General features: G+C 73.6%; 57 protein-coding genes. 31 read left to right on the top strand and 26 right to left on the bottom strand.

The features are described 5' to 3' along the window. Nucleotides 1-148: 148 nt before the first annotated feature. Both AC5RWQ_RS19800 and AC5RWQ_RS19795 read right to left on the bottom strand, forming a co-directional pair. Nucleotides 149-817, bottom strand: coding sequence for a response regulator (locus tag AC5RWQ_RS19800; protein WP_494284189.1), 669 nt, complete (start codon nt 815-817; stop codon nt 149-151). Further along, nucleotides 814-1,905, bottom strand: a complete 1,092-nt coding sequence (locus AC5RWQ_RS19795; protein WP_494284188.1) for a sensor histidine kinase — start codon at nt 1,903-1,905, stop codon at nt 814-816. Before AC5RWQ_RS19795 ends, AC5RWQ_RS19800 begins: the two co-directional genes overlap by 4 nt. A gap of 186 nt (nt 1,906-2,091) precedes the next feature. Between AC5RWQ_RS19795 and AC5RWQ_RS19790 the strand changes: the two genes are divergently transcribed. Next, on the top strand, nt 2,092-2,511 hold the full coding sequence (locus AC5RWQ_RS19790) for a DUF6069 family protein (RefSeq protein WP_494284187.1): 420 nt from the start codon (nt 2,092-2,094) through the stop codon (nt 2,509-2,511). Between the two features lie 172 nt (nt 2,512-2,683). Next, nucleotides 2,684-3,211 carry a GNAT family N-acetyltransferase gene (locus AC5RWQ_RS19785; protein ID WP_494284186.1) on the top strand — a complete coding sequence of 176 codons (528 nt, stop codon included), beginning with the start codon at nt 2,684-2,686 and terminating at the stop codon, nt 3,209-3,211. 9 nt (nt 3,212-3,220) lie between these two features. On the opposite strand, the gene AC5RWQ_RS19780 is transcribed toward AC5RWQ_RS19785, so the two are convergent. After that, the gene (locus AC5RWQ_RS19780) at nt 3,221-3,736 is read right to left on the bottom strand and encodes a pyridoxamine 5'-phosphate oxidase family protein (RefSeq protein ID WP_494284185.1); all 516 of its coding nucleotides are present in this window, start codon (nt 3,734-3,736) and stop codon (nt 3,221-3,223) included. An 8-nt stretch (nt 3,737-3,744) separates the two neighbouring features. Further along, on the bottom strand, nt 3,745-4,569 hold the full coding sequence (locus tag AC5RWQ_RS19775; RefSeq protein WP_494284184.1) for a class I SAM-dependent methyltransferase: 825 nt from the start codon (nt 4,567-4,569) through the stop codon (nt 3,745-3,747). Nucleotides 4,570-4,644: 75 nt separating this feature from the next. On the opposite strand from AC5RWQ_RS19775, the gene AC5RWQ_RS19770 reads away from it, so the two are divergent. Continuing rightward, nucleotides 4,645-5,901, top strand: a complete 1,257-nt coding sequence (locus tag AC5RWQ_RS19770) for an MFS transporter (RefSeq protein ID WP_494284183.1) — start codon at nt 4,645-4,647, stop codon at nt 5,899-5,901. A 2-nt stretch (nt 5,902-5,903) separates the two neighbouring features. On the opposite strand, the gene AC5RWQ_RS19765 is transcribed toward AC5RWQ_RS19770, so the two are convergent. After that, complete coding sequence (locus AC5RWQ_RS19765; RefSeq protein ID WP_494284182.1) at nt 5,904-6,977, bottom strand: Gfo/Idh/MocA family protein; 1,074 nt, start codon at nt 6,975-6,977, stop codon at nt 5,904-5,906. A 216-nt stretch (nt 6,978-7,193) separates the two neighbouring features. Here AC5RWQ_RS19765 and AC5RWQ_RS19760 point away from each other — a divergent pair, with 216 nt between their 5' ends. Together AC5RWQ_RS19760 and rnhA are read left to right on the top strand one after the other, a co-directional pair. Continuing rightward, a complete protein-coding gene (locus tag AC5RWQ_RS19760) occupies nt 7,194-8,387 on the top strand; it encodes a lycopene cyclase family protein (RefSeq protein WP_494284181.1) in 1,194 nt (397 codons plus the stop codon). Nucleotides 8,388-8,600: 213 nt separating this feature from the next. Further along, nucleotides 8,601-9,077 (top strand): ribonuclease HI, encoded by a 477-nt coding sequence (gene rnhA, locus AC5RWQ_RS19755; protein ID WP_494284180.1) that lies wholly within the window; start codon nt 8,601-8,603, stop codon nt 9,075-9,077. A 72-nt stretch (nt 9,078-9,149) separates the two neighbouring features. Here rnhA and AC5RWQ_RS19750 read toward each other — a convergent pair whose 3' ends face one another. Both AC5RWQ_RS19750 and AC5RWQ_RS19745 read right to left on the bottom strand, forming a co-directional pair. Beyond that, a complete protein-coding gene (locus tag AC5RWQ_RS19750) occupies nt 9,150-9,401 on the bottom strand; it encodes a hypothetical protein (protein ID WP_334492269.1) in 252 nt (83 codons plus the stop codon). A 50-nt stretch (nt 9,402-9,451) separates the two neighbouring features. Beyond that, nucleotides 9,452-10,357, bottom strand: coding sequence for a pentapeptide repeat-containing protein (locus AC5RWQ_RS19745; protein ID WP_494284179.1), 906 nt, complete (start codon nt 10,355-10,357; stop codon nt 9,452-9,454). Nucleotides 10,358-10,521: 164 nt separating this feature from the next. Between AC5RWQ_RS19745 and AC5RWQ_RS19740 the strand changes: the two genes are divergently transcribed. Further along, on the top strand, nt 10,522-11,127 hold the full coding sequence (locus AC5RWQ_RS19740) for a hypothetical protein (RefSeq protein ID WP_494284178.1): 606 nt from the start codon (nt 10,522-10,524) through the stop codon (nt 11,125-11,127). Nucleotides 11,128-11,181: 54 nt separating this feature from the next. On the opposite strand, the gene AC5RWQ_RS19735 is transcribed toward AC5RWQ_RS19740, so the two are convergent. Continuing rightward, nucleotides 11,182-11,601: an SSI family serine proteinase inhibitor gene (locus tag AC5RWQ_RS19735; protein ID WP_494284177.1), complete on the bottom strand. Its 420-nt coding sequence runs from the start codon at nt 11,599-11,601 to the stop codon at nt 11,182-11,184. 437 nt (nt 11,602-12,038) lie between these two features. Between AC5RWQ_RS19735 and AC5RWQ_RS19730 the strand changes: the two genes are divergently transcribed. The 5 genes from AC5RWQ_RS19730 to AC5RWQ_RS19710 all read left to right on the top strand — a co-directional run bounded on the left by AC5RWQ_RS19730 (nt 12,039) and on the right by AC5RWQ_RS19710 (nt 18,111). Next, entirely contained in the window at nt 12,039-13,082 is a 1,044-nt protein-coding gene (locus tag AC5RWQ_RS19730) for an ABC transporter permease (RefSeq protein WP_494284176.1), read from the top strand. Nucleotides 13,083-13,146: 64 nt separating this feature from the next. Then, nucleotides 13,147-14,895 (top strand): ABC transporter substrate-binding protein, encoded by a 1,749-nt coding sequence (locus AC5RWQ_RS19725; protein ID WP_494284175.1) that lies wholly within the window; start codon nt 13,147-13,149, stop codon nt 14,893-14,895. Between the two features lie 57 nt (nt 14,896-14,952). After that, complete coding sequence (locus AC5RWQ_RS19720; RefSeq protein WP_494284174.1) at nt 14,953-15,942, top strand: ABC transporter permease; 990 nt, start codon at nt 14,953-14,955, stop codon at nt 15,940-15,942. 13 nt (nt 15,943-15,955) lie between these two features. Next, nucleotides 15,956-17,026 carry an ABC transporter ATP-binding protein gene (locus AC5RWQ_RS19715; protein ID WP_494284173.1) on the top strand — a complete coding sequence of 357 codons (1,071 nt, stop codon included), beginning with the start codon at nt 15,956-15,958 and terminating at the stop codon, nt 17,024-17,026. After that, nucleotides 17,023-18,111 (top strand): ABC transporter ATP-binding protein, encoded by a 1,089-nt coding sequence (locus tag AC5RWQ_RS19710; RefSeq protein ID WP_494284172.1) that lies wholly within the window; start codon nt 17,023-17,025, stop codon nt 18,109-18,111. The genes AC5RWQ_RS19715 and AC5RWQ_RS19710 overlap by 4 nt, the downstream gene beginning before the upstream one ends. Nucleotides 18,112-18,132: 21 nt before the next feature. Here the strand turns inward: AC5RWQ_RS19710 and AC5RWQ_RS19705 are convergent, their stop codons facing one another. Continuing rightward, entirely contained in the window at nt 18,133-18,753 is a 621-nt protein-coding gene (locus AC5RWQ_RS19705; protein WP_494284171.1) for a TetR/AcrR family transcriptional regulator, read from the bottom strand. A 91-nt stretch (nt 18,754-18,844) separates the two neighbouring features. Between AC5RWQ_RS19705 and AC5RWQ_RS19700 the strand changes: the two genes are divergently transcribed. Beyond that, on the top strand, nt 18,845-19,501 hold the full coding sequence (locus AC5RWQ_RS19700) for a PH domain-containing protein (protein ID WP_494284170.1): 657 nt from the start codon (nt 18,845-18,847) through the stop codon (nt 19,499-19,501). 52 nt (nt 19,502-19,553) lie between these two features. On the opposite strand, the gene AC5RWQ_RS19695 is transcribed toward AC5RWQ_RS19700, so the two are convergent. Continuing rightward, nucleotides 19,554-20,360, bottom strand: a complete 807-nt coding sequence (locus AC5RWQ_RS19695) for an SDR family oxidoreductase (protein WP_494284169.1) — start codon at nt 20,358-20,360, stop codon at nt 19,554-19,556. Between the two features lie 75 nt (nt 20,361-20,435). Between AC5RWQ_RS19695 and AC5RWQ_RS19690 the strand changes: the two genes are divergently transcribed. Then, nucleotides 20,436-21,854 (top strand): RtcB family protein, encoded by a 1,419-nt coding sequence (locus AC5RWQ_RS19690; RefSeq protein WP_494284168.1) that lies wholly within the window; start codon nt 20,436-20,438, stop codon nt 21,852-21,854. 10 nt (nt 21,855-21,864) lie between these two features. On the opposite strand, the gene AC5RWQ_RS19685 is transcribed toward AC5RWQ_RS19690, so the two are convergent. Further along, complete coding sequence (locus tag AC5RWQ_RS19685; protein WP_494284310.1) at nt 21,865-22,302, bottom strand: archease; 438 nt, start codon at nt 22,300-22,302, stop codon at nt 21,865-21,867. A 117-nt stretch (nt 22,303-22,419) separates the two neighbouring features. Next, nucleotides 22,420-23,103 (bottom strand): esterase/lipase family protein, encoded by a 684-nt coding sequence (locus AC5RWQ_RS19680; RefSeq protein ID WP_494284167.1) that lies wholly within the window; start codon nt 23,101-23,103, stop codon nt 22,420-22,422. Between the two features lie 206 nt (nt 23,104-23,309). On the opposite strand from AC5RWQ_RS19680, the gene AC5RWQ_RS19675 reads away from it, so the two are divergent. Beyond that, entirely contained in the window at nt 23,310-23,915 is a 606-nt protein-coding gene (locus tag AC5RWQ_RS19675) for an MBL fold metallo-hydrolase (protein WP_494284166.1), read from the top strand. Here AC5RWQ_RS19675 and AC5RWQ_RS19670 read toward each other — a convergent pair. Both AC5RWQ_RS19670 and AC5RWQ_RS19665 read right to left on the bottom strand, forming a co-directional pair. After that, nucleotides 23,882-24,637 (bottom strand): B3/B4 domain-containing protein, encoded by a 756-nt coding sequence (locus AC5RWQ_RS19670; RefSeq protein ID WP_494284165.1) that lies wholly within the window; start codon nt 24,635-24,637, stop codon nt 23,882-23,884. The genes AC5RWQ_RS19675 and AC5RWQ_RS19670 overlap by 34 nt on opposite strands. Nucleotides 24,638-24,648: 11 nt before the next feature. Further along, nucleotides 24,649-25,263 (bottom strand): LysE family translocator, encoded by a 615-nt coding sequence (locus tag AC5RWQ_RS19665; RefSeq protein WP_494284164.1) that lies wholly within the window; start codon nt 25,261-25,263, stop codon nt 24,649-24,651. Nucleotides 25,264-25,292: 29 nt separating this feature from the next. Here AC5RWQ_RS19665 and pdxR point away from each other — a divergent pair, with 29 nt between their 5' ends. Further along, the gene (pdxR, locus tag AC5RWQ_RS19660; protein ID WP_494284163.1) at nt 25,293-26,771 is read left to right on the top strand and encodes a MocR-like pyridoxine biosynthesis transcription factor PdxR; all 1,479 of its coding nucleotides are present in this window, start codon (nt 25,293-25,295) and stop codon (nt 26,769-26,771) included. A 16-nt stretch (nt 26,772-26,787) separates the two neighbouring features. On the opposite strand, the gene AC5RWQ_RS19655 is transcribed toward pdxR, so the two are convergent. Continuing rightward, complete coding sequence (locus tag AC5RWQ_RS19655) at nt 26,788-27,759, bottom strand: helix-turn-helix transcriptional regulator (RefSeq protein ID WP_494284162.1); 972 nt, start codon at nt 27,757-27,759, stop codon at nt 26,788-26,790. Between the two features lie 44 nt (nt 27,760-27,803). Between AC5RWQ_RS19655 and AC5RWQ_RS19650 the strand changes: the two genes are divergently transcribed. Beyond that, nucleotides 27,804-28,280, top strand: a complete 477-nt coding sequence (locus AC5RWQ_RS19650; protein ID WP_494284161.1) for a hypothetical protein — start codon at nt 27,804-27,806, stop codon at nt 28,278-28,280. Continuing rightward, the gene (locus AC5RWQ_RS19645) at nt 28,277-28,735 is read left to right on the top strand and encodes a hypothetical protein (protein ID WP_494284160.1); all 459 of its coding nucleotides are present in this window, start codon (nt 28,277-28,279) and stop codon (nt 28,733-28,735) included. The genes AC5RWQ_RS19650 and AC5RWQ_RS19645 overlap by 4 nt, the downstream gene beginning before the upstream one ends. Nucleotides 28,736-28,747: 12 nt before the next feature. On the opposite strand, the gene AC5RWQ_RS19640 is transcribed toward AC5RWQ_RS19645, so the two are convergent. Further along, complete coding sequence (locus AC5RWQ_RS19640; protein ID WP_494284159.1) at nt 28,748-29,404, bottom strand: TetR/AcrR family transcriptional regulator; 657 nt, start codon at nt 29,402-29,404, stop codon at nt 28,748-28,750. A gap of 114 nt (nt 29,405-29,518) precedes the next feature. On the opposite strand from AC5RWQ_RS19640, the gene AC5RWQ_RS19635 reads away from it, so the two are divergent. The 3 genes from AC5RWQ_RS19635 (at nt 29,519) to AC5RWQ_RS19625 (ending at nt 32,875) form a co-directional block, all read left to right on the top strand. Beyond that, nucleotides 29,519-31,024, top strand: coding sequence for a flavin-containing monooxygenase (locus AC5RWQ_RS19635; protein ID WP_494284158.1), 1,506 nt, complete (start codon nt 29,519-29,521; stop codon nt 31,022-31,024). Between the two features lie 64 nt (nt 31,025-31,088). Then, nucleotides 31,089-31,997: an SDR family NAD(P)-dependent oxidoreductase gene (locus AC5RWQ_RS19630; RefSeq protein WP_494284157.1), complete on the top strand. Its 909-nt coding sequence runs from the start codon at nt 31,089-31,091 to the stop codon at nt 31,995-31,997. Continuing rightward, nucleotides 31,994-32,875 (top strand): alpha/beta fold hydrolase, encoded by an 882-nt coding sequence (locus AC5RWQ_RS19625; protein ID WP_494284156.1) that lies wholly within the window; start codon nt 31,994-31,996, stop codon nt 32,873-32,875. The genes AC5RWQ_RS19630 and AC5RWQ_RS19625 overlap by 4 nt, the downstream gene beginning before the upstream one ends. Nucleotides 32,876-32,899: 24 nt before the next feature. Here the strand turns inward: AC5RWQ_RS19625 and AC5RWQ_RS19620 are convergent, their stop codons facing one another. Together AC5RWQ_RS19620 and AC5RWQ_RS19615 are read right to left on the bottom strand one after the other, a co-directional pair. Further along, nucleotides 32,900-34,342, bottom strand: coding sequence for a cryptochrome/photolyase family protein (locus AC5RWQ_RS19620; protein WP_494284155.1), 1,443 nt, complete (start codon nt 34,340-34,342; stop codon nt 32,900-32,902). A gap of 65 nt (nt 34,343-34,407) precedes the next feature. Continuing rightward, on the bottom strand, nt 34,408-35,301 hold the full coding sequence (locus tag AC5RWQ_RS19615) for a glycosyltransferase family 2 protein (protein ID WP_494284154.1): 894 nt from the start codon (nt 35,299-35,301) through the stop codon (nt 34,408-34,410). Between the two features lie 98 nt (nt 35,302-35,399). Between AC5RWQ_RS19615 and AC5RWQ_RS19610 the strand changes: the two genes are divergently transcribed. The 3 genes from AC5RWQ_RS19610 (at nt 35,400) to AC5RWQ_RS19600 (ending at nt 38,555) form a co-directional block, all read left to right on the top strand. Further along, entirely contained in the window at nt 35,400-36,515 is a 1,116-nt protein-coding gene (locus AC5RWQ_RS19610; RefSeq protein WP_494284153.1) for a CapA family protein, read from the top strand. A 73-nt stretch (nt 36,516-36,588) separates the two neighbouring features. Next, a complete protein-coding gene (locus AC5RWQ_RS19605; protein WP_494284152.1) occupies nt 36,589-37,251 on the top strand; it encodes a GntR family transcriptional regulator in 663 nt (220 codons plus the stop codon). After that, complete coding sequence (locus AC5RWQ_RS19600; protein ID WP_494284151.1) at nt 37,248-38,555, top strand: MFS transporter; 1,308 nt, start codon at nt 37,248-37,250, stop codon at nt 38,553-38,555. Before AC5RWQ_RS19605 ends, AC5RWQ_RS19600 begins: the two co-directional genes overlap by 4 nt. Nucleotides 38,556-38,590: 35 nt before the next feature. Here the strand turns inward: AC5RWQ_RS19600 and AC5RWQ_RS19595 are convergent, their stop codons facing one another. Continuing rightward, nucleotides 38,591-39,004 carry a hypothetical protein gene (locus AC5RWQ_RS19595; protein WP_494284150.1) on the bottom strand — a complete coding sequence of 138 codons (414 nt, stop codon included), beginning with the start codon at nt 39,002-39,004 and terminating at the stop codon, nt 38,591-38,593. A 143-nt stretch (nt 39,005-39,147) separates the two neighbouring features. On the opposite strand from AC5RWQ_RS19595, the gene AC5RWQ_RS19590 reads away from it, so the two are divergent. Both AC5RWQ_RS19590 and AC5RWQ_RS19585 read left to right on the top strand, forming a co-directional pair. Next, the gene (locus tag AC5RWQ_RS19590) at nt 39,148-40,236 is read left to right on the top strand and encodes an S-(hydroxymethyl)mycothiol dehydrogenase (protein WP_494284149.1); all 1,089 of its coding nucleotides are present in this window, start codon (nt 39,148-39,150) and stop codon (nt 40,234-40,236) included. Continuing rightward, nucleotides 40,233-40,862 (top strand): MBL fold metallo-hydrolase, encoded by a 630-nt coding sequence (locus AC5RWQ_RS19585; RefSeq protein WP_494284148.1) that lies wholly within the window; start codon nt 40,233-40,235, stop codon nt 40,860-40,862. The genes AC5RWQ_RS19590 and AC5RWQ_RS19585 overlap by 4 nt, the downstream gene beginning before the upstream one ends. Nucleotides 40,863-40,871: 9 nt before the next feature. Here AC5RWQ_RS19585 and tsaA read toward each other — a convergent pair whose 3' ends face one another. Further along, nucleotides 40,872-41,279, bottom strand: a complete 408-nt coding sequence (gene tsaA / locus AC5RWQ_RS19580; protein WP_494284147.1) for a tRNA (N6-threonylcarbamoyladenosine(37)-N6)-methyltransferase TrmO — start codon at nt 41,277-41,279, stop codon at nt 40,872-40,874. A 114-nt stretch (nt 41,280-41,393) separates the two neighbouring features. Here tsaA and AC5RWQ_RS19575 point away from each other — a divergent pair, with 114 nt between their 5' ends. The 3 genes from AC5RWQ_RS19575 (at nt 41,394) to AC5RWQ_RS19565 (ending at nt 44,732) form a co-directional block, all read left to right on the top strand. Further along, a complete protein-coding gene (locus AC5RWQ_RS19575) occupies nt 41,394-42,518 on the top strand; it encodes a DUF3626 domain-containing protein (protein WP_494284146.1) in 1,125 nt (374 codons plus the stop codon). Between the two features lie 212 nt (nt 42,519-42,730). Continuing rightward, nucleotides 42,731-43,423 carry a hypothetical protein gene (locus AC5RWQ_RS19570; protein WP_494284145.1) on the top strand — a complete coding sequence of 231 codons (693 nt, stop codon included), beginning with the start codon at nt 42,731-42,733 and terminating at the stop codon, nt 43,421-43,423. A 709-nt stretch (nt 43,424-44,132) separates the two neighbouring features. Continuing rightward, nucleotides 44,133-44,732 (top strand): hypothetical protein, encoded by a 600-nt coding sequence (locus AC5RWQ_RS19565; RefSeq protein ID WP_494284144.1) that lies wholly within the window; start codon nt 44,133-44,135, stop codon nt 44,730-44,732. Nucleotides 44,733-44,966: 234 nt separating this feature from the next. Here AC5RWQ_RS19565 and AC5RWQ_RS19560 read toward each other — a convergent pair whose 3' ends face one another. Together AC5RWQ_RS19560 and AC5RWQ_RS19555 are read right to left on the bottom strand one after the other, a co-directional pair. Further along, complete coding sequence (locus AC5RWQ_RS19560; RefSeq protein ID WP_494284143.1) at nt 44,967-46,472, bottom strand: MFS transporter; 1,506 nt, start codon at nt 46,470-46,472, stop codon at nt 44,967-44,969. Between the two features lie 46 nt (nt 46,473-46,518). After that, nucleotides 46,519-46,755 carry a hypothetical protein gene (locus AC5RWQ_RS19555; RefSeq protein ID WP_494284142.1) on the bottom strand — a complete coding sequence of 79 codons (237 nt, stop codon included), beginning with the start codon at nt 46,753-46,755 and terminating at the stop codon, nt 46,519-46,521. A gap of 138 nt (nt 46,756-46,893) precedes the next feature. On the opposite strand from AC5RWQ_RS19555, the gene AC5RWQ_RS19550 reads away from it, so the two are divergent. Next, nucleotides 46,894-48,027, top strand: a complete 1,134-nt coding sequence (locus AC5RWQ_RS19550; RefSeq protein ID WP_494284141.1) for a geranylgeranyl reductase family protein — start codon at nt 46,894-46,896, stop codon at nt 48,025-48,027. Between the two features lie 19 nt (nt 48,028-48,046). Here AC5RWQ_RS19550 and AC5RWQ_RS19545 read toward each other — a convergent pair whose 3' ends face one another. Beyond that, nucleotides 48,047-49,081, bottom strand: coding sequence for an NAD(P)-dependent alcohol dehydrogenase (locus AC5RWQ_RS19545; protein ID WP_494284140.1), 1,035 nt, complete (start codon nt 49,079-49,081; stop codon nt 48,047-48,049). A 98-nt stretch (nt 49,082-49,179) separates the two neighbouring features. On the opposite strand from AC5RWQ_RS19545, the gene AC5RWQ_RS19540 reads away from it, so the two are divergent. Next, nucleotides 49,180-49,368: a hypothetical protein gene (locus AC5RWQ_RS19540; RefSeq protein ID WP_334493663.1), complete on the top strand. Its 189-nt coding sequence runs from the start codon at nt 49,180-49,182 to the stop codon at nt 49,366-49,368. 53 nt (nt 49,369-49,421) lie between these two features. On the opposite strand, the gene AC5RWQ_RS19535 is transcribed toward AC5RWQ_RS19540, so the two are convergent. Further along, nucleotides 49,422-51,215, bottom strand: coding sequence for a bifunctional metallophosphatase/5'-nucleotidase (locus tag AC5RWQ_RS19535; protein WP_494284309.1), 1,794 nt, complete (start codon nt 51,213-51,215; stop codon nt 49,422-49,424). Between the two features lie 236 nt (nt 51,216-51,451). Here AC5RWQ_RS19535 and AC5RWQ_RS19530 point away from each other — a divergent pair, with 236 nt between their 5' ends. Next, nucleotides 51,452-52,354 carry an SDR family oxidoreductase gene (locus AC5RWQ_RS19530; protein WP_494284139.1) on the top strand — a complete coding sequence of 301 codons (903 nt, stop codon included), beginning with the start codon at nt 51,452-51,454 and terminating at the stop codon, nt 52,352-52,354. A gap of 43 nt (nt 52,355-52,397) precedes the next feature. On the opposite strand, the gene AC5RWQ_RS19525 is transcribed toward AC5RWQ_RS19530, so the two are convergent. Together AC5RWQ_RS19525 and AC5RWQ_RS19520 are read right to left on the bottom strand one after the other, a co-directional pair. After that, complete coding sequence (locus AC5RWQ_RS19525) at nt 52,398-53,051, bottom strand: nucleotidyl transferase AbiEii/AbiGii toxin family protein (RefSeq protein WP_494284138.1); 654 nt, start codon at nt 53,049-53,051, stop codon at nt 52,398-52,400. Beyond that, nucleotides 53,048-53,377: a hypothetical protein gene (locus AC5RWQ_RS19520; RefSeq protein ID WP_334493651.1), complete on the bottom strand. Its 330-nt coding sequence runs from the start codon at nt 53,375-53,377 to the stop codon at nt 53,048-53,050. The genes AC5RWQ_RS19525 and AC5RWQ_RS19520 overlap by 4 nt, the downstream gene beginning before the upstream one ends. Between the last annotated feature and the right edge of the window lie 824 nt (nt 53,378-54,201).

The raw sequence follows: 54,201 nt of genomic DNA, 5'->3' as shown, positions 1-54,201 counted from the left end.
GAAATGCCCACCCAGGACCGCCCACACCGCCCGTGCCGTCGTCCCGTACGGCGCGCACCGTCCCGTTCTGTCACCCGCTGCGCCCCCGGTACCACTCGTCCGGCTGCGGGAAGGCTGGGCGGCTACGTCCCACCGCCGACCGGTCCGGTCACCGGGGCGGCGGCGCCGCGCGGACCAGGCCGGTCTCGTACGCGAAGACCACAGCCTGCACCCGGTCACGCAGGCCGAGCTTGGCGAGAATCGCCGACAGGTGGGTCTTCACGGTCGCGGTGCTCAGATGCAGCTGCTGCGCGATCTCGGCATTGGACAATGCCCGGGCGGTCAGCGCGAGCACCTCGACCTCCCGCGCGGTCAGCGCGGCCAGTTCGCCGGTGGCCGTCGACGGTGCGGGGAGACGGTCGGCGAACCGGTCCAGCAACCGGCGGGTCACGGTCGGCGCGAGCAGTGCCTCGCCCCGGGCCACCACCCGGACCGCCTCCGCGAGGTCCGCCGGGCGGGTGTCCTTGAGCAGAAAGGCGCTGGCCCCGGCGCGCAACGCCGCGTACACCGGTTCGTCCAGGTCGAAGGTGGTGAGCATGACGATCCGGGCGGGGTTGCCGGCGGCCACCAGATCGCGGGTGGCGGCGATGCCGTCGCGGCGGGGCATCCGGACGTCCATCAGCACCACGTCCGGCCTGGTCCGCTGGGCGACCGTGACGGCCTCGGCCCCGTCGGCGGCCTCGCCGACGACCGCCAGGTCGGCTCGAGCGTTGATGATCATTGTCAGTCCGGTGCGGACGAGGTCCTGGTCGTCGGCGACCACCACCCGGATCGTCACGACGAGACCACCGGGATCCGGGCCCGCACCCGAAAGCCGCCGGTGGGCAGGGGACCGGCGTCGAGGTTGCCGCCCAGCAGCCGGACCCGCTCCCGCATCCCGGGGATGCCGTGGCCGTCGGCGTTCTCCGCCCGCCGGGGTGGGGCGGTGCCGTCGTCGACGATCTCCACCCGCAGCACCCCGTCGGCGTACCCGACGGTGACGTCGGCCCGGCGGGCCCGGCCGTGCTTCAACGTGTTCGTCAGCGACTCCTGCACGATCCGGTACGCCGAGAGCTCCACCCCGTCGGGCAGCGCCTCGCCGAGGTCGTCGCGGTGCAGGTCGACCCGCAGTCCGACAGCGCCGACCGCCTCGGCCAGCGCGTCGAGCTGTGCCAGGCCGGGTTGCGGCCCCGCCGGGTCCACGGCGTCGTCCACGGCCAGGGTGTGCAGCATCGCGCGCAGCTCGGTCAGCGCCGACCGGGCGGCGGTGCCGATCGACCCGAGCGCGGCCCGGGCCTGCTCGGGGTGCAGGTCGAAGCCGTCCTCCGCCGCGGCGGCCTGCACGGCGATGACCGAGACGTGGTGGGCGACCACGTCATGCAGCTCACGGGAGATGCGTTCCCGCTCCCGCACGACGACCTGCCGGCGCCGGACCCGCCGGCGCTGGGCCGCGCCGCGCTGCAACTCCCCGAGCGCCCAGCCGACGGTCACCCCGAGCACCGCGAGCAGCAGGTCCCGCCGGTCACCGGTGACCAGCTTCCACGGGGTGGGTGCCAGCAGCAACGCCGTCACCGGCAGGGACGCCCGGGGCGGCCGCAGCCGGGCGTAGTAGCTCAACGGCACCGCGACCAGGCCCAGCCAGCCCAGCTCCGGGCAGATCGCCTCCAGCCCGATCCCGGCGACCGCGGCCACCGCGAGGGCGTACCCGGGTCGGTGGCGCATCCACAGCAGACAGCTCGCCTGGACCACGGCCAGGCCGACCCCGGCGGACCTCGTGGCCGGGTTCGCGGGGGACACCGCGAGGGCGCTCAGGGCCAGACCGAGGAGCACGACGGCGATCCCGCTGTCGATCAGCAGGTGGACAGTGGATCTGGACCAGCGGCACACACCAGGATGCTAGGCCGACCGCGCCCCGGCCCTCATCGGTCCCGGGACGGAGATCGGGGCGCGGGGTGGTCCGCTGGTCGTACCCCGGAACCCGTCCGCGGCCCGATCCGCGGGACGGCCGCGCGGACCTAGCGTGCTGTCAGTGCCCGCCGCACCGGCGGCGGCCCGCCCGCGGAGGTAGCGCCGATGAATACCGTGTCCGCCGCAACGCCCCCCGTCGTACCGTCGACGCGCCGTCGCGACCGCGCCCTGGCGGTGCTGGCCGCCACCGTCGCCGCCCTCGTCGTCTGGGTGGTGGCCGTGCCGCTGGCCGGCGTCGACCTGGTCGCCCGCAGCGGTGCCGGGGACCGGCGGGTCGGTCCCGGCGCGGTCGTGGTCACCACCGTGGTGGCGGGCCTCGCCGGGTGGGCGCTGCTCGCCCTGCTGGAACGGCTCACCGGACGGGCCCGGGTGGTGTGGACGGGTATCGCGGTAGCGGTGCTGCTGGTGTCGCTGCTCGGGCCGCTGACCGGGGGAGTGGGGGCGCCGGCGACGGTGACGCTGCTGGTCCTGCACCTGGCGGCGGGCCTGCTGATCCCGGAGCTGCGCCGCACCGCCGACCGCTGAACTCCGGGCGGTCCACCCGGAGCAGGACGGGGGCCGGCGTGGACCGCCCGGGCCGGTCGCGTCGGCCGGCGCTTGCGAGTCGAGGCTAGCCTCCTAGGACGCCCTACAGGTGATGACGTGGCAGGGGCGATATCGAGATGCCGCGCCGTCGCGCCGTCGCTACCCTCCCGGGATGGAGATCCACACCGAACGGCTGGTCCTGCGCGACTGGCGGGAGTCCGACGTGCCGGTCTGGGCGGCGATGAACGCCGACCCGCAGGTCCGCGAGTTCCTCGGTCCGCTGCTCACCCCCGAGCAGTCCGCCGACTCGGTGCGGTCCTTTCAGGAGGACCTGGACCGCAAGGGGTACGGCTTCTGGGCGGTGGAGGTCCGGGGCACCGGCGAGTTCGTCGGCTTCACCGGCCTCGACGACGTCGACGAGGAGGTGCCGGTCGACGGGGTGGAGGTCGGCTGGCGGCTGGCCCGCTCCGCCTGGGGCCACGGCTACGCCACGGAGGCGGCCCGGGCCGCCCTGGCGTACGGCTTCGACACCCTCGGCCTAGCCGAGATCCTGGCCATCACGACGGCCACGAACGTACGGTCGCAGGCGGTGATGCGCCGCCTCGGCATGACCACCTCACCGGCCGACCACTTCGACCACCCGGACGAGCCGGCGGCGTTGCGGCGGCAGGTGGTCTACCGCCTGCGCCCTGCCGCCTGACCGGAGGCGCTACGGCGCCCGCCGCCAGACCTGGCGTGGCGCGTACCCGTCGCGGCGCAGCCAGTGTTCGGTGTAGACGATCCGGTCCGCCTCGAGCACCACCAGCGGCCCGGGCGGCGGCTCGTCCAGCGACCGGGACCGCTCCACATGGTCGGACTGCCAGCGCACCGCCGGCCACCAGTGGCCGAAGTCGGCGTCGTCGTGGCCGAGCACGCGGGCCCGCCCGAAGAGTTGCGCGCCGCGGCTGCTGGCCTGTCCGACCAGCGGCGCGAACACGCCCACGGAGACCCGGGGGTCGGCGGCGATGTTGCGCATCTTCGGTGATGCCGCCGCAGCGGTGAACATGACGGCGAGATCGAGGTGGAAGTAGCGCACCGGGGTGGCGAGCGGACCGTCCGGACCGGCGGTGGCCAGCACGCACATGTTCTGCGACGACAGCAGGTTCAGGATCCGCTCGGCGAGCCGTTCGCGGTCCAGCCGGGCGGTGGGGGCGGGGCCGGCGAGCCAGGGGTTCGTGACGGGCATGGCGGATGTTATCGCCGTCGGGCCTGGAGGGTGTACGTCTGGGCCAGCCGCCACGGCCGCTCGGCGAGCCGCCACTCGCCGTGGGCGTCCTTGACCTGCCGGCCGGGGAGCGCGTCCCAGGGGGCGCTGTCGTGTTCCACCAGGATGGTCAGGTCGAGGCCGGCGTCGAGCAGCGCGGTGACCACCTCGCCGAGGCCGTGGTTCCACTCGTGGGTGGTGTGGTGCTGGAACGGCACGTCGGTGCTGACGTACGTGCCGGGTTCGTTCCACACCAGCGGCTCGGGCCGTTCGAAGTACGGGTGCTCGACCACCAGCAGCCCCTCCGGGTGGGTCTCGTCGAGCGCCCAGAGCATCGGGTGCCCCTCACGCAGGAAGAGCCGGCCGCCGGGGCGTAGCAGCGCGGCCACCACGGCGGCCCAGCGGCGGATGTCCGGCAGCCAGCAGAGCGCCCCGACGCCGGTGTAGACCAGGTCGAAGCCGCCCGGCTCCAGCACCTCGGGGGCGTCGTACACGTCGGCCTCGACGAAGTCGACGGCCGCGCCGGCGCGTTCGGCCAGCGAGCGGGCCTGGGCGAGGGAGGCGCCGGAGAAGTCCAGCCCGGTCATCCGGGCGCCGAGCCGGTGCAGCGACACGGTGTCGGTGCCGATGTGGCACTGGAGGTGCACCCCGCGCAGCCCGGCCACGTCGCCGAGGCGGGGCAGGTCGAAGCGGACCACCTCGCTGAGGTGCTCGGGGTCGGCGACGAGGCGGTCCACCGCGTAGTCCGGTGACGCGGCGTGGGCGGGGGCCCGCTCGTCCCAGTTGGCGCGGTTGAGGGTGCGGTAGTCGGTCACCGGCGAACCGTCGCACATCCCGCCTCCCCTGCTCAACACCGTTTCGCGTCCGGCGCCGCTGGTAGGTTGCCGACCGTGACGGGGGAACGGTTGGACGCACGGTTCGGGAAGCTCTGGGCGGCGAGCACGCTGTCGGCGTTGGGCAGCGGCATGGCCACGGTCGCCGCGCCGCTCTACGTGGCGGCGCGCACCGACGACCCGCTGGTGGTGGCCGCGGCGTCCGGGGTGGCCTGGCTGCCCTGGCTGCTCTTCGCGCTGCCCGGCGGGGTGCTGGCGGACCGGCTGGACCGGCGTCGGCTGATGGTGGCCATCGACTGGGTACGCGTCGCCGCGCTGGCCGTGCTCGGGGCCGCGATGCTGACCGGCCGGGCCGGCGTGCCGCTGCTGTACGGGGTGCTGTTCCTGGTGAACACCGGGGAGATCGTGTTCCGCTCGGCCAGCCAGGCGATGCTGCCCGCGGTGGTGCCCCGGTCCCGGCTGGAACGCGCCAACGGTTGGCTGGGTGGCGGCACCACGCTGGCCAACGGAATGCTGGCCGGCCCGCTCGGCGGGTTCCTCTTCGTCGTCGCGGAGAGCATCCCGTTCCTGGTCAACGCCGGCACGTACGCGCTCAGCGCGATCCTCGTCGCGCTGGTCGCCGGGTCGTACCGGGATGGCGACGGCGCCGACCGGCCGGCGCGCCGGTCGATGCGCGCGGAGATCACGGAGGGGTTCCGGTTCCTGGTCGGCCAGCGGCTGCTACGCACCATGGCGGTGCTGATCGGCCTGCTCAACCTCACCCTCACCGCCGCGCTGGCGGTGCTGGTGCTGCTGGCCCGCGACCGTCTGCACCTGGACCAGGTCGGCTACGGCCTGCTGTTCACCTGCATGTCGGTGGGCGGGCTGCTCGGCGCGGCCGTCGGCGACCGCCTCGTCGCCCGGGTCACCGCCACCTGGACGGTCCGGATCGGCCTGCTGGTCGAGGCGGGGCTGCACCTGGCCCTGGCGGCCTCGACCAGCGCCCGGCTGATCGGGTTCGCGCTCTTCGCGTTCGGCGTGCACGGGTCGCTGTGGGGCATCGTGTTCAACTCCCTGCGCCAGCGGCTGACACCGTCGGCGCTGCGCGGCCGGGTCGGCGCCACCACCCTGTTCGTCGCCGCCGGCGGCAACTGCGCCGGGGCGCTGCTCGGGGGGGTGGTGGCCGCCACGTTCGGGCTGGCCGCGCCGTACTGGGTCGGCTTCGTGGTGGCGGTGGCGGTGTCGGCCGCCACCTGGCGGGTCTTCGACCGGGCCACCGTCGCCGCCGCGTACGCCGAGCCGGACCAGCCGCGTCAGCCGGTCGCCGCCGGCTGAGGTCAGCTCGCGGCGACGGCCAGCACCTCGCCCCGCTCGGCGGACCGGTGCGCCAGCTCGATCAGCGCGACCGTCTCCACGGCGTCGTGCGGGTCCACCGGCATCGGCGCGCCGTCGTGCAGCGCCGCCGCCACCTGGGCGTAGAAGTCGAGGTAGCGGCCGGGCTCGGTGGGCACCGGGCGCAGTTCACCGTCCACGCCGAGCTGTCCGTACCGGTCGGGGGTGACCTCGCCGAAGCCCGGTGCGTCCGGTCGGGCGCCGTCGCGCAGCGCGTCCTCCTGCACGTCCAGGCCGTAGCTGGTGTACGCGGCGCGGTCGCCGAGGATCCGCAGCCGCGGTCCGAGCTGCGCGGCCAGCGCGCTCATCCAGAGGTGGGAGCGGACCTCGCCGGCGTGGGTGAGCGCCACGAACGCGTCGTCGTCGACCTGCGCGCCCGGCCGTCGCCGGTCGACCTCGGCGTACACGTGGCTGACCGGCCCGAAGAGCTGCACCGCCTGGTCGACGAGGTGGGCGCCGAGGTCGTACAGGGCGCCGCCGGCCTCGTCGGGGGCGCCCTTCTCCCGCCAGCCCGGCTTGATGGCCGGCCGCCACCGCTCGAACCGGGACTCGAAGCGGGTCACCCGCCCCAGCTCGCCCTGCGCGACGAGACGGCGGGCGGTCAGGAAGTCGCCGTCCCAGCGGCGGTTCTGGAACACCGTCAGCGGCACGTTCCGCCGCTGCGCCTCGTCGACCAGCGCGCGGCCCTCGGCGGCGGAGGCGGCCAGCGGCTTGTCCACGACGACCGGCAGTCCGGCCGCGATCGCGGCCCGGGCCATCGGCACGTGCTGCTTGTTCGGCGTCGCCACCACGACCAGGTCGAGGGCGTCCGGGGTGCGCCACAGCAGGTCCGGGTCGTCGACGAGCCGGGCGTCGGGGTGCTCGTGGCGAACCTGCTCCCGGCGTTCCGGGTTGGCGGTGACCACGGCGTGCAGCGTCAGTCCGGGGGTGGCGGCGATCAGCGGGGCGTGGAAGACCCGCCCGGCCACCCCGTACCCGAGCAGCCCGACCCGCAGTGCTGTCCGTTCCGTGCCCGCCATGATGCCCCCTGTACCGGTGATCCGCCGGTACCGAACCTACGCGCCGCCGCCGGCCGGCGCTTCGGGCGGCCGGCGCCGGGTCGGCTCCGTCACCCCTGGCCCCGACCAGCACCGGACCGGGGCGACGATGCGCGGCGAGGAGATCCGGACGGCCGGTGGACGGCGCAGCCGTGGGGGTCCGCGCGGGCGGGACCGCCGGTGTGACAGCGTGGTCGGGTGGACGAAGTCGACGTGGCCCTGGTCGGAGGCGGTGGCGCCGGCTCCCTGCTGCTCGCCGCCCTGGACCGGCACGATCTGCGGCACCTGCGGATCGCCGTGGTGGACCCGGTGCGCAAGCGGGGTCAGGACCGCACCTGGGCGTTCTGGGGCAGCCCCGGCTCCGACCTGGACCCGATGCTCAGCGCCAGTTGGCGGCAGGTTGAGGTGGCCACCCCGGCCGGGCGGCGGCGGCTGGACCTGGCGCCGCTGCGCTACGCCATGCTGCGCTCCGCGCCGGTGTACGAACGCGCCGCCGAGGCGGAGCGGCGCCTCGGCGTCACCCGGCTCGACGCGGCGGTCGGGGCGCTCGATGACGACGGTGCCGGGGTGGTCGTCCGGGACGCCGACGGACGGGCGCTGCTGCGGGCCGGCTGGGTTCTCGACTCCCGGCCCCGGCCACCGCGCCGGCCGGGGCGGACCAGCTGGTTGCAGCACTTCCGTGGCTGGTGGCTGGAGTCCGCCACCGGAGTCTTCGACCCGGCGCGGGCGGTGCTGATGGACTTCCGCACCCCGCAGCCGGCCCGGGGCGTCTCGTTCGGGTACGTGCTGCCGGTCAGCGACCGGTACGCCCTGGTCGAGTACACCGAGTTCTCCCCGGCGCCACTCACCGACGCCGGTTACGACGCCGGGCTGCGCGGCTACGCCGACCTGCTCGGCCTGGACCTGTCCGCGCTGACCGTCCGGGAGGTGGAGGACGGGGTGATCCCGATGACCGACGCCCCGTTCGACGCCCGACCGTCGGCGCGGGTGGTCCGGCTCGGCACCGCCGGCGGGGCGACCCGGCCGTCGACCGGGTTCACCTTCTCCGCGATGCACCGGCAGGCCGAGGACGTGGCCCGTGCGCTGTCGTCCGGCCGGGCCCCCGTGCCCCGGCCGGCCTACCCGGGACGGCACCGGTGGATGGACGCCGTCGCGTTGCGCGCGCTGGACCGGGGCGCGGTGGGCGGGCCGGAGTTCTTCGACCGGCTCTTCGACCGCAACCCGGCCGAGCGGGTGCTGCGGTTCCTCGACGGCGCCACCACGCCGGCCGAGGATCTGGCGGTGATGCGGTCCAGCCCCCTGCTGCCGATGACCTCGGCGGTGCTCGGGGACGCCGCCGGCCGGCTGCGCGCCCGGTTGCGGCCCGTGCCGACGGGTCAGGCCGGCCGGTAGCCCTCGAGCACCGCGTCGCGGATCAGTCGCCGCAGCGCCTCCATCGGATCGCCGTCGCCGACGGCGAGCCGGTTGCGGGTCGCCGCCACCGCCAATCCGATTCCCGGGCCCGTCCGCGGGCTGCCACCCCCCGGCCACGCCGGCCGCCGACACGTCCGCCCCGCCGGGCCGGTCGCTCCGGGTCGCGCCGGGCGGTGGCGGTAGGTTCTGGGCATGGTGGAGGCGCAGACCGGCGGAGCCGTGGAGATCTGGACCGACGGGGCGTGCAGCGGCAACCCCGGGCCGGGCGGCTGGGGCGTGCTGCTGCGCTACGGCGGGCACGAGCGGGAACTGTGCGGCGGGGAGGCCACCCCGACGACGAACAACCGGATGGAGCTGACCGCGGCCATCGAGGCCCTGGAGGCGCTGACCCGGCCGGTCACCGTGCGGCTGCACACCGACAGCACCTACGTGCGCAACGGCATCACCAGCTGGCTGGCGTCGTGGAAGCGCAACGGCTGGCTCACCGCCGCGAAGCAGCCGGTGAAGAACGCGGACCTGTGGCAGCGGCTGGAGGCGGCCTGCGGCCGGCACGAGGTGTCCTGGCACTGGGTGAAGGGGCACAACGGTCATCCGGAGAACGAGCGGGCCGACGCGCTGGCCAACCGGGGGATGATCGAGGCGCGGGCGGCGGTCGGCGCGGGCCGCTGAGGCTCGCCCACCGGACAGACCGCGGCCCGGTCGGATGTCGCCGACCGGGCCGTTGCGCAGCTGGTGCCGTCGTCACTCCGTGGGCGGGTTGACCGCCTCCTCCTCGGAGGGGTCGGCGGTCCCGGAGACCGCGTCCACGTCGTAGCCGGCGCGGCTGGTCTCCCGCGCCGACAGGTGCTCCTCGGCCGGCAGGTCGGCGAAGTCGTCGCCGGTGTCGTCGGTGCTGCGCAGCGAGTCGCCCGGCGGTCGCAACGACGCCTCGTACGCCGATACGCCGTCCGGCTCGTCGGTGCTGGCCCGGTCGGTGCGTCGTTCATCCGTCATGCCGACGTACCTGCCCGCCACACGGGCCGGCAAACCCGCCGGCCGGGACCTCAGCGCCGCGGGCCGCGCCCCCGCCGGGCTGCCGCGCCGGCCCGCCGGCCACCGGTCGCGCCGTCACCCGGGCGCGGTACCGGGGTGAGGGTCAGCCCGGACCAGTGCCCGGGGCGGCGCAGCGCCGCCGGGAGCACCGTGTGCCGGTCGCCCCGGGCCGCGTCGAGCTGTGACTGGTGCAGGAAGAGCGTCCCGGACAGGTCGGCTCCGCGCAGGTCCGCGCCGCGCAGGTCCGCGCCGGTGACGTCGGCCAGCCGCAGGTCCGCCCCGCGCAGGTCGGCGCCGACCAGGACGGCGCCGCGCAGGTTCGCCCCCATCAGGCGTACCCGGCGCAGGTCGGCGCCGAACAGCGCCGCGCCCCGTCGGTCGACGCCGTCGGTCCCGGCCCGGGCCCGTTCGCTGGCCCGGGACAGCAGTGGGTTGACCCGCGCCCGCTGCGCGTCGACGTCGACGGCGCGCAACAGGTCCGGGCCGGCGGCGGTGAGGCGTCCGGTTTCCTCGCTTGCGGCGACCAGTTCGTCGCGCAGCGGGCCGGCTGCGGTGAGCGCCACCGCCTCGGTGAGGTACCAGAGCAGCTCGTGCAGCGGCCGGGCCACGGTGAAGGCGGCGAACATCGCCGCGGCGGTGGCGGGGTCGTCGCGCCAGTCCCGGTCGCCGAAGACCTGGGTGACCTGCTGGCCGGCGCCGAAGCAGTCGAAGACGGTGCAGCCGGGGAAACCCCGCTCGCGCAGCCGGTCGTGGATGCCGCAGCGGGAGTCGGCTCGCAGGTTCGGGCAGGGTCGGCCGGCCGGCTTGTCGAGGGCGAAGTCCGCCGACGCGGCGAAGGCCGGGGCGACGCAGCACAGCCCGACGCACCGGCCGCAGTCGGCGCGCAGCTCCGCGGCGGCGCGGGGGGTTTCGGACACGGTGGGCGGTCTCCTGCGGCTCGGGCGTCGTCCCGCGGCGCGGGCACCCCCATTGTCCGCCAGGGGGCCGGCGGCCCGGCCGAGGGGCGCGACCGCGTTCCAAACCTCCCCCGAGCGGCTGCTGCATAGGGTGGGCCTAGCCGAGGCAGCGGGGGTCGCGGGGAATGGACGACAACCAGCGGGAGCAGGCGCTGCTCACCGCCCTGACCACCGAGCACTTCGTGCTGCAGACCTCCCGCGGCGCGACCATCGCCGAGTCGGTCGGCCGGGCCACGGTCTTCCTGACGCTGCTGTCGGCGTCCCTGGTCGGGCTCGGTTTCGTCTCCACCAGCGGGGAGCTGCTCCGGCCGTACCTGGCGGCGGTGCTGCCGACGCTGGTGGTCACCGGGCTGCTGACCTTCTTCCGGCTGGTGCAGAACATGGTGGAGAACTCCCTGTCGCTGCAGCGGATCCAGCGCATCCGTGGCTTCTACCACCGGCAGTTCGGCGCCGGGCACGACTTCTTCGCCGACGCGGCGACCGACGAGGACGTGGCCCGTGCCGCCTGGCGGGCGGTCGGCGGCACTCCGGGACGCTTCCAGTTGATGCTCACCACGGCGGCGATGATCGGCGCGGTCAACGCGCTGTTGCTCGGCGCCAGCGTCACGCTGCTGTTCGCCCTGGTCATGGGCTCGGCGATGGCGATCACGGCGGGCGTGCTGGTGGTGCTGCTCGCCTTCGCCGCCCAGTTCTGGTGGATCACCCGGTCGTCCATCTCGCACGCGACGTGACCGCCGAAGGCGCGGCGCCCGCTCCCCAGGCGCGGGCGCCGCGCCGGGGGGCGGTCAGAAGGCGAACAACGCGCCGGTGCCGCGCAGCATCCGGCACCGGTTGTCGTACGTCTTCGACCAGGCCACCGGCCGGTCCTGCCAGAACCCCCAGGCGTGGACCGTGACCGGGGCGTACTCCAGGAGGCAGGGCCCCTGGTCGGTGCCGAGAGCATCGAGGTCGCCGTCGACACGGGCCACGGTGCGACAGGCGGTCGCGGCGTCGGGGTGGGTGCCGCCGGTGGGCCCGCAGATCAGCAGGGCGGAGCGGTGCTCCCCGGTGGCCGGCCGGTCCATCCGGAGCACGAGCACCGACGGGGTCTCCGGGCCGGGTCGGGGCGCGGCCTCGGCGGCCCCGGGCAGCAGGGCCGTGCCGGCGGCGAGACTGGTGAGGGTGGCGGCCACGGCGAGGGTGGCGGCGCGTCGGGCGAAGGGCATGGTGGTGTCCTTCCGTCGTGGCCCCGGCGGGGGCCGGTGGCGCCCGGCCGTCGTGTGGCCGGACCGTGGCAAACCCTAGGTGGACGGTGTGAACGCGAAGAGTCACGACTTGTTACACCGGAGGTTGGCCCGGCGTCGTCGGGTGTGACACCCTGCCGGGTTGGCCGCAGTGGCGGGCGCTCACTCGATCCATGAATGGCCATCCGGCTGACAACCGAATGCCGCTGCGACGGCAATGGATGTCTTCGGCTTTACCGGATCGTTGCCCGGTCGGGACAACCGAATTGCACCGTTACGGCAAGGAGCCATCGCCGAAACCGGATCGTTGTCGATTCACGACAACCGGAACAGCCGTTACCGGAACGATTCTTATCGCCCCCTCGCGGCGGTTTACCGTCGCCTCATCACCCGTTCCGCCGTCGATGAGGGGGCCCGCGATGAGCGACATGTCCCACCCGCCGTCACTGTCCGCGCCGCGCGAGGCGGAAGCGGTCGACGCGGCCGTCGCCGTCAATTCGCCGGCCGATTCGCCGCCGCCCGGGCCGCACCGGGACATCGTCTCCCGATCGCCCAACCAGCTCGCCTGGCTGCGCCTCAAGCGGGACCGGACCGCCCTGGCCAGCGCGCTGGTGCTGCTGGTCGCGACCCTGGCGGCGCTCGCCGCGCCACTGCTCGGACGGCTCACCGGAATCGACCCGACCGACAAGTTCGTCGACCGACTCAACGACTTCGGCATGCCGGTGGGATACGCCGGCGGTATCGGCGCCGATCATCTGCTCGGGCTCGAACCGGGAAGCGGCCGGGACATTCTGCTGCAACTGGTCCACGGACTGCGGACCTCATTGTTCATCGCGTTCGCCTCGGCCCTGCTGGCGTCGACCATCGGGGTGGCCGTCGGAATCGTCGCCGGCTATGCGCGCGGTTGGTTGGACGGGCTGATCAACTGGTTCATCGACGTGACGCTGGCGTTCCCGTTCCTCATCTTCGCGCTCGCCGTGATCCCGATCCTGGAGGACCGCTTCTACACCGAGCGGGAGGCGCCGCCGCCGAGCTTCCGGATCGCGCTGATCGTCGCCACCTTCGGCCTGTTCAGCTGGACGTACACGGCGCGCCTGGTCCGCGGTCAGGTGATCTCGCTGCGGGAGCGCGAGTTCGTGGAGGCCGCCCGCGCCGCCGGCGCCGGCACCGGGCACATCCTGTTCCGCCAGCTGCTGCCGAACATCTGGGCGCCGATCCTGGTCACCGTCTCGCTGAACGTGCCGCAGTTCATCGCCGTGGAGGCGGCCCTGGCCTTCGTCAACATCGGCGTCACCGAACCCACGCCCGACCTCGGCCGCATGATCTACAACAGCATCGGCTACGTCGCGAGCGACCCCTGGTACACCCTGTTCCCCGGTTTGACGATCTTCCTGCTGGTCCTGGCGTTCAACCTCTTCGGTGACGCCCTGCGCGACTCGCTGGATCCCCGGTCAACCCGGTAACCCCCGGCCATCGGTGCACGTACGCCCGGCCGGCGCGGCCGACCGGGCGGGAAGGGAGAACACCGTGCGAGGAAGAACCCGGACACTGACCTGTGGTGTCCTGGCCGTGGCGCTCGCCGCCGGCGGCTGCACGAAGACCACCGACTCGGGTGGGGGCGGTGAGGAGGAGAAGGCCAAGACCCAGACCGGGTCGATCTCCTACGAGGCCGCCGACAACTCCGGCCCCGCCAAGGCCGTCGACGGCGCCAGCAGAGGCGGCACGCTCACCGTCATGCAGGTGTCGGACTTCGAGCACCTCGACCCGGCCCGCAACTACGTCAACGTCCAGCAGGTGACCGGCGGCCTGATCTACCGGGCGCTCAACGGCTACAAGGAGGACGGCACCGGGAAACTGCTGCTCGTCGGCGACCTGGCCACCGATCCGGGCAAGGACGTCAACGGCGACTGCAAGGTCTGGCAGTTCACCCTCCGCGAGGGGGTGAAGTACGAGGACGGCACGCCGGTGACCAGCAAGGACGTGGCGTACGGGATCGGCCGCTCGTTCGCGCCGAGCCTCAACGAGGGCCCGCACTACATCCAGCAGTGGCTGTACCCGGGCGGGGCGTACAACGCCACCTACAAGGGACCGTACGACGGCGGCAAGGCCGTCCCCGACGGGATCACCACCCCCGACGACCGGACCATCCGCTTCACCTTCCCCGAGGCGCACTGCGACCTGCCGTACGCCGCCGCGCTGCCCACCAGCGCGCCGGTGCCCGCCGCGAAGGACACCCGGGACCAGTACGACCTGCGGCCCTTCTCGTCCGGGCCGTACAAGGTGAAGTCGTACCAGCGGGACGTGGCGCTGGAACTGGAGCGCAACCCGAACTGGGACCCGAAGACCGACCCGCTGCGCACCGCGTACCCGGACGGGTTCCGGTTCACCTTCGGGTTGGAGTCGGCGCAGATCGCCGAGCGGCTGGTCGCCGACGCCCCGGCCGACCAGGCCGCGCTGAGCTGGGTCGACGTGCCCCCGGCGGTGCTGCCCCGCACCACCTCCGGTGGGGTCGTCGACCGGGTCGTCAAGGGCCCCACCCAGTACACCTGGGTGCTGAACATCAACACCCAGCGGGTCACCGACCTGAACATCCGCAGGGCGCTGAACTACGCGGTCGACAAGGACGCCGTGCTCAAGGCCATCGGCGGGCAGGCGGCCGGCTCACCGGCCACCACCCTGATGTCCCCGACCACCGCCGGCTTCCAGAAGTACGACGTGTTCAACGCCCCGGTCAACGGCGACAAGGCCAAGGTGACCGAGCTGCTCGCCGGCAAGCGGCCGAAGCTGGTGCTGGCCCACTCCAACACCGAGATCCGCACCCAGCAGGCCGAGGCGCTGCGCAAGAACCTCACCGACATGGGCTTCGACATCGTGATGAAGTCCATCGACAACAGCAGCTACTACGACGAGGTCGGCCGGAAGAACAACCCGTACGACATCTACATCGGCGGCTGGGGCTCGGACTGGCCGACCGGATCCACCATCATCCCGCCGGTCTACGACGGCCGGGAGATCGTCGCCGAGGGCAACAACAACCTGTCCTACCTCAACGAGGCCGCCGTCGGCGCAGAGATCGACCGGGTCCGCAAGCTGCCGGCCGCCGATCAGGACGCCGGTTGGATGGCCCTGGACAAGAAGATCATGTCCGAGTACGTGCCCGTCGTGCCCTGCTACTACGACGCGACGTACGAGCTGCACGGCTCGAAGGTCGGCAACGCGTTCCTCAGCGACGCCTTCGGCATCATCCAGGCCAACACCATCTACGTGAAGCAGTGACCGCCGGTGGGGGCGGCGCCCGGCGCGTCGCCCCCACCGGGTCACAGGAGGTGTCCCGTGGTCCGGTTCATCGTCCGGCGGCTGCTCGTCGCGGTCGCCACCCTCGTCGTCATCAGCCTGGTCACCTTCGGGCTCTTCTTCGCGGTGCCGAGCAGCCCGGCGCGGGTGATGTGCGGCAAGAACTGCACGGCCGAGGACATCGCGCAGGTCGAGCAGCGCCTCGGCATCGACCAGCCGTTGCCCCGGCAGTACCTGGACTTCGTCCGCGGCGTCGCCGTGGGCCGCACCTACGGCTCGGGTGACTTCAGCCGGGCCTGCCCGGCGCCGTGCCTGGGCTACTCGTTCCGCAACAACCAGCCGGTCACCGAGATCATCACCCAGCGGCTGCCGGTGACCGTCAGCATCGTCGCCGGCGGGGCCGTCGTCTGGCTGCTGCTCGGCATCAGCCTCGGCATGATCTCGGCGTTGCGCAGGGGCACGGTCTTCGACCGGCTCGCGATCGGCATCAGCCTGGCCGGCGCGTCCATGCAGGTCTACTTCTTCGGCCTGATCCTGCTCTACGTCCTGGTCTACGCCACTGGCCTGCTGCCCTTCCCCAGTTACACGCCACTGACCGAGAACCCGCTGCGCTGGGCGGTCGGGCTGCTGCTGCCCTGGATGACGCTGGGCTTCCTCAACTCCGCCATCTACGCCCGGCTGTCCCGGGCGCAGATGCTGGAGACGCTCTCCGAGGACTTCGTCCGCACCGCCCGGGCCAAGGGGCTGTCGCGGCGGCGGGTGCACCTGCGGCACGCGCTGCGCGCGGCGATCACCCCGATCGTCACCATCGCCGGCCTCGACATCGGCACCTCGCTGGGCGGCACCTTCATCACCGAGAGCATCTTCGGGTTGCAGGGGCTCGGCAAGGCCACCGTGGAGGCGGTGCAGTTCCTGAACCTGCCGGTGGTGATGGCCACCGTGCTGCTGGCCGCGGTGTTCATCGTGGTCGCCAACATCGTGGTCGACCTGCTGTACGCGGCCATCGACCCCCGGGTGCGACTGAACTGAAGGGAGGGTGGCGATGACGGATACGGCTGTCCCGGCGCCGCGCCGGGAAACGGGCCCCTACCTGCGGGTGGAGGAGCTGCAGGTCAGCTTCGACACCGCCGACGGAGTGGTGCGGGCGGTGGACGGGGTGTCGTTCACCGTCGCCCAGGGGCGAACACTGGGCATCGTCGGCGAGTCGGGCTCCGGCAAGAGCGTGACCTCGCTGGCGATCATGGGTCTGCACGACCCCCGGCGTACCCGGGTCTCGGGGCGGATCCTCCTCGGCGGGCGGGACCTGGTCGGCCTGCCGGAGGAGGGAATGCGCCGGTTGCGGGGCCGGGACCTGTCGATGATCTTCCAGGATCCGTTGTCGGCGTTGCACCCGTACTACCCGGTGGGTCGGCAGATCGCCGAGGCGTACCGGGTGCATCACCCGGGGGCGGGGCGGCGGGAGGCGCGGGCCCGGTCGGTGGACATGCTGGGCCGGGTGGGGATTCCGCAGCCGGGGCGGCGGTTCGAGCAGTATCCGCATGAGTTCTCGGGTGGGATGCGGCAGCGGGCGATGATCGCGATGGCGTTGGTCAACGATCCGGATCTGGTGATCGCCGACGAGCCGACGACGGCGTTGGACGTGACGGTGCAGGCGCAGATCCTGGATCTGTTGGCCGATCTTCAGTCCGAGTTCCACTCGGCGATCATCCTGATCACGCATGACCTGGGGGTGGTGGCGCAGGTCGCGGACGATGTCCTGGTGATGTACGGGGGCCGGGCGGTGGAGCGGGGGAGTGTGGCGCAGGTGCTGCGGCGGCCGCAGCATCCGTACACCTGGGGTCTGCTGTCGAGCGTGCCGTCGTTGCACGGTGACGCCGACGCGGACCTGCTGCCCATCCCGGGCAACCCGCCATCGTTGATCAACCTGCCGTCGGGGTGTGCGTTCCACCCCCGCTGCCGCTACGCCGGCCGCAACGGCACCCGGTCGTCCACGGAGGTGCCCGAGCTGCGGCAGGTGGTCGAGCGGGGACACCTGGTCGCCTGCCACCTGCCGGAGGCCGAGCGGCAACGGATCCACCAGACGGAGATCGCGGGGCAGGGGGTGGCCCGGTGAACGCCGTCGACGCCAGCCTCCCGGCCGGCGCCCCCGCGCGACCCGCCGCCGAACCCCTGCTGCGGGTGCGCGGGCTGACGAAGCACTTCCCGGTGCGCACCGGTTTCCGCGGCAGGGGTCTGGTCCGCGCGGTGGACGGCCTTGACTTCGACGTGCGCCCGGGCGAGACCCTCGGGCTGGTGGGGGAGTCCGGCTGCGGCAAGACGACCACGGGCCGGATGCTGGTCCGGCTGCTGGAACCGACCGCCGGCTCGATCGAGTTCGCGGGGCGCGACATCACCCACGCCCGGCGGGGTGCGCTGCGGCCGTTGCGGCAGGACCTGCAGATCATCTTCCAGGACCCGTACGCGTCGTTGAACCCCCGACACACCGTCGGCCGGATCGTCGCGATGCCGTTGCAGGTCAATCACATCGACCCACCCGGCGGGGTCAAGAAGCGGGTGCAGGAGCTGCTGGAGCTGGTCGGGTTGAACCCGGAGCACTACAACCGGTACCCGCACGAGTTCTCCGGCGGGCAGCGCCAACGTATCGGCATCGCCCGCGCGCTGGCCCTGCGGCCGAAGCTGATCGTGGCCGACGAACCGGTGTCGGCGTTGGACGTCTCGATCCAGGCGCAGGTGGTGAACCTGCTGCGCGACCTGCAACGCGATCTCGACCTGGCGTTCGTGTTCATCGCCCACGACCTGGCCGTGGTCCGGCACTTCTGCCAACGCGTCGCCGTCATGTACCTCGGGAAGATCGTCGAGATCGGCGACCGTGCGGACATCTACGAACGGCCGCAGCACCCGTACACCAAGGCGCTGCTCTCGGCGATTCCCGACGTGACGACCCTCGCCCCGGCCGGTCGCATCCGCCTGACCGGCGACGTGCCCACCCCGCTGGACCCGCCCTCGGGCTGCCGCTTCCGCACCCGCTGCTGGAAGGCCCAGGAGAGCTGCGCCACCGACGAACCGGCCCTGGTGCCCCGCGACGACGCCCGGCAGGCCGCCGCCTGCCACTTCCCCGAGGGGGAACCGGTCAACCCGGGCCCGGAAGGGCCACCGGCCGGCACGAGCCCGGAGATGGAGGCGGGACGGGCGCCCTGAGAGTCGATCGGGGCGGTCGCCTCAGGCCCGGTCGCGGCCGGCCCCCACGTCGGCGGGCCCCATGATCAGGTCGAGCTGGGCGTCGAGCGCGGCCAGTGCGGTCTCCGCCGGGTAGTGACCGCCGAGCAGATAGACCCCGAGCCCCTCCACGACGGCCAGCAACCCCACCGCCGCCCGGTCCGGGTCGACCCGCCGGTCCGCCGGCCGGCCGGCCCGGATCTGCCCGGCCATGAACGCCAGCAACCCGGCGGTCTCCTGGTGCAGCCCGGCGGCCACCTCGGGGCGCACGGCCGTGTACGCCAGGAACGCCAGCGCCACCCGGCCGTCGGCCCGGCGCGCCTCGTCGAGCGGGAGCAGCTCGACGAGCATGGTCCGCAGCAGTGCCCGCGGTGCGGGGTCCGGGCCGAGCGCGGCGATGGCCGCCCCGATCCGCGCCTCGTGATGCTCGTGCACCACCGACAGGGCGAAGGTCATCATCTCGGCCCGGGTACGGAAGTAGTGCTGGACCATCCCGGAGGAGACCCCGGCCTCGGCGGCCACGTGTCGCAGGCTCACCGCCTCCAGTCCACGTTCCGCCGCCACCCGCATCAGGGCGTCGGCGATCAGGGTGCGGCGCTCCCGGTGGTCCACCCGCTTCGGCACCACCCCATGTTTTCACAATGCGACCGCATTGACGCGAACCCTTCCGGCGTTTTACATTGCGACTGCAATGCAAAAACGTGAGGAGTCTCTGATGGGACGCGACGGTCGGATCCCGACGCTGCTACGCCGTGCCGTCGCGTACGAACTGGGCATGTGGCGCAGCCTCGGGTCGTGGCTCCTGCGCCGGCCGGTCACCCGCCCGCCGGGCGCTGACGTCTTCAGCTATAGCGGGGTGGTGACCCCCATCCTCGGCGTCTTCATCGCCCTCTCCGCGATCGAGATCCCCGTCTTCGACCTGATCCTGCGGCACACCCTTCCGTGGCCGTGGCTCCGGCACACCGTGCTCGGGCTCGGCATCTGGGGCCTGCTCTGGATGATCGGACTGCTCGCCAGCCTGCGGCAGCACCCCCACGTCGTCGGTGACGACGGGCTGCGAATCCGGTCCGGGACCTCGGTCGACCTCCGGGTGCCGTGGACGGCGGTCGCCACCGTCTCCGCCCGCTACCGCTCACTGCCGTCCAGCCGGACCATCCAGGTCGAGCACGAGGCGGAAGCGGCGATCCTGCACGTGGGCGCCGGCAGCCAGACCAGCGTCGACGTCGTGCTGCGCGAGCCGGTCTCCTTCCTGCTGCCCGCCGGCGAGAGTGCGCCGATGACCGAGGTGCGCTTCTACGCCGACGACCCGGGCGCGCTGGTCGTCCGGGCCCGCCGGCACCTGGCGGCCCGACTTCCCGGGGCGGACCGCTGACCGGGCTCCGCCCGACGCCCGGCATCGACGCCTCCAACAGCGGCGGGGCGGGTCAGACCGAACGCCACTCGTCCGACGGCAGCGCCGCCGCCTGCGGGCCCATCATCAGCATCCCGCCGTCCACCGGCCAGGACGCCCCCGTGACGTACGCGGCGGCGGGGGAGGCGAGCAGCGCGACCACCGCCGCGATCTCCCGGGCGTCACCGGGCCGCCCCACCGGCACGCCCGGCCGCTCCTGGGTGAACGGGTCGACGTCCTCCTGCCCGGTCATCGGGGTGGCGACCTCGCCGGGGGCCACCGCGTTGACGGTGATGCCGTCGGCGGCCAGCTCCTGCGCCATCACCTTGGTCAGCAGCCCCAGCCCGCCCTTCGCGGCGCAGTACGCGGCCGACCCGACCCGGGGCGCGTGCTCGTGCACGCTGGTGATGTTGACGATCCGCCCGCCCTTACCCGCCCGGCGCATCCGCCGGGCGGCTCGCTGGGAGCAGAGGAAGGGGCCGTCCAGGTCCACCGCGAGCACCTCGCGCCACTGCTCCCAGCCGGTGTCGACGAACGGGGTGGCGATGCCGGTGCCCGCGTTGTTGACCAGCACACCGATCCCGCCGAGCCGGTCGGCCAACTCGTCGACCACGACGGCGGCGTCCGGCAGCCGGGTCAGGTCCAGCTCGGCGACCTCGCAGCGGCGGCCGGCGGCGCCGACCTCACCGGCGGTACGGTCGGCGCCCTGCGCGTCGCCGTACCAGGTGATGCCGATGTCGAAGCCCGCCTCGGCTAGCGCGACCGCGCAGGCCTTGCCGATGCCGGAGTCCGCGCCGGTGACGACGGCGATCCGGGGGTAGTTCTCGTATCGCTGGGGCATGCTGCCGCACTACCCCGCGCCTCCCGCTCCAACCACGCCAGGTGTGAGGAGCTCTCCGGCGGGTAGCCGCGACACATGGAGCTGGTCGAGGAGTCGCCGTACCGGTTCCGCATCGACCGGCGGGACCCGATGCGGGTGCCGGGCGTGGTGTTCGCGTCGCGCCCGTTGCTGCCTGACGCCGGTGCGGACCGGTCGCTGGAGCAGGTGGCCAACGTCGCCACGCTGCCCGGCATCGTCGGCGCCTCGTACGCCATGCCCGACGTGCACTGGGGCTACGGCTTCCCGATCGGCGGCGTGGCCGCCACCGACCTGGCCGCCGGCGGCGTGGTCTCGCCCGGCGGCGTCGGGTTCGACATCTCCTGCGGGGTACGGCTGCTCGCCGCCGACCTGGAGCGCGCCGACCTCGACGGCGCGCTGGAGGCGGTGATGGACGGCCTGAGCGCGGCGACCCCGCGCGGCATGGGCCGGGGCGCGGTGTGGCAGCTCACCGACCGGGCCGAGCTGGACGCGGTGCTGCGCGGCGGATCCCGGTACGCCGTCGAGCGCGGCCAGGGCGTGGCCCGTGACCTGGACCGCTGCGAGGACTCCGGCGCGGTCGCCGACGCCGACCCGGCGCAGGTCAGCGAGCGGGCGGTGCAGCGGGGCCAGCAGCAGGTGGGCAGTCTCGGCTCCGGCAACCACTTCCTCGAGGTGCAGGTCGTCGACGAGATCCTCGATCCGGGCGTGGCGAGCGCCTTCGGGCTGCGCGCCGGCCAGGTCTGCATCATGATCCACTGTGGCTCCCGCGGCCTCGGGCACCAGATCTGCACCGACCACGTCCGGGCGATGGAGAAGGCCATGCCCCGGTACGGCATCGAGGTGCCGGACCGGCAGCTGGCCTGCGCGCCGGTCGACTCCCCGGAGGGGCGGGCCTACCTCGGGGCGATGGCCGCCGCCGCCAACTACGCCCGGGCCAACCGGCAGCTGCTGGCCGAGGCCGCCCGCCGGGTCTTCACCGCGCGGACCGGCCGCGCCCTGGATCTGGTCTACGACGTCTCGCACAACCTGGCCAAGATCGAGACGCACGAGGTGGACGGGGCGCCGCGCCGGCTCTGCGTGCACCGCAAGGGCGCCACCCGGGCGTTGCCGCCCGGGCACCCGGACCTGCCCGAGGAGCTGCGTCCGGTCGGGCAACCGGTGCTCATCCCCGGCTCGATGGGCACCCCCTCGTACGTGCTGACCGGGGTCCCCGGCGCCCCCGCGTTCGCCTCCACCTGCCACGGCGCGGGTCGGGTGCAGAGCCGCCGGCAGGCCACGAAGGCCGGCCGGGGCCACGATCCGCGTCGCGAGATCGAGGCCCGGGACATCGCCGTACGCGGGGCGTCCCGGCGGGGCCTGGCCGAGGAGATGCCGGCGGCGTACAAGGACATCACCGCGGTGATCGAGGCGGCCGAGGGCGCCGGGCTGTGCCGGCAGGTGGCTCGGCTGGTGCCGATCGGCGTGGTGAAGGGCTGACCCCGCGCTCTCAGACGTCGACCGTCACCGCGCAGCACCAGCCGTCCGTCGTGCGGGCGAAGCGCAGCGCGTGCAGGGACACCGCCTTCGGCACCGCGCCGATCAGCTCCACCGCGTCGGTGTCGACGGTGCGCCAGCGCACCCGCAGACCGTCGCCGGCCCGTTCCACCTCGGTGGCCAGCGGCAGCCGCCCCTCGGTCTCCAGCCGGAAGATCATTTCGTCCAGGACGCCCACCAGCAGGTCATCGTCGCTGCCCGGCGGCAGGTCGACCGTCACCACGTCGTCCGGCTGGGTGCCGGTGCTGTCGACGAAGGTCTCCACCAGCGCGTCGACCGCCTCGGCGAGGCAGCTCTCCCGGTCCGGCGCCCACGCCTCGATGCGTACGTCGGCGGTGTGCGGCACCCGGCGGTGCCCGTACCCGGGTCGTCGCTCCACGCCCCCGATCATCCCCCCGCCGTGGGCCGACGGGGTGCGGATCCGTCGCACCGGGGGCAGCCGACCCGCCGGCCGGGACCGGGCGGGTCCGGAGCCGCCGCCCGGTGCGGGCGGGCGACGGCGCCGTGATCACTGGTTGACGAAGTCCCGGACCTGCCCGTAGATGGTGGCGTCCGTGTGCAGGCTGGTGTGCGACACGCAGCCCGCGAGGGTGTTGCCCGCGCCGGAGAGCACCGTGCTGTCGACCGGGTTGATCACACCGTCGCAGTTCGACCGCCAGGTGCCGTACGCCGGGACTCCGGGGGTCTCGTCGCTCGCGTTGAGATTGGCCAGGAAGGTCGAGCCGATCCGCATCTCCGCGCAGGCGGTGCTGAAGCAGACGTTGGCCGAGGTGGTGCCGTGGTTCGGGCCGCCGAGGGAGACCCAGCGGTCCACTTTGGCCCCGCCGTTGAGGTTCTTCAGGTAGTAGCGGGAGGAGAGGCCACCCATCGAGTGGGTGATGATGTCCACCTTCGTCGCGCCGGTGGTGGCGAGCAGCTTGTCGACCTCCTGGGCGACCTGCTGGGCGGTGGTGGCGTTCGACTGGCTGGTGTTGTAGGAGAAGGCGCGCAGGCTGCTCGACGGCCAGCCGTCGGCCTGGAACCGGCTGATCATCGTGTTCCAGGTGCTCGCGCTGCTGTTCCAGCCGTGCACGAACAGGATCGGATTGCTCGACGCGGTGTAGGTGCTGGCCTGTGCGGGAGTGGGCGCTACGGCGACGGCGGTGACCGCCACGGCCACCGCGAGCAGCCACCTGCTGATGCGCGTCCTCATGGTCATTCCTCTTTCTCGGGTGCACGCGGACAGGGGGGGTCCGCGGACCGATGCCCGGGAGGTCGTCGGGCGGAGGTCCGCGGAGGGGCCGGGTGCTTTGGTGTGGCGAATGTTACTCACGGGTTGCCTTTCGATGTCAATACATCTATTTGTGCTGGCCGCGCCACGGACAGCGACGCGGACAGGGTCAGCGGTAGCGTCAGCCGATGCGGATCACCAAGTACACCCACGCCTGCGTACGCATCGAGCACGACGGCCGGGTGCTGGTCGTCGACCCGGGCAGCTGGAGCGAGCCGTACGCGCTGGTCGGGGCGGACGCCGTCCTGGTCACCCATGAGCACACCGACCACGTCGACGTGCTGCGGCTGGCCGGCCTGGGCGTGCCGGTGTTCGCCCCCGAGGAGGCCGAGCTGCCGGCGACCGCCCCGCTGCCGGTGACCCGGGTCGGCGTGGGGGAGCGGTTCACCGCCGCCGGCTTCGCGGTGACCGCGGTGGGTGGGCGGCACGCCGTCATCCACGACGGCGAGCCGAGCTGCGCCAACCTCGGCTACCTGATCGACGACGCGGTCTACCACCCGGGCGACTCGCTGCACCTGCCCGGGCAGCCGGTGGAGACGTTGCTGCTGCCGGCCCAGGGGTCCTGGCTGAAGCTGACCGAGGCGATCGGGTTCGCTCAGGCGGTCGGGGCGACGCGGATCCACCCGATCCACGACGCCCAGCTCAACTCCCGCGGCCTGGCCAGCGTGAACGGCTGGTTCGGCGAGACGCTCGGCGCCGGCTACCGGTACCTCGCCCCGGGCGAGACCGCCTGACCGGGCCGGCCGTCGAGGGTCGGCCGGTCCGCCACCTCGTACCCCGCAGCGGCGTCGGTCAGCACCGCCGACCGCGTGTCGGCCCGCCAGCCCTCGGCCAGCTCGGCGACGAGGACGGCCAGCAGCGCCGGCACGTCCTCGCCGGCGCGGGTGTGCATCGCCTCGACCACGACCAGCACGTCACGGGTGCCGTCGCGGACCGCCGACCAGCCGCTCTGCCGGTTGGTCCATCGCCGGGCGTGCGCCCGGCCGGCGTCGTCGGCGAAGATCACCTCGCCGGGGTCGGGCCGCTCGGTGTCGCCGGCGAAGGTCAGGTACTCCTCGTCGCCGCGCGCATGCCGGACGACCAGGTCGCCGTCGATCCGGTCCCGGTCGAACACCCCGACCGGGACAGCGAACGCCAGCGAGACCGCGTTGCAGAGGTCGACCAGCGGGTGCAGCCGGGGCAGCGACCCCTCGCGGCGGTAGCGGCGCAGCAGCGACTCGGCGGCGCACCGGTACCGGGTCGGCGGCAGGCCCATCGCCGCGAACGTCCGACGCCAGGCCTGGATCTCCGGGAAGCCGCTCTCGGTCCCGCCGGCCAACCGGTTCCGCGCGATCGTGGCGAAGTGCTCGATCCGGTCGTCCACCGCCGGATGGTCGGTGAGCCCCTCGGCGGCGAGAACGCCGGCCACCAGTTCCGGGTGGGCCGAGCGGACGGCGGGGGAGTGCTGAAAGCGCATGACGATGATTCCTATCCGTCGGCGAGCAGGAGGGAGACGCCGAGCGCGAGGAACGACCCGGCGAAGGCGCGGCGCAACCAGTCGGTCAGCCGTGGCCGGGCCAGCACCCGGTCGCGCACGGCGCCGGCGAAGATCCCGTACCCGGCGAAGACCACGAAGGTGGCCAGCATGAACACCGCGCCGCAGGCCAGCATCCGCGCGGGCGCGTCGGGCGCCTCGACGGGTACGAACTGGGGCAGGAACGCCACGAAGAAGAGCGTCGGCTTGGGGTTGAAGAGGTTGACCAGCACGGCCGAGAAGATCACCCGGTGGGCCGGGCGTGGGGCGGCGTCGGTCGCCCCGGACGCGAATCCGGAGCGGTCCCGCGCCGTCGCCCAGGCCAGCACCAGCAGGTACCCGGCGCCGAGCCAGGTGACCAGGTGGAACGCGGTGGCGCTGGCGTGCAGCAGCGCGGCGAGACCGGTGAGCGCCGCCGCCAGGTGCGGTACGACGCCGAGCGTGCAGCCGAGCGCGGCGACGACACCGGCGCGGCGGCCCCGGGACAGCCCGGCGGAGAGCGTGTAGACGACCCCGGTGCCGGGGGTGGCGACCACGACCAGCGTGGTGGCCAGGAAGGCGATGGTCACGACCTCCACCCTGCGGTGACAATGGTCCGGTGGCCAGAGCCAAACCGCACGTCTCCGAGGAGTCCATAACCGCCGGCTCCGATTTCCTCCAGCTCGACGTCGCCGCCGCCCCGCCCGGCGGCCGGGCCGAGTGGCTCGCCGGCGAGCTGCGTGCCGCGATCGCCGAGGGCCGGATCCCGCGCGGTGGACGGCTGCCTGCCAGCCGGGTGCTCGCCGCCGATCTGGGGGTGTCCCGGGGCGTGGTCACCGAGGCGTACCAGCGGTTGGCCGAGGAGGGGCGGGTGGCGGGGCGGGGCCGGGGCGGCACCGTCGTCGTGGCCGCCCCGGAGGTGGTCGCCTCGACGTCCACAGCGGTCGTACCGCCCTCGCCCGAGGCGCTCTTCGTTCCCGGACCCGGCACGGCGATCTTCGACGCGCTGCGCACCGCCCCCGCCCGGATCGACCTGACCCCGGGCGTACCCGATCTCGCGGCCTTCCCGCGGGCGGCCTGGCTGCGGGCCGAACGCGCGGTGCTGCGTCGGCTGGACGCGGCCGCCCTCGGGTACGGCGACCCGCGCGGCACCCCGGTGCTGCGCCGCGCCGTGGCCGAACGGCTCGCCCGCACCCGGGGCATCCGCGTCGACCCCGACGAGGTGGTGGTCGTCGCCGGGGTCTCCCAGGCGCTCGGCCTGCTCGCCCAGGTGCTGCACCCGCAGGGGGTGCACACGGTGGCCGTGGAGGACCCGGGCTCGCTCGGTGTCCGCCAGCACCTGGCGAACTGGCGGCTGGACACGCCGCCGGTGACGGTGGACGGGCGCGGGCTGCGGGTCGCCGAGCTGGCCGCCGCCGGGCACCCGGCCGTCCTGCTCACCCCCGCCCACCAGTTCCCCACCGGCGTGGTGCTGCACGGCGAGCGGCGCCGCCAGCTGCTCGACTGGGCCGGCCGGGGCGGGCTGATCCTGGAGGACGACTACGACGCCGAGCACCGGTACGACCGCCCGCCGGTGCCGGCGCTGCGCGGCGCCCTGCCCGACCGGGTCTGCTACACCGGCAGCGTCTCCAAGCTGCTCGCCCCCGCGCTGCGCACCGGCTGGGTGTTGGTGCCGCGCCGCCAGCACGACGCGCTGGTCGCCGCCAAGCGGATGGCCGATCTGGGCAACGCGGTGCTCCCGCAGCTCGTGCTGGCCGAGCTGATGACCACCGGCGACCTGGACCGGCACCTGCGGCTGCTGCGCCGCCGGCACGTCCGCCGCCGGGACGCCATGACCCGGGCGATCGCCGCGCACCTGCCGGGCGCGACAGTGCACGGCGCGGCCGCCGGGCTGCACCTCACCGTCACCTTCGGCGGTGGGCTGGTCGACGGGGAGCTCGCCGCGGCGGCACTGCGCCGCGGCGTGAAGACCCAGCCGCTGTCCTGGCACGCCCAGCGCCCGTACCCGCCGGGCCTGGTGCTGGGTTACGCGGCGAACACCGCCGGGGAGATCGAGGAGGGGGTGGCGACGATCGGTGCGGTACTGCGCGGTCGGTGACCGTGCCGGGCAACGGTCAATGGGCGTAGAGCGCGGCCAGTTCGACGGCCGTCGCCGCCAGCATCTCGCGCAGCTCCGTCGGCGCCAGCACCTCCACCTGGGCGCCGAGGCGCAGCAGGTCGCCGTGGGCGTGAGTCAGCGACTCGATCGGCACCACGGCGGTCACCCACCCGTCGGCGTCCGGCGGGCCGGCGGACGTCTCGGCGGCGGCGGCCACCAGCTCGCTGGCCACCTCCCGCAGCCGCTCCCGGCCGCGTGGCGACAGTCGGACCGTCGCTTCCTGCTGGTGCAGTCCGGCCCGGAAGTCGGCCACCTGCCCGCGCCACCAGGCGGCCAGGTCGAAGTCGGCCGGCCGGGTGAAGGACTCCGGCAGGGCGGTCAGCGCGAGGATCTGGTTGACCCGGTAGGTGGCCGGCCCGCGCCCGGCGTCGGCCACCACGTACCACCGGCCGCCCTTGAGCACCAGGCCGTACGGCGCCAGCACGGCGGTGCGCTCCCCGCGCCGCCAGCTGCGGTAGCGCACGCGTACCCGGTGCTGCCGCCACACCGCCTCCGCGGTGGACGCCAGGTGGGGCGAGGCGTCGCCGTCGGAGTACCAGTTCGGGGTGTCCAGGTGGAAGCGCTGGCGCACCGCGTCGGCCCGGTCCCGCAGCGCCGGCGGCAGCGCCGCGTCCAACTTCAGTTGCAGGGCGGCCACCACGGCGCCGTAGCCCAGCTCGGCGGCCGGGCCGGGCAGTCCGGCGAGGAAGAGCCGCTCGGCCTCCTCGGCGGTCAACCCGGTCAGCCGGGTACGCCAGCCGTCGACCAGCCGGTAGCCACCGGCGTGGCCGGCTTCCCCGTAGAGCGGGATGCCGGCCGCGTGCAGCGACTCGACGTCCCGGTAGACGGTGCGGGTGGACACGCCCAACCGCTGGGCAAGGTCGGCGGCGGTCAGCCGACCGTGCGTCTGGAGCAGCAGCAGGAGTGACAGCAGGCGACTGGCGCGCATTCCACTGACAGTAGCTGTCAGGGGACCCGGCCTACCGTCCCGGCATGGCCTTTCGAGACAAGGAGCTGCGGGTGCCCGGCGTGACCACGATCGCCGGCCGCCAGCTCAAGCGCTACCACATCGACCAGCCCGACCAGCCGATCACGCCGGAGGTGGAACGGGCCGCGTACGCCGTCCTGCCCGGCCTGCTGTCGTCGCCCGACGGTGGCACGCCGCCGGCCGGGTGGGTGGTGCTGCACCGGGGCACGGACCTCGGCGCCTACCTGCTGGCGTACACCTGGTTCTGGGACAACGTGGTGGAGTGCCGGATCGCGGTCGCCGGCCAGCCGGTGCTCGGCTGCCCGGACGACAACCCGGCGCGTTTCGTGCCGCTGGACCGGCCCGGGGTGGGCTGCGTCTGGGAGCTGGGGGTGCTGGAGCACGAGCGGGCCGCCTGGGTCCGGCACGTCCTGGCCCCCGACCGGCCCGACCTGGACGGCTACCTGGCCGACCAGCGCGCGGAAGGGCCGGTGGGCCGGTGAGCGGCGACTTCGACTTCCTGGTCGGCCGGTGGGACGTGGTGAACCGGCGCCTGGTGCGCCGGCACGTGGGCGGCGACGACTGGGACGAGTTCCCGGGCACCAGCGTGGCCCACCGGTTCTTCGACGGCGCGGGCAGCTTCGACGAGATGACCTGCCCGACGAAGGGCTTCTCCGGTTCCAGCCTGCGGATCCTGGACCCGGCGACCGGCGACTGGTCGATCTACTGGATGAACAGCCGCCGCGGGGTGCTGGAGGTGCCGCCGATGGTCGGCCGGTTCGCCGACGGCGTCGGCACCTTCTTCGCCGACGACACCGACGAGGGCCGCCCGATCCGGTGCCGGTTCGTCTGGTCGGGCATCACGCCGACCTCCTGCCGCTGGGAGCAGGCGTTCTCCACCGACGGCGAGCGGAGCTGGGAGACCAACTGGGTCATGGAGTTCACCCGGGCCGGCTGACGGGACGGGGGATCAGCGCGGGGGCGGATCCGTGCGTCGGTAGATGCCGCTCAGCCACACGTCGAGCAGCACGTCGACCACGTCCCGCTCGGCCACCGCCGGCCCGTCACCGGCGAAGGTGGCGTACAGGACCCGCTCGTTCATCGAGTTCAGCGCGACGGCCAGGTCGCGGGCGGGCAGGCCGGGCGGAGCGGCGCCCCGGCGGCGCTCCGCCTCGATCGCCGCCTCGACCGCCTGCACCCACCGGTGCAGCACGTTGGCCCAGAGCCGGCGTACCTCGGCGTTGGTGCCGCGGACCTGGGCGCAGGCGAGCACCACGGCCCGGTGCGCGCCGAAGATGGCGTGGAACCGGCTGATCAGCTCCCGCCAGCGGGCCCGCGGGTCATCGGCGAGCCGGTCCAGCACGTCGCCGGCGGCGGCGTCGGCCTCCTCGGTGACCCGGTCGAGCAGGGTGAGCAGTACCGCGTCCTTGGACGGGAAGTAGAAGTAGAACGTCGGCCGGGAGATGCCGGCGCCCCGGGCGAGGTCGTCGATGGAGATCTCGGCGAAGGCACGCTCCCCGAGGAGCCGCTCGGCGGTGCCGAGAATGGCCAGCTCACGCTCATCGCCGGCGGAACGCGCGGCCCGCCGGCCACGCCCCGTCCCGGCGGGGGTGCGGGCGGTCGTCATGGGCGTCGATGCTACACCGACCGGACGCGGTGTCGATCCCTCTCGACAGGGTGTTGACGGACGTCGACGATGGTGGATAGTGTCCGATCCTCTGCCCCGGACCCGGGAGATGCGATGGCCTCCGACCACGTCGACGTGCTCATCGTCGGTGCCGGCCTGTCCGGCATCGGCGCGGCCGTGCACCTGCGACGCAACTGTCCCGACAAGACGTACGCGGTCCTCGAGGCCCGCGGCGCGATCGGCGGCACCTGGGACCTGTTCCGCTACCCGGGCATCCGCTCCGACTCCGACATGTACACCCTCGGCTACTCGTTCAAGCCGTGGACCAACCCGAAGGCGATCGCCGACGGCGAGTCCATCCGCGGCTACGTGCGGGAGACCGCCCGGGAGTACGGCGTCGAGGAGCACATCCGCTTCCACCACCGGGTGGTCCGCGCCGAGTGGGACAGCGCGACCGCCCGCTGGACGGTCCACGCCCGGCGCGACGACACCGCCGAGGAGGTTGTGCTCACCTGCGCGTTCCTCTTCACCTGCTCCGGCTACTACCGCTACGACGAGGGCTACACCCCGCAGCTCCCGGGCGCCGACCGGTTCGCCGGCACGCTGGTGCACCCGCAGCACTGGCCCGAGGACCTCGACCACACCGGCAAGCGGGTGGTGGTGATCGGCAGCGGCGCCACCGCGGTGACCCTGGTGCCGGCGATGGCCGAGAAGGCCGCCCACGTCACCATGCTGCAGCGCTCACCCACCTACGTGATCTCCCTGCCCTCGCGGGACGTGGTCGCCGACACGCTGCGCCGCTGGCTGCCGGAGAAGGCCGTCTACCCGGTGGTGCGCTGGAAGAACGTGCTGCTCGGCACCGCCAACTTCCAGCTCAGCCGGCGCGCGCCGAAGGTGGTCAAGGGGCTGCTGCGCCGGGCCGCCAAGGGCCGGCTGCCGGTGGGCTACGACGTCGACCGGCACTTCTCGCCCCGCTACAACCCCTGGGACCAGCGGCTCTGCGTGGTGCCCGACGGCGACCTGTTCGACGCGGTGAAGGCCGGCCGCGCCTCGGTGGTCACCGACACCATCGACACCTTCACCGAGACGGGTCTGCGGCTCAGCTCCGGCGAGGAACTGGCGGCCGACGTGATCGTCACCGCCACCGGGTTGAACCTGCTCGCCTTCGGCGGGATGACCCTCGCCGTGGACGGCGTCGACGTCGACCTCGGTCGGACCGTCGCCTACAAGGGCATGATGATCTCCGGCGTGCCGAACTTCGCCATGACGATCGGCTACACCAACGCCTCCTGGACGCTGAAGGCCGATCTGGTCGCCACGTACGTCTGCCGGCTGCTGCGCCACCTGGACGCCACCGGTCAGCAGATCGTCACCCCGGTCGCCCCCACCGACGGCGAGCTGGAGCCGATCATCGACCTGAAGTCGGGATATGTGCTGCGCAGCGTCGACGCCTTGCCCAAGCAGGGCGCCCGCGCGCCGTGGCGGCTCTACCAGAACTACACCCGGGACGTGGTGCTGATGCGGCACGGCCGGCTCGCCGACGAGGGCGTGCGGTTCTCCCGGGCCACCCCGGCGCCGTCCACGCCGGACACCCGTACCGAGGGCGCCCCGGTCGGCTGACCGGGGCGCGCCCGCGCACCACCACACCACCGCCATTGCACCATCCGCGCAGCAAGGAGGCCGCGTGCGACCCTTTGACTTCCGTGCCGGGACCGCCGTGGTCACCGGCGCCGCCAGCGGAATAGGAGAGGCCGTCGCGCACGGCCTCGCCGCCCGCGGCAGCAATCTGGTCCTGCTCGACCGGGACGACGCCCGGCTCGACGCGGTGGCCGCCGCGATCCGCGCCGCCCACCCCGACCGGCGGGTGGAGACCCACGTGGTCGACCTCGCCGACCGGGCCGCGACCGCCCGGGTGGCCGCCGAACTGCTGGCCGCGCACCCGCGGATCCGGCTGCTGGTCAACAACGCCGGGGTCGCCCTCGGTGGCCGCTTCGACCAGGTCACCCTGGACGAGTTCAACTGGGTGCTCGACATCAACTTCCAGGCCGTGGTGCAGCTGACCCACGCGCTGCTGCCGGCGCTCAAGGCCGAGCCGGGTGCGCACCTGGTCAACGTCTCCAGCCTCTTCGGCATCATCGCCCCGGCCGGCCAGGCCGCCTACTCGGCCAGCAAGTTCGCCGTCCGCGGCTTCACCGAGGCGCTGCGCCACGAACTGGTCGACGACGGCGTCGGGGTGACCTCGGTCCACCCCGGCGGCATCGCCACCCGGATCGCCAGCAACGCGCGGATCGGCAGCGGCGTGGCCCCCGAGGAGTACGAGACGGGGCTGCGGCAGTTCGAGAAGCTGCTCTCCATCCCGCCGGCCAAGGCCGCCGAGGTGATCCTGCGCGGCGTGCAGAAGCGCCGCGGCCGGGTGCTGATCGGCTGGTCGGCGAAGCTGCCGGACCTGTTGGCCCGGCTCGCCCCGGCCTCGTACAACCGGCTGCTCGTCATCGGGCTCAACGCCGGCGCCGGGAAGCCCGCCGCCCAGGCCAGCGGCCGCGCCGCCGCCACCCCGGCCCCGGCCGACGTCTCCGCGGCGGACCCGGCATGAGCGCCGCGACCCCTGCCCGCCCCCGGCACGTCACCGTCGACGGCCGGCGGGTCCGCCACCGCATCGACGGCGACGGGCCGCCGGTGCTGCTGCTGCACGGCATCGGGCGTACGCTGCGCGACTTCACCGAGCAGCACGAGCTGCTCGCCCGAGGGTTCCGGGTGTACAGCGTCGACCTGCCGGGCCATGGCGGCTCGCTACCGATGGCGGGCGCCTGCACCCTGGCGGCGCTGGGCCGCTTCGTCGACCACTACCTCGACGCCGTCGGCGTCGACCAGCCGGTGCACGTGGTCGGCAACTCCCTCGGCGGGGCCGTGGCGATGCGGTTCGCGGCGGACCACCCGGACCGGGTGGCCAGCCTCGCCCTGGTCGGCAGCGCCGGCTTCGGCCAGGAGGTGACGATCGCGCTGCGGCTGATGGCCCTGCGTCCGCTGGCCCGGCTCCTGTCGCGCCCCAGCCGGGGGATCGCCCGCCGCACCGAACGGGCGATCTTCGCCGACCCCGCGTTCGCCACCGACGAGCGGATCGCCCACGCCCTCGAGGTGGCCCGCCAGCCGTACACCGGCCGGGTGATGCGGGAACTCGTCACCGACCTGGGCACCGTGCGCGGCGTCCGGCCACAGTGGCGCGAGGAACTGCTGACCGAGGTCGCCCGGCACGACATCCCCACCCTGGTGGTCTGGGGCGACCGCGACCTCATCCTGCCCGCCACGCACCTGGACGCGGCCCGGCAGCGCTTCCCCCGGGCCCACACCCACCTGTTCACCGGGTGCGGGCACATGCCGCAGATCGAGCGGGCCGAGGAGTTCCACCGGCTGCTGGTCGACTTCCTGGCCGCCGCCGAGGCGGGCGAGCAGGCCGCAGCCGGCCGACGGTGACCGGGAGCGGTGCCGGCGCGGGAGTCACGGCGGGGTGCCGCCCCGCTTCTCCTCCTGCGCCAGCACCGTCTCCCGGTGCTCCGGGTCGTCCCGGGCGGCCAGCTCGGCGGCGAGCCGCGGGTCGCCGGCCAGCTTCTGGCCGTTGCGGTACAGGAACGCCTCGAACCCACCGGTGTACGGGCAGGCGAGCTCGCCCAGCGCCCGGTCCGGCTGGTACCGGCAGCCACCGCAGTAGTCGCTGAGCTCGTCGATGTACCGACCGTCCACCGCGTACGGGCGGGTGTCCACCCGGGCCAGGTCGGCGTACTGGCTCATGCCGACCACCGTCGCGTTCATCACCCACTCGGCGCCGTCGACGAAGGACCGCTGGAACCAGTCCACCAGCTCGGCGGGGCGCCAGCCGCGCTGCAACGCGTAGTTGCCGAGCACCAGCAGCCGTTGGGCGTGGTGGGCCCAGGCCCGGTCGCGCACCCCGGCCAGCACGTCGGCCAGGCAGCGCGCCTGCACCGCGTCGGCGTCCAGCTCGACGAACCAGTCGGGCAGCGGCTCGGTCGCGGCGAGCCAGTCCATCCCCCGGAACTGCGGCTCGAAGTACCAGTACAGCTGCCACAGGAACTCGCGCCAGCCGAGCAGGCCACGGACGAACGCCTCCACCGCCGCGGCAGGGGCGTCGCCGTCGCGCCAGGCCGCCTCGGCGCGCCGGATCGCCGGCTCCGGGTCGAGCAGCCCGAGGTTGAACGACGAGGAGAGCGCGCTGTGTGCGAGCAGCGGGTCCCCGGCGCTCATCACCTCGCCGAAGCGGCCGTACTCCGGCAGCCGGTGCCGCAGGAAGTGGTCCAGCCGCTGCTGCGCTTCGGCGTGGGTGGCCGGATAGCCGCGGGGGGCGTCCCGGCCGACGAAGCGCACCCCGTCCTGCTCCCAGCGGTCCAGGTCGGCGCGGACCTGGGCGTCGATGTCGTCCTCGACGATCGGGGGCGGTGGTGGCACGTCCAGTGGGCGGGACCGGGCGGCGGCGCTGCGGGTCGGGCCCGGCCCGACGAGGATCTCGTGCCGGTGCTTGGCGTGCCGGTAGAAGTCGGTCATCCGCAGCTGCCCGCGCCGGGGCCGGTCCGCCCAGGCGGCGAAGTCGGCGCGGTCGGTGACGAAGCCGCGCGGCGGCAGCACCCGCACCTGCTCGACCGAGCGGGCGAACCGCAGTGTCGACCGGGCGCTGGGGTGGCACACCTCGACCGGAGCGTCGAGTTCGGCCAGTGCCGCCCGGAAGTTGCTGGTGCGCAGCAGCAGCGCCCGGTCGCCCAGCTCCGCGGCCCGGTGGCGTAGCCCGCTGAGGATCAGATGCGCCTTCTGCCGGTGCAGTGGCCGGCCCCGGAACAGCTCCGCGGCCTCGATCAGCAGCACCGGTTGGTTGTCGTCGTTCAGGAAGTGCGGCCCGAGTTGATCGGCGAGCAGCCACCGGCGGGGACCCATGTGTCGATTGTGCCGAGTCGGTCGTTGACGCGCCGTGGCGGGGTGGTGCGTGTCGGGTGACGGCCTCAGTCCGCGGGGGAGAGGGCCATCGCGGCGGAGGCGGGCGCGGGCCGGCGGGACGCGCGGCCCTCCAGCACCGCCAGGTCGGCCTCCACGCCCGCCGGCAGGCGCCGGCGCCGGCGGGCCACCCAGGGCAGCTCCCGGGCCGCGTCGAGCAGTCCGGCCCGCCGCTCCCGGTCGCGCCAGGTCCGCGCCACGACGTCGCGCACCACCCGCGGGGGGCGGCGCAGCGCCGCGGTGAGGACCGCGTTGCGCGCCTCCATCCGGCGGCGGGCCCGCGCGTCCCGGCCCGCCGGCAGGGGCAGGTGGTGCACCACCAGCTCCGGCACGTACGCCAGTTGCCAGCCGGCGGCGGCCAGGTCCATCGCCAGCAGCGCCTCCTCGCCGTACGTGCCGAGCCGTTCGGCGAAGCCGCCCACGGCGGTGAACGCCGCGCGGCGCAGCACCACCGCGCAGGCCAGGAAGCCCAGCACCGACGGGCCCGGCGCGCCCGGCGGGGCGCCCAGCGGCGCGCCGGCCATCTCCGCGCAGATCGGATCCGGCCGGCCCTCCCGGCCGACCAGCACCCGCGCGGTCAGCAGCCCGGTGCGGGGATGCTCCCGCAGGATCTCCGCCGCCCGGTCCAGCGCCCCCGGCGCCCAGTACGAGTCGTCGTCGGCGAAGGCCACGAAGGGGGTACGGGCCAGCGCCACCCCGATGTTGCGGGCGCCCCCCGCGCCCCGGTTGGCGGCCAGCGCCACCACCCGGACCTCGGGGAAGACCGCGGCGACCGCCTCCGGAGTGTCGTCGTCGGACCCGTTGTCCACCACGATGACCGGCCCGGGGTGCCGGGAGAGCACGTCGAGCAGTTGCTCGCGCCGGTTCCGGGTGGCCACCACCACCGTCACGTCCTGCCTCATGGCGGCCGTGGTACCCCGATCCGGACCGCTCACTCGGCCGGCGCGCGATTCCCGCCGCCGACGGGGTGCGAAGGCGCTCCGGACGGGAAGGCAGCGCCATGTCCGGTGACGGGGTGACCCTCTTCCTCGGCGGCGACGTGATGACCGGCCGCGGCGTCGACCAGATCCTGCCCCGACCGGGCTCGCCTGAGCTGCGGGAGCAGGCCGTCACCGACGCCCGCCGGTACGTGGAGCTGGCCGAGGCGGCCTCCGGTCCGGTCCCGCGCCCGGCTCCGCCGGACTGGCCGTGGGGGGAGGCGCTGCGGATCCTCGACGACCTGCGACCCGACGCGCGGATCGTCAACCTGGAGACCTCCGTGACCGGGCGGGGGGAGTTCGCCCCCGCGAAGGGCATCCACTACCGGATGCACCCGGACAATCTGGACTGCCTCCGCGCGGCCCGGCTCGACGTCTGCGCGCTGGCCAACAACCACGTGCTCGACTTCGGCCCGGAGGGGCTCGCCGACACCCTCGACGGGCTGCGCGGGATCGGCGTCACGCCGGCCGGAGCGGGCCGGGACGACGTCGAGGCGTGGCGTCCCGCCCGGCTCGACCTGGGCGGCGGCCGGCGGCTGCTGCTCTGGTCGGTGGGCACGCCGTCCAGCGGCATCCCGCCGCAGTGGGCGGCGACCGAGCGGCGACCCGGAGTGGCGTACCTGCCGGAGACGAGCGAGGCGTCGGCGGCCGCGCTCGCCGACCGGATCTGTCGGGTGGCCCGCCCTGGTGACCTGGTGGTGGTCTCCGTGCACTGGGGATCGAACTGGGGTTACCAGGTTCCGGCCGAGCAGGTGGGCTTCGCGCACCGGCTGGTCGAGGCCGGGGTGCACCTGGTGCACGGCCACTCGTCGCACCATCCGCGCCCGATCGAGGTCCATCGGGGCGGGCTCATCCTCTACGGCTGCGGGGACCTGATCGACGACTACGAGGGGATCGGGGGGCAGGATTCGTACCGGCCGGAGCTGCGCTTGCTGCACCTGCCCACGTTCGCGGCGGGCCGGCTGGTCCGGCTGCGGCTGGTCCCGGTGCGGATCAACCGGATGCGGCTGCAGCCGGCGGAGCCGGCCGTGGCCCACTGGCTCGCCGAGCTGGTCGACCGCCTGGGTGAGCCGTTCCGTACCCGCTTCGACCTCGGCGTGGACGGCGTGATCACCCTCCGCTCCGCTTGCTCGGGGTGAGGGCCGGTGTGGCCTGCCACACCTCCCGCCCACCCGCCGGACCGCCGCACCATGAGGGACGCATCATAGATACATGACGCATCCCAGCCCGCCGGCGCGGGTCGCCGCGCCGTCGGCCGCCGAACGCGCCTACCGGCACCTCAAGCAGGGAATCCTCGAGCAGGTCTACCCGGGTGGCCTGCTGATCAGTGAGGGCGAGATCGCCGAGGCCGCCGGGGTCTCCCGCACCCCGGTCCGGGAGGCGCTGCTCCGGCTGGAGGCCGAGGGCCTGGTGGCGCTCTACCCGAAGCGCGGGGCGCTGATCCGTCCCGTCTCCGCCCGGGAGATCACCGACGTCGTCGAGGCCCGCCGGCTGGTCGAGCTGCACGCCGCCGACCGGGTCTGGCCGCAGCGGCACACCCTGCGCCCGGTGCTCGCCGGCTGGCTGCAACGGATGCGCGAGGCGCACGCCGCCGGTGACCTGCGCGCGCTGATGGAGGCCGACCGGGCCTTCCACGCCAGCGTGGTCGAGGCCGCCGGCAACGAGATCCTCGCCGAGCTCTACCACCGGCTGCGCGACCGCCAGCTGCGGATGGGCGAGGCCAGTTTCCGGCTCTCGCCCGGCTGGGCCGACGTGGCCCTCGGCGAGCACGCCGCCCAGCTCGCCGCCCTCGACGGCGACGACCCGCAGGCCTGGCGGGACGCGGTCAGCGCGCACATCGACAACGCCGCCACCGTGCTGCGGACCCTGCGGTGACCGCGGCCCCGACCACCGCCCGCCGCTCCGCCGCGCTGATCTGGGCGGTGGCCGTCCTCGCCTACGTGGCCGCCGTGTTTCACCGCAGCTCGCTGGGCGTGACCGGGGTGGACGCGGCGCACCGCTTCGACATCAACGCCTCGGCCCTGGCCACCTTCTCCGTCGCCCAGCTCGCCGTCTACGCGGCCATGCAGGTGCCGGTCGGGGTGCTGCTCGACCGGTACGGCTCCCGCCGGCTGCTGCTCGTCGGCGGCGCGCTGATGGTCGCCGGCCAGCTCTGCTTCGCCGTCGCCACCGACGTACGCCTCGCCGTGGCCGCCCGGGTGCTGGTCGGCCTCGGCGACGCGATGACCTTCATCAGCGTGCTGCGCATCGTGGCGTTCTGGTTCCCGGGCCGGCGCAACCCGCTGCTGGTGCAGCTCACCGGCACCCTCGGCCAGCTCGGCGCGATCCTCGGCGCGGTGCCGCTGGTCGCGCTGCTGCACCACGCGGGCTGGACCCCGGCCTTCCTGACCGCCGCCGCGCTCGGCGCGACGGTGCTGGTGACGGTGGCCGTGGCGGTACGGGACACCCCGCACGTCGAACACGCCACCGCCGTCGCCCCGAGCCTGGCCACCGTACGGCGGGAACTCGCCGCCGCCTGGTCCCAGCCGGGCACCCGGCTGGGCCTGTGGACGCACTTCGTCACCCAGTTCTCCGGCGCGGTCTTCGCGCTGCTCTGGGGCTACCCGTTCCTGGTGCAGGGCCAGGGCATGTCGCCGACCGCCGCCGCGTCCCTGCTCACCCTGATGACGGTCGCCACGCTGCTCTGCGGGCCGGTCATCGCGCACCTCTGCGCCCGGCACCCGTTCCGCCGCTCGGTGCTGGTCTTTGCCATCACCGCCGCCACCGCCGCGATCTGGGCGGTGGTGCTGGCCTGGCCGGGGCCGGCGCCGCGCTGGCTGCTGGTCACCCTGGTGCTGGTGCTCGCGGTGAACGGCCCCGGCTCGGTGATCGGCTTCGACTACGCGCGCACCTTCAACCCGGTGCACCGGATCGGCAGCGCGACCGGGATCGTCAACGTCGGCGGCTTCGTCGCGTCAATCGTGCTGATCCTCGCGGTCGGCGTGGTGCTCGACCTGACCACGCCCGCCGGCGCTGCCACCCCGCCGCTGGACGCGTTCCGCTGGGCCTTCGCCGTGCAGTACCTGCTCTGGGCGCTCGGCGTGGTCCAGGTGCTGCGCTACCGCAACGCCGCCCGGCGCCGGCACGCCGCCGAGCGCGCGGCCGCGCCCGTACCCGCGGGGGCCGCCCCCGGCGCGTGACGACCGCCCTCCCGGCTCCGGCCGCGGGCGCTGCGTCAGCGCCGGCGGTGGGTGAGGGAGTCCAGCACCAGGGTCAGGCCCGCGCCGACCAGCCAGACGTCCTTGGCGAAGCCGATACCCGCCTGGGTCGGCTTCAGGCTGTTCGGCTCCCGCAGTCCGGGCGTCTTGACGTAGAGCTGCACCAGCCCGGCGCCGAACGCGGTCAGCCCCAGACCGCCCAGCAGCGACGGCACGAACGGGATGAGCAGGGCGGCGCCCAGGGCGATCTCCGCTCGGGACAGCAGCATGGCGAAGCGCGCCGCCTCCACCTGCCGCAGCTGTGGGATGGCCCCCACCGCCATCCCGTGTACCGCCTCGGCGGCCTCCCCCTCCAGGGTCCGCTTGCCCAGCCCCGAATTGAGGATGAACGCACCGATGCTGAGCCGTAACGGCGCATGTGTCAGCTTCATCTGCCCTCCCGTCCCTGCGACGCGACCGTGCCCCCGCCTACCCGACGTACGCCACCCCAATCCGCCCGGCACCGCTGGGCCGCCCGCGGTGATCGGCGGTAGGTTCGCGGAGAGGTCATCGCCACCGCAGGCAGGAGGATCGCGTGAGCCAGGAAGTCCGGGGAGTCATTTCGCGGCGCAAGGGCGCGCCGGTCGAGGTCGCCACCATCGTGGTGCCCGACCCGGGGCCGGGCGAGGCGGTGGTGAAGGTCCAGTCCTGCGGGGTCTGCCACACCGACCTGCACTACCGCGAGGGCGGCATCAACGACGACTATCCGTTCCTGCTCGGGCACGAGGCCGCCGGAATCGTGGAGCAGGTGGGGGAGGGCGTGACCGGCGTCGCGCCCGGCGACTTCGTGGTGCTCAACTGGCGGGCGGTCTGCGGAGTGTGCCGCGCCTGCCGCCGCGGCCGCCCGTGGTACTGCTTCGACACCCACAACGCGGCCCGGAAGATGACCCTGACCGACGGCACCGAACTCGCCCCTGCGCTCGGCATCGGCGCCTTCGCCGAGAAGACGCTGGTCCACGCCGGTCAGTGCACCAAGGTCGACCCGGCCGCCCGGCCCGCCGCGGTGGGCCTGCTCGGCTGCGGCGTGATGGCCGGCCTGGGCGCGGCGATGAACACCGGCGGCGTCACCCGGGGCGACTCCGTGGCGGTGATCGGCTGCGGCGGCGTCGGCGACGCCGCGGTGGCCGGTGCTGCCCTGGCGGGCGCGACGACGATCGTCGCGGTGGACACCGACGCTCGCAAGCTCGAGTGGGCGCGGAAGTTCGGCGCCACCCACACCGTCAACGCCTCGGCTGAGGACGCCGTCGAGGCGATCCGGGCCGCAACGGGCGGCTTCGGCGCCGACGTGGTGATCGACGCGGTCGGCCGGCCGGAGACCTGGAAGCAGGCGTTCTACGCCCGCGACCTGGCCGGCACGGTCGTGCTGGTCGGCGTGCCGACCCCGGAGATGACGGTCGACCTGCCGCTGCTGGACGTCTTCGGCCGCGGCGGCGCGCTCAAGTCCAGCTGGTACGGCGACTGCCTGCCCAGCCGGGACTTCCCGCTGCTCACCGAGCTCTACCTGCAGGGCCGCCTGGACCTGGACGCCTTCGTCACCGAGGAGATCGCGCTGGACCAGGTCGAGGAGGCGTTCTCCCGGATGCACCACGGCGACGTGCTGCGCTCGGTGGTGGTCTTCCCGTGACCGCCCGGATCGACCACGCCGTCACCGCCGGCACCTTCTCCCTCGACGGGCAGACCTTCGACGTCGACAACAACGTCTGGGTGGTCGGCGACAACGCCGAGTGCGTCGTCGTGGACGCCCCGCACGACGTGGCGGCGATCCTGCGCGCCGTCGGCGATCGCCGGGTGGTCGCCGTCCTGGCCACTCACGCCCACGACGACCACGTACGGGTCGCCCCCGAGTTGGCGAAGGCGACCGGCGCGCCGGTGCTGCTGCACCCCGCCGACCGGGTCCTCTGGGACCTGGTCCACCCCGACGTGGCGCCGGACGGGAAACTGGCCGACGGGCAGGCCGTCGACGTCGCCGGCACCACCCTGCGGGTGCTGCACACCCCCGGCCACAGCCCCGGGGCGTGCAGCTTCCACGCCCCGGATCTCGCGGCGGTCTTCACCGGCGACACCCTCTTCGCCGGCGGCCCGGGCGCCACCGGTCGGTCCTACAGCGACTTCGGGACCATCATCGCGTCGATCCGTACGCGGCTGCTCACCCTGGCGCCGGAGACGGCGGTGCACACCGGGCACGGCGACAGCACCACCATCGGCGCGGAGGCCCCGCACCTCGACGAGTGGCTCGCCCGGGGGCACTGACGAGCGAGCTCAGCGCTCCCCGTCGAGCACCGGCTTGACGTCGAGCACGGGCGTGCCGTCCACCGCCTCGAGGTCGGCGACCCGCACCCGCGGGCCGTCGACCGCCAGCACCCGTACCCGGTGCAGCCCGATCGGATTGGGCCGGTGGGGGGAGCGGGTGCTGAACACCCCGGTCTCCGGCCTGCTCCGGTCCCCGCGCGGATGCACCGCAAGCACGTCCCGGTCGGCCCGGTCCAGCCAGGTCAGCACCAGCACGTCGGTGCCGGGTCGCAGGTCGCGCAGGCCGGCGGCGACGGCGGGGGTGAAGACGAGCCAGGCCTCGGGCGCGCCCTCGTCGCCCTGCTTCGGGGCGCGGTCCAGGTCGGTCAGCGGCGACTCGACCCGGCCGACCGGTCGCAACTCGTACGACCCGGTCACCGGACATCCCACCGCATGCGCATACTCGTCCTTCGATCGGCGGGAACTCACTGTAACCCCACCTCGGCAGGAATCGGGTTGCCGGTCATGATCACGGCGACCACGATGCTCTCCATGTCCGTCACCTCCCGGACGAGCCGGCCCGACGCGCCATCTCTCACCACCGCGCAGGCGGCCGCGCTGGCCCACGTGCGCGAGGCGGCGTCGGGTCACCGCCCGGCCGCCCTCGCGGTGATCGCCCGGCACCTGGCCGCATCCGCCGTCACCTGTCGGCCCGAGGAACTGGTGCGGGCGGTCGCCGCACACGGTGGACTGACCGTGAACTTCCACCCCGACCGGCTGCTGGCGGACGGGCGCACGGTTGCCGGCGCGCTCGCCGACGAGGGCATGTACCGCAGCCAGTTCGTCACCGGCATCTCCAACGGCGGGCTCACCGCGTACCCCGGTGGGGACCGGGACCGGTGGGAGGAGCGGCTGTTCGGCGGGGCGTACCACAGGGCCGGCGTACGCCCGGCGGACCGGCCGGTCTACGGCGGCCTGAATCTGCTCGGCCACCCGGACGGCGCGTGCCCCCGCTTCGGCTCCTGCCACCTGGTGCTGCGGCCGGAGGTGCTGGGCCGGGCGACGCTCTGCTTCGGGGACAGCTCCGTCGGCGCCCGGGACCTGGGTACGGCGGACGCCTGTGAGCCGATCCTGGCCGCCCTGCTGGCGGCGACCGGCGGCGACGGGTCCTGTCTGGGCGTCACCGGCCTGGGCGTCGCGGGCCTGACCCGGGTCCTGCTCGACCGGCACGCGTGGGCACCCTGGCGGCCGGGCGCGGCCGGCCGCGCCCTCGACGACTACGTGGAGGCCCAGATCCACGGCGGGGTCGGCCTGGGTCGGGACGTCGCGGCGCTGGTGGTCGACCCCTCGTTCCGCGATACGGACACTGGGCACGCGCTGGCGACAATCGCCCGGCGGCACCGGCTCGACCTGGTGTTCCACGGTGGATTCGCGTTACCGGTCGAGGGAGTCGATCCGGAGTTCCGCGGGCCTGCGATCCCGCCGCTGGCGGCCCGCGTGCACGCCGAGTTCGCCCGACCGGGCGAGCTGATCGATGCCGCGCTGGTCGGGCGGGCGGCAGCCTCGGTGGTCCGCGAGCCGCACCGCTGGGCCGACCGGGGGCCGACGGCGGACACCCTCCAGCACCTGAAGCAGCTCTGGCACGTCCTGGTCCGGTACGGCGCACCCCGCACCTGACCTGCCCGTTCGTCCCGTTCGACCCGGGACGCACGGACCGGAGGTGAGCCAGGCCGCAGCCTCAGCGGGGCCCCGGCATTTCCGGAATGACCGACACGCGAAGCTGGTTGTGTCCCCCGTACCGCCGGCATGCAAACCCCCGTCGGCGGAGCTGTTCCCCCGAGGGGCGCTCACTGAAGGAGCGCGTCGACACGATCGAAAGGGCAACCATCGTGAAGCAGGACTTCACTCGATGGCTCCCGGCCATCGCGAAGAATCGCCGGACCGCACTGGGCATCGCTGGCATCGCCGCCCTCGGCGGCCTGGCATTCGGACCTGCCGCAGTGGCCGCCCCCATCACCGGCGGACCGCACGCGGGTGCCGTCGCCGCCATCGACCTGGCCACCGGCAAGAACCGGCAGGCCACCACTGTCGAGTCGGGGCTGACCATGGGCAGCAAGACCGCCGAGGTCCCGTCCGGCAAGCCGAGCAAGGACGAGCTCATCCCGCACGGCGTCGAGGGCGCGCAGTCCCGCGTCCCGCTCGACGACGCCCAACTCGCCAACGCCAAGGCCATCATCAAGGAGGCCAAGGAGACCGGCGTGGGGGAGCGGGGTGCGGTGATCGGCATCGCCACCTCGCTGCAGGAGTCCAAGCTCTACAACCTGGGTCACCTCGGCGCGTACAACGACCACGACTCGCAGGGCCTGTTCCAGCAGCGTCCGTCGTCGGGTTGGGGCACGCCGGAGGAGGTCACCGACCCGAAGTACGCCTCGCGGGCCTTCTTCCAGGCGCTGAGGAACGTGCCCGGCTGGCAGGACCTGCCGCTGACCGCCGCGGCGCAGACCGTCCAGGTCTCGGCCTTCCCGTACGCGTACGCGCAGTGGGAGGAGCAGGCGGCGGACATCGTCCAGCAGCTCTGGTGATCACCTGAACGCATCGACCGGCCGGTCCCCGTGAGGGGGCCGGCCGGTCGCGTCGTCGCGGGGTCCCTCGGTACCGGCTAAACGGGCGTGTCGCGTGAGGCCAGCGATGTGGTGATGAGCGATATGACGGAGCGTCATGAATATGACGCGGAGTCATACCGCTCTTCGCCGGATCGTTCCCGACACTGCGTCCCGCCGCAGACAAGCCAGGCGGCTTCCTCGCGTGCCGTGCCGCAACGGCCGGTAGCCGCTTCAGGTGCAGTCGGTGCCGTCCGCGAGAACGCCCGCCACCCGAGCTGCCGGTGCGTCGTCTGTGTGATGTGTCCGGTCCCGAGGTGGGGGCGGTGCTGCTTGTCGGGTCCCGAGGTGTGGTGCGGCCGCGCCGATGTCCCGTCTGCGCCCGATGGTGAGTGCCGTCCCGTGACCGGCGGCACCCTGAGGCTGGAATCGTGGCCGGCCCGGGGTCGTTACATATCCCGTACGACCGCAGTAGCAGGCCCCTCCGGCCCGCCCGGATGGATGCGGTGGCCCCGGAATGATGGCGGGCAGGCGGTCGTTACACATGGTCCCGGCGCCCGAGCCCCCGCTCGTGAAGCCAGCCGGACGAAGACTTTCCCCCTTTGTGTTTTGAGCGCCTCTGTTCGTGGTGCTTGCCCCGCGCGCTGATCCCCCTCGCGTGTGTGGGCCAACCCCCGAAGGAGCTTTCTCCATGAAGACCACCATGCTGCGTAAGAGTGTTCTGGGTATCGCTGGTCTGGCGTTCGCCGGTGGCGTGTTCGCCGGTCCGATGGCCGAGGCGCACGCCGCCCCGGCGGTGGACGTCAAGCCCGTCGCGGTGGCCGTGCAGGCCGACAAGCCGGGTGTGGACAAGGCCAAGTTGATCCCGCACGGTGTGCAGGGCGCGCAGTCGCGCATCGATCTGAACGATGAGCAGACCGCGAACGTGAAGGCGATCATCGCGGCGACGAAGAAGTCGGGTCTGGACGAGCGGGCCGCGGTCATCTCCATCGCCACCAGCCTGCAGGAGTCGAAGCTGGAGAACCTGGGCCACCTCGGCGACCGTAACGACCACGACTCGCTGGGCCTGTTCCAGCAGCGCCCGTCCTCGGGTTGGGGCAGCCCGGAGCAGATCACCGACCCGATCTACTCCACGATGGCCTTCCAGAAGGGCCTCAAGCAGATCGACGGCTGGCAGGACATGCCGCTGACCGAAGCCGCCCAGACCGTGCAGGTCTCCGCCTACCCGGACGCCTACGCCCAGTGGGAGCAGCAGGCCGCCGACCTCGTCGCCGCGCACTGGAACAGCTGACCCCACAAGCCAACGAACGCTGGCCGGCACCCCTCACGGGGTGCCGGCCAGCGGCGTATCCGAATCCTGGACGGCTACGGTCCCCAGCTGACGCCAACCGTCCAAGATCTCCCCACCTCCGCCCTCCCACCCGCGTTGATCATGAGGTTGACGGTAGTGGAGGAGATCCACACCGCCGGTAACCCCATGATCAACGAGGCGAGGAGTCGAGGGCGAGGAGTCGAGGGCGGGGTGTCAGGGGCGGTCGGTGGCCGAGGAGCGCGCGGGGCGGTGCGACGAGGAGTGGTTCGCGTGGCGGCTCAGCGCCACGTCGAGTAGGGCCGCTATCAGGGCGAGCGCGATGATGCCCGTGGCCAGCAGCAGCGAGTGTCGGAAGGCCGCCGACCAGTCCCCGCGCGTGCTGGACAGCGACGAGAAGAACACCGACCCGACCGCCGCGATACCCGCGGCCGAACCGATCCGCTGACCGGTCTGCAGCATCCCGGCGGCACTGCCGGCCTGGGGAACGGGCACCTCGGCGAGGGTCAGCGTCTGGTTCGGAGCGATGACCAGGCCGCTGCCCAGCCCGGCGAGCAGCAGGGGCACCGCCGTCAGCAGCGGTACCGAGCCGGACGGGGTACCGCGCAGCACTACGACCACCGCGCCGAGGCCGAGCACCACGACGGCGAGGCCGATGCCGACCAGCGGCCGGCCGAACCGGTTGACGACCCGGCCGCCGAGGGCGGAGGCCAGCGCGGACCCGAGGGCGAACGGGGTGATCGCCAGGCCGGCGACGAGCGCGCTGTACCCGAGGCCGTTCTGCAGGTAGAGGGTGAAGATGAAGAAGATCGCGGTGAACCCGCCGAAATAGATCAGCGCGATCAACGCGCCGAGGGTGTACGACCGCACCCCGAACAGCCGCAGGTCGAACAGCGGGGTCTGCCGGCGGGCGTACCGGTGTTCCCAGAGCCCGAAGCCGGCCAGCAGCAGGAGTCCGGCCGGCACGAGCGCCCACTTCCAGCCGCTGTGCCACTGTTCCCGCTGCACGAGCGGCAGGAGCAGGCACACCACGCCGACGCCGAGCAGCAGCACCCCGACCGGGTCGAGTCGGTGCCGGTCGGGCTGCCCGGTGGGGCGGGACGGCAGCAGCCGCCAGCCGAGCAGCACCGCGACGATGCCGACCGGCACGTTGACGAAGAAGACCCACCGCCAGCCGTGCGCCTCGCCGCCGAGCTGGATGAGCAGCCCACCGAGCAGCGGGCCGACGGCGGTGGAGATGCCGATGGTGGCGCCGAGCAGCCCGAAGGCGCGGCCCCGCTCGGAGCCCCGGAACAGCTGCTGGATCAGCCCGGTGACCTGCGGGTTCACGATGCCGGCCGCGGCGCCCTGGAGCAGCCGGGCGGCCACCAGCCAGCCGGGGGAGGTCGCCAGGCCGGCGAGCGCGCTGGTGAGCGTGAACAGGGCGATGCCCAGCACGAAGGCGTTGCGCCGCCCGCGGGCGTCGCCGAACCGGCCGGCCGGCACCAGGATCAGGCCGAAGGTCAGCGCATACCCGGAGAGCACCCACTGCAGGTCGCTCGGGCTGGCGTGCAGCGCCTTCTCCACCGACGGCACCGCGACGTTGACGATGCTGACGTCCAGCAGCGTCATGAACGCGGCGACCAGTCCGACGCCGAGGGCCTGCCACCGGCGCCGGTCCCCGTCCGGCGACGGCGCGGTGCTCACCGTCGAACCGCGATCGCTGGTCGATCGATCATGCATGTCCGACCGCTACCCGGGCCGCTCCCCGGCAAACCGGACGGGACGGTCACGCCATCTGGCGGGCACACCACCGCGGGCCGAAGTCGAGCCCTGCCATCGGCGAGTCCTCCCGGTGCAACAGGCCCTTCTCGGTGAGCAGGTGAAGCGGGGCGTGGATCTCCTCCTCGGCCATGCCGGATTCGGCGGCGATCAGGTCGGGATAGGGCACCTGTCCGCGCGTCTCCAGCGCGGTCACCGCCTCGTACACCCGTACCTCGATCTCCGACAGACGGAGCTGCTGCATGGTGACCTCCTTGCTGTGACCCGCCCGGTCCGGCGGGGCGTCTGGGTACCGCGGCTTACCCGCCAGATGTCCGACAATGCCCACCCGGACGGGCGGTCGTGTGCGGCCGGCCGCGCCGGGTTGGCCTAGGCTGACGGCGTGATCATCTGGGATCTCGTGGTGGTGGGCGCCGGCCCCGCGGGGCTCGCCGCCGCCCGGGTCGCGGCCGCGGCGGGCGTCCGCACGCTGGTGCTGGACCGGGCCACCCATCCCCGCTACAAGACCTGCGGCGGGGGCCTGATCGGCACCTCGCTCTCCGCCGTCGCCGGTCGGATCGAGGTGCCGGCGCACGACCGGGTCGACCGGGTCACCTTCACCCGGGACGGGCGACGTGGTTTCACCCGCCGGCACCGCACGCCGCTGGTGTCCATGGTGCGCCGGGACGAGTTCGATGACCGGCTGCGCGCGGCCGCGGTGTCCGCCGGGGCCGAGGTCCGCGGCGGTGTCGCCGTCCGCGGCCTCGACCAGGACCCCGACGGGGTACGCGTACGGCTGGCCGACGGCACCTCGGTGACCTCCCGGACGGTGATCGGGGCGGACGGCTCCTCCGGGATCACCTCCCGGCACGTGGGGGTCCGCTTCCGCCAGGTCGACCTGGGCCTGGAACGGGAACTGCCGGTCCCGCCCGACATCGCGCGGCGCTGGCAGGGCCGGCTGCTGCTGGACTGGGGCCCCGTCCCGGGCTCCTACGCCTGGGTCTTCCCCAAGGCCGACACGTTGACCGTCGGGGTGATCGCGGCGCGCGGCGAAGGGGAACGGACGCGGGACTACCTGCGCCGATTCGTCGACCGGCTGGGGCTGTCCGACATCGACCCGGAGCACGACTCGGGGCACCTGACCCGGTGCCGGGCCGAGGACTCGCCGCTGCGGCGCGACCGGGTGCTGGTGGTCGGCGACGCGGCCGGCCTGCTGGAGCCGTGGAGCCGGGAGGGGATCAGCTTCGCGCTGCGCTCCGGCACCCTCGCCGGGGAGGCGGTGGCCGCCGGCGACCCGGGCCGCTACGAGCGGGACGTACACGCGCGGCTGGTGCCGTCGATGCGCGCCGGGCACCGGCTGCTGGAGGTGTTCGAGCGTCGGCCCGACGTCTTCCACGCCCTGCTGGCGACCCCGGCCGGCTGGTCGATGTTCGTGCGGTTCTGCCAGGGCCGGGCGAGCTTCGACGGGACGCTGGACCGGGCCCCGGTGCGGGCCGCGATGGCGCTGCTGGACCGGCTGCCGGCGGCGCGCCGGTAGCCCTGAGCGCCCCGGCGGCTCAGGGCACGATCACGGCCCGGCCGTGGATCTCGCCACGCCGCAGCAGGTCGTACGCCTCCGGCGCCCGGTCCAGGGGAAAGATCTGCACGTCGGCGTTGAGCAGTCCCACCCGCCCCAGGGCGATCACCTCCTGAAGTTCGGCCCGGGTACCCCAGAACGGGATCACCACGCTGGTCTCCAGCGGCATGGTGGGCGGCTCGTCGGCGACGGGCCGCACCGGTAGGGTGCCGCCGCCCAGGCCGACCAGGAGCAGCCGGCCGCCGGTGGAGACCACCGAACGGGCGGTGGTGAGGGTGGGATCGACGCCCACGCAGTCGATCACCACGTCGGCGCCGTCCGGTGCCGGTCCGACGATCTCACGGATCTTCTCCACCGTCTCCGGGCCGGCCTGCACGACGTGGTGCGCGCCCATCCGGGTGGCCAGGTCCAGGGCGGCGACGTTGCTGTCCACGGCGATGATCCGCACGGCGGTGGTGGCGGCCAGGATCTGCACCGCCATGTGCCCCAGCCCGCCGATCCCGATCACCACGCAGGACGTTCCGGGGCGCAGCGCCGGGCGCGCCAACTCGATCGCGTGGTACGGGGTGAGCCCGGCGTCGGTCAGCGGCGCGGCCTGGGCCAGCTCCAGGTTGCCCACGTGCAGCAGCCGGGAGGCGGGCACCGCCACGTACTCGGCGAGACCGCCGTCGCGGCTGAGGCCGATGCCGCCCGGCGGGACGGTGCGGCACTCGTTCTCCCGCCCGTGCAGGCAGCCCCGGCAGGTGCCGCAGCCGATGATGCCGTACACGGCGACGGGGTCCCCGGTCGACCAGCCGGTCACCCCGGGCCCGAGGGTGTGCACGGTGCCGGCGATCTCGTGGCCGAGCGTGATCGGGCTCGGGAAGAGCCCCGGCGGCGCGTCGAGGATGTGCAGGTCGGAGTGGCAGGCGCCGACCGCGCCGACGGCGAGCAGCACCTCGCCGGGGCCGGCGGTCGGGGTGGGCACCTCGACCTGTTCGAGCACCCCGGGGGCGGTCATCCGTACCGCGCGCATGTCGTCCTCCACCTGGTCGCCGACGCCGTTCGTCGGGCCGGCTTACCCCCGACCGGGAGGTTGATGCGACAGTGGACGGGCGGGCGCACAATGCGGGCATGGCTGACGACGAGTCGTTCACCGACGAGGAGTACGCCTTCCTGCGCCATGTCCGCTTCGGCGAGCTGCCCCCGGCGGTCCGCCCGGAGGACCGGGTGGAGTTCACCGAGACCGACCCGCGCCGGGACCGCCCCGAGCCGGCCGGCAACCCGGACGACTGGAACCTGCGCCTCGGCCCGGGCGGCTGAGAACGCGGACGGGCCGCGGGGGAGACCCCCACGGCCCGTCACGGTGGTACGGATCAGAAGACCGGCACGCCCTCGCGGACCAGCTTCCAGTTCGGCACGAAGAAGTCGGCCGGGTTGATCGTCCCCTTCGCCTGCGCCCAGTCGATGAGCAGCTGGCGGATCTCCTGCTGCTCGTTGTAGACCTGGGTCTTGACGATGCCGGGGAAGTTGCCGCCGCCGCTGCGCCGGTAGTTGTTCACCGCGATGACGAACTGCGCGTCCGCCGCGACCGGGGTGTCGGTGCCCGGCAGCACCAGGCGGGTGATCCGCTGGCCGAGCGGCTTGGAGATGTCGATGTCGTAGTCGACGCCCGAGATCACGTCGTAGTTGTAGTCCGGCACCAGCGGGTCGCTGATCGTGGCCGGGTCGAAGGTCGCGCCCACCGCGAGGGTCTTGAAGTACTTCGCCGAGTACTCCAGGTAGGCCCGCAGCTCGGCGCCGGTGAGCACCACGGCCTCGAGGGTGTTGTCGAAGACGTACAGGCCGGCCACGTCGCGGATGCGCACGTCGCCCTGCGGGAAGACCGCGGTCCGGCTGAACGGCGCCGCGATCGACAGCACCGGCAGCGTCGCGTACGACGTGCCGGCGAGGGCCTTGGTGACGACCTCGGTCTGGACGTGGTTGATGAAGTCCAGGATCGGGGTGTCCTTGTACCGCGACTCGGCGGCCGACAGCTCCTCGGAGGACTGGGCGACGACGGTGTTGACGTAGTCGACGGTCTTGCTGTGCTGGCCGCGTACGGCCGCGAGCACCGCCGGGTCCTCCACCACGGTGTTGGTGTTCAGCATGGTGGCGCCCTTGGTGACGACCTTCCAGGTGCCGCGCACCTTCTGGACGGTGAAGTCCATCCGGGTCAGCCGCTGCCCCCACTTCGACGGCTCGGCGGTGAGCACCTGCGCGCCGGTGGCGGTGTTGGTGACGAACCGCTCCACGACCTCGTTGTGGGCGTGACCGAAGAGGATCGCGTCGATGCCGGGGACCTGCTGGGCGATCAGTGCGACCGGGTTCTCGTTCGGCAGCTCCGGACCGTAGCTGGAGGTGCCGCTGTCGCCGCCGTGGGCGGAGATGATGACCAGGTCGGCGCCGCGGTCCCGCATGATCGGCACCCACTTGGCGGCGGTCTCGACCATGCCGGGGAAGACCAGCTTGCCCTCGACGTTGCCCTTGTCCCAGATGGCCACGCCCGGGTTGGTCAGGCCGAGGATGCCGACGTTGATGGTCGGGGAGTCCCAGCCGCCGAGGGAGACCTTCTTGATCACGTACGGCAGGTAGGCCGGCTTGCCGGTGGCCTCGTTGACCGCGTTCGCGGCGAGCGCCGGGAAGCCCAGCTGCGAGATCCACGTCGCCAGCAGCGGCAGGCCGTAGTTGAACTCGTGGTTGCCCAGGGTCACCGCGTCGTACTTCAGGATGTTCATGGCGTTGGCCATCGGGTGCGTCTCACCGGTGCTGGTGATCGGCTCCTGCTTGGCGTAGTACGTGGCCAGCGGCGTGCCCTGGATGGTGTCACCGGCGTCGAGGACGAGGGTGGCCTTGCCCGCCCGCTCGGCGCGGATCTGGTTGACCAGGGTGGCCAGCTTGGCGACGCCGACGTCGTTGTGCTTGCTGTCGTCGTACTCGGCGTCCTTGTAGTAGTCCCAGTTGTAGACGTTGCCGTGGGTGTCCGAGGTGCCCAGGATGGTCAGGTCCCAGGTCTTCGGGCCCGTCGACTCGGCCGCCCGCGCGGGGGCGCCGGCGATCAGCGGCGCGGTCGCCGCGGCGGCGGCGGCGGCCAGCACCTGGCGGCGCGAGGCGCCGGAGGAGGAGGTCATGAGGTGCCTTTCCATGGGGGTGGACGCGCCTCGTGGGCGCCGTTGCGCACCCTAACCACCCTGCTGTCCCTCCCGCCACAGCAGGCCGAGGTGTTTCATCCCACCGGCACCAAGGGGCACCCGCTTGTAACACGTCGGCCACCCCGGACGCCCCGTCCGGTCGTTTCTCCCCGTCCGGTCGGGGTAGCGCGGATGAGGACCGGATCGGACAAATGGACGTACCGAGGAGTACCGCCGTGAGCCAGGACCAGTACACCCCGCAGGACCCCACCGACCAGTACGGCCAGCAGGAGGGCCAGCCCGCCCAGCAGCAGCCGGCGCCGGGCTCGACGAAGGAGATGGGCCCGAAGCCCGACCACGGCGAGGAGTCGTACCGGGGCAGTGGGCGGCTGGAGGGCAAGCGTGCCCTGATCACCGGCGGTGACTCCGGGATCGGACGGGCGGTCGCCATCGCCTTCGCCCGGGAGGGCGCCGACGTCGTCATCTCCTACCTCGCCGAGGAGGAGGAGTCGGACGCCCGGGAGACCGTCCGGCTCGTCGAGGAGGCCGGCCGCAGGGGGGTGGCGGTCCGTACCGACATCCGCGAGGAGCAGCACTGCCGGGACCTGGTCGAGCGGACCGTCTCCGACCTGGGCGGCATCGACATCCTGGTGAACAACGCCGCCTACCAGATGTCCCAGGACGACGGCATCTCGGCGATCAGCACCGAGCAGTTCGACCGGGTGTTGAAGACCAACCTGTACGCCATGTTCTGGCTCTGCAAGCTCGCGATCCCGCACCTGAAGGAGGGCTCGGCGATCATCAACACCACGTCGATCCAGGCCTTCGACCCGTCCCCGCAGTTGCTCGACTACGCCACCACCAAGGCCGGCATCGCGAACTTCACCAAGGGTCTCGCCGCCCAGCTGGCCGAGCAGGGCATCCGGGTCAACGCCGTCGCGCCCGGCCCGATCTGGACGCCGCTGATCCCGGCCACCATGCCGGAGAAGAAGGTCAAGCAGTTCGGCACCGACACCCCGATGGGCCGCCCCGGGCAGCCCGCCGAACTGGCCCCGGCGTACGTCTTCTTCGCCTCGCAGGAGTCCAGCTACGTCACCGGGGAGATCCTCGGCGTGACCGGCGGCCGGCCGACCAAGTGAGCAAGGCACGCCCCGCCGGCCGGTCGTCGCCCTCGTCGCCCGGTCAGCGGGGCCAGTCGGCCATTCGGCGGCGCAGCGCGGCGACCTGCGCGGCGTCCAGGCCGTACCGGGCGAACCGCTGGTCCGGCACCCGGTCCAGGTAGCGCCCGGCCTCCCGCACGTCGTCCGGGTCGAGCGCCGGGTCGGCCTGCCGGGCCAGCTCCAGCAGCTCGGCCACCCGGTAGTGGTCCAGCGCCGAGGAGACGTCGATGTAGTCGCGTACCTCGCGCCGGTTGACCAGGGCGGCGGTCTTGTTGGCCACCAGGTCCCGGACGTCCATCACCGGGCCCAGGTCCATCACCACCGGGGAGCGGTGCCGGTCCAGCCGGGCCAGGCTCAACCGGATCTGCCGGTCGCCCCGGGTCACCACGAAGTCCTTCAGGTCCCGGTCGAAGCCTTCGAAGAGGCCGCCCAGTTCGCTGTCCGGGTCGGCGTCGTCGACGGCGAAGCCGGCCCGTTCCAGCGCCGCGCGGACCTCGGTGGCGGCGGCCGCGGCGGCGCCCTCCACGTCCGCGAAGAGATCGACGTCCTCGGTGGGGCGGGTGACCAGCCCGTGTGCCGCCCAGGCGACCCCGCCGCCGAGCACGAACCGGTGCGGCCCGGCCGCGGTCAGCGCCACCCGGGCCACCTCCCGGTAGAAGTCGTGCAGGTGGGTCACGCGACCCGCAGACCCCGGTGCCGGCTCTCCCAGGCCTGCCGGACGCCGCGCGGCAGGTTGAGCCGCCGCCACACCCGGCGCAGCGTGCGCCCGTTGATCAGGTGCCGCAGGTCCTCGGCGCGGGTGGTCTCCCGCAGGACGTTCTCGTACATCCAGAGCAACTGGTCCGGGTCGGCGAGGTCGAACGTGCGGTCGGCGTTCCACATCAACCGCACCGGCAGCTCCACCACCCCCCGGGTGGGGCCGGCCAGCTCCGCCAGGGTGCGCGCCACCACCGCGGGACGGCCCGGGCGGGCCAGGTGGGCGGTCGGCATGGTGGCCTGCATGGTCTCAGGGTAACGCCGGATCCGGATTTCCCCGCCTCCCACCTGCCGGCGCGTGCCGCATCCTGCGCCGTGGGCGGCCACCGCGCGGCGGCGCCGCGTCCGCTTTCCGCCCTTTCGGGTACGCCACGGGACGCCTTCCGGGTACGCCCCGGACGCCGCCCTCGAACCGGCCACCGCCCGACAGTGCCCGCCCTCGGGGGACCGCCTGGCCTGGGGAGCGCCGCCAGGGGTGCTCGGCCCCGGGCAGGCGCCCACCAGAGTGCCCGCCCCGGGAGTGCCGGCCCCGCGGCCCCGGGATGGCCCGGAGCGGCTTCGGGTGCAGTACGTGCTGCCCCGACGACAAGTAATGCACCCGAAGTCCCCGCTGCGCCGTTCGGCCGGTGTGTGTGGTGGCGGGCGGGTGGGTGGAATCGTGGCTTGGTATCCGGTTGTGGAGGCCTGACCGGTGGCGGCTTCGTGCGGTCTGGAGTGGGCGTCCCGTGATCGGCGGCACCCTGAGCCCGGAATCGTGGCCGGCCCGGGGTCGTTACATGTCCCGTACGACCGCAGTAGCAGCCCCTCCGGCGCGGCCGGGTGGATGGCCAAGCCCCGGAATGATGGCGGGCCGGCGGTCGTTACACATGGTCCCGGCGCCCGAGCCCCCCGGCTTGTCAAGCCTGCCGGACCTTGAGACTTTCCCCCTTTGCTTTGAGCGCCCCTGTTCGTGGTGCTTGCCCCGCGCGCTGATCCCCCTCGCGTGTGTGGGCCAACCCCCGAAGGAGCTTTCTCCATGAAGACCACCATGCTGCGTAAGAGTGTTCTGGGTATCGCTGGTCTGGCGTTCG

The sequence above is a fragment of the Micromonospora sp. BS32 genome, assembly GCF_059089345.1.
Note: the sequence above shows the minus strand (reverse complement) of the source record. Positions and strands in the feature narration are given on the sequence as shown.

Excerpts from the sequence above, each read along its gene's own strand:
- AC5RWQ_RS19750 (WP_334492269.1), bottom strand. The coding sequence starts at position 9,401 with ATGACGGATGAACGACGCACCGACCGGGCCAGCACCGACGAGCCGGAC.
- AC5RWQ_RS19545 (WP_494284140.1), bottom strand. The coding sequence starts at position 49,081 with ATGCGCGCGGTACGGATGACCGCCCCCGGGGTGCTCGAACAGGTCGAG.
- AC5RWQ_RS19695 (WP_494284169.1), bottom strand. The coding sequence starts at position 20,360 with ATGCCCCAGCGATACGAGAACTACCCCCGGATCGCCGTCGTCACCGGC.
- AC5RWQ_RS19555 (WP_494284142.1), bottom strand. The coding sequence starts at position 46,755 with ATGCAGCAGCTCCGTCTGTCGGAGATCGAGGTACGGGTGTACGAGGCG.
- AC5RWQ_RS19780 (WP_494284185.1), bottom strand. The coding sequence starts at position 3,736 with ATGCCCGTCACGAACCCCTGGCTCGCCGGCCCCGCCCCCACCGCCCGG.
- AC5RWQ_RS19670 (WP_494284165.1), bottom strand. The coding sequence starts at position 24,637 with ATGCGCTTTCAGCACTCCCCCGCCGTCCGCTCGGCCCACCCGGAACTG.
- AC5RWQ_RS19540 (WP_334493663.1), top strand. The coding sequence starts at position 49,180 with ATGGCTGACGACGAGTCGTTCACCGACGAGGAGTACGCCTTCCTGCGC.
- AC5RWQ_RS19575 (WP_494284146.1), top strand. The coding sequence starts at position 41,394 with ATGTCCGTCACCTCCCGGACGAGCCGGCCCGACGCGCCATCTCTCACC.
- AC5RWQ_RS19655 (WP_494284162.1), bottom strand. The coding sequence starts at position 27,759 with ATGCGCGCCAGTCGCCTGCTGTCACTCCTGCTGCTGCTCCAGACGCAC.
- AC5RWQ_RS19735 (WP_494284177.1), bottom strand. The coding sequence starts at position 11,601 with ATGCCCTTCGCCCGACGCGCCGCCACCCTCGCCGTGGCCGCCACCCTC.
- AC5RWQ_RS19650 (WP_494284161.1), top strand. The coding sequence starts at position 27,804 with ATGGCCTTTCGAGACAAGGAGCTGCGGGTGCCCGGCGTGACCACGATC.
- AC5RWQ_RS19620 (WP_494284155.1), bottom strand. The coding sequence starts at position 34,342 with ATGGGTCCCCGCCGGTGGCTGCTCGCCGATCAACTCGGGCCGCACTTC.
- AC5RWQ_RS19740 (WP_494284178.1), top strand. The coding sequence starts at position 10,522 with ATGGACGACAACCAGCGGGAGCAGGCGCTGCTCACCGCCCTGACCACC.
- AC5RWQ_RS19535 (WP_494284309.1), bottom strand. The coding sequence starts at position 51,215 with ATGACCTCCTCCTCCGGCGCCTCGCGCCGCCAGGTGCTGGCCGCCGCC.
- AC5RWQ_RS19685 (WP_494284310.1), bottom strand. The coding sequence starts at position 22,302 with ATGATCGGGGGCGTGGAGCGACGACCCGGGTACGGGCACCGCCGGGTG.
- AC5RWQ_RS19595 (WP_494284150.1), bottom strand. The coding sequence starts at position 39,004 with ATGAAGCTGACACATGCGCCGTTACGGCTCAGCATCGGTGCGTTCATC.
- AC5RWQ_RS19700 (WP_494284170.1), top strand. The coding sequence starts at position 18,845 with ATGGGACGCGACGGTCGGATCCCGACGCTGCTACGCCGTGCCGTCGCG.
- AC5RWQ_RS19625 (WP_494284156.1), top strand. The coding sequence starts at position 31,994 with ATGAGCGCCGCGACCCCTGCCCGCCCCCGGCACGTCACCGTCGACGGC.
- AC5RWQ_RS19520 (WP_334493651.1), bottom strand. The coding sequence starts at position 53,377 with ATGCAGGCCACCATGCCGACCGCCCACCTGGCCCGCCCGGGCCGTCCC.
- AC5RWQ_RS19715 (WP_494284173.1), top strand. The coding sequence starts at position 15,956 with ATGACGGATACGGCTGTCCCGGCGCCGCGCCGGGAAACGGGCCCCTAC.
- AC5RWQ_RS19635 (WP_494284158.1), top strand. The coding sequence starts at position 29,519 with ATGGCCTCCGACCACGTCGACGTGCTCATCGTCGGTGCCGGCCTGTCC.
- AC5RWQ_RS19790 (WP_494284187.1), top strand. The coding sequence starts at position 2,092 with ATGAATACCGTGTCCGCCGCAACGCCCCCCGTCGTACCGTCGACGCGC.
- AC5RWQ_RS19765 (WP_494284182.1), bottom strand. The coding sequence starts at position 6,977 with ATGGCGGGCACGGAACGGACAGCACTGCGGGTCGGGCTGCTCGGGTAC.
- AC5RWQ_RS19615 (WP_494284154.1), bottom strand. The coding sequence starts at position 35,301 with ATGAGGCAGGACGTGACGGTGGTGGTGGCCACCCGGAACCGGCGCGAG.
- AC5RWQ_RS19640 (WP_494284159.1), bottom strand. The coding sequence starts at position 29,404 with ATGACGACCGCCCGCACCCCCGCCGGGACGGGGCGTGGCCGGCGGGCC.
- AC5RWQ_RS19730 (WP_494284176.1), top strand. The coding sequence starts at position 12,039 with ATGAGCGACATGTCCCACCCGCCGTCACTGTCCGCGCCGCGCGAGGCG.
- AC5RWQ_RS19785 (WP_494284186.1), top strand. The coding sequence starts at position 2,684 with ATGGAGATCCACACCGAACGGCTGGTCCTGCGCGACTGGCGGGAGTCC.
- AC5RWQ_RS19690 (WP_494284168.1), top strand. The coding sequence starts at position 20,436 with ATGGAGCTGGTCGAGGAGTCGCCGTACCGGTTCCGCATCGACCGGCGG.
- AC5RWQ_RS19610 (WP_494284153.1), top strand. The coding sequence starts at position 35,400 with ATGTCCGGTGACGGGGTGACCCTCTTCCTCGGCGGCGACGTGATGACC.
- AC5RWQ_RS19560 (WP_494284143.1), bottom strand. The coding sequence starts at position 46,472 with ATGCATGATCGATCGACCAGCGATCGCGGTTCGACGGTGAGCACCGCG.
- rnhA (WP_494284180.1), top strand. The coding sequence starts at position 8,601 with ATGGTGGAGGCGCAGACCGGCGGAGCCGTGGAGATCTGGACCGACGGG.
- AC5RWQ_RS19680 (WP_494284167.1), bottom strand. The coding sequence starts at position 23,103 with ATGAGGACGCGCATCAGCAGGTGGCTGCTCGCGGTGGCCGTGGCGGTC.
- AC5RWQ_RS19565 (WP_494284144.1), top strand. The coding sequence starts at position 44,133 with ATGAAGACCACCATGCTGCGTAAGAGTGTTCTGGGTATCGCTGGTCTG.
- AC5RWQ_RS19675 (WP_494284166.1), top strand. The coding sequence starts at position 23,310 with ATGCGGATCACCAAGTACACCCACGCCTGCGTACGCATCGAGCACGAC.
- AC5RWQ_RS19605 (WP_494284152.1), top strand. The coding sequence starts at position 36,589 with ATGACGCATCCCAGCCCGCCGGCGCGGGTCGCCGCGCCGTCGGCCGCC.